The sequence below is a fragment of the Paenarthrobacter sp. 10L412 genome, from assembly GCF_056395565.1.
Map to the genome: position 1 here is coordinate 1 of NZ_JBFTJT010000013.1, position 57671 is coordinate 57671.

General features: G+C 60.3%; 48 protein-coding genes and 2 pseudogenes (1 of these 50 running past the window's edge). 21 read left to right on the forward strand and 29 right to left on the reverse strand.

All coding sequences use genetic code 11. The features are described 5' to 3' along the window. Window positions 1–392, reverse strand: a pseudogene (locus tag AC1DD7_RS17915) (hypothetical protein); the annotation flags it as partial. Window positions 393–991: 599 nt separating this feature from the next. Between AC1DD7_RS17915 and AC1DD7_RS17920 the strand changes: the two are divergent. After that, window positions 992–2437, forward strand: coding sequence for an APC family permease (locus AC1DD7_RS17920; protein WP_477516035.1), 1446 nt, complete (start codon window positions 992–994; stop codon window positions 2435–2437). A gap of 910 nt (window positions 2438–3347) precedes the next feature. On the opposite strand, the gene AC1DD7_RS17925 is transcribed toward AC1DD7_RS17920, so the two are convergent. The 5 genes from AC1DD7_RS17925 to AC1DD7_RS17945 all read right to left on the reverse strand — a co-directional run bounded on the left by AC1DD7_RS17925 (window position 3348) and on the right by AC1DD7_RS17945 (window position 8094). After that, on the reverse strand, window positions 3348–4139 hold the full coding sequence (locus AC1DD7_RS17925; protein ID WP_477516036.1) for an SDR family NAD(P)-dependent oxidoreductase: 792 nt from the start codon (window positions 4137–4139) through the stop codon (window positions 3348–3350). Window positions 4140–4246: 107 nt separating this feature from the next. Beyond that, window positions 4247–5059, reverse strand: coding sequence for a sugar phosphate isomerase/epimerase family protein (locus tag AC1DD7_RS17930; protein WP_477516116.1), 813 nt, complete (start codon window positions 5057–5059; stop codon window positions 4247–4249). A 114-nt stretch (window positions 5060–5173) separates the two neighbouring features. After that, window positions 5174–6592, reverse strand: a complete 1419-nt coding sequence (locus tag AC1DD7_RS17935; protein WP_477516037.1) for an MFS transporter — start codon at window positions 6590–6592, stop codon at window positions 5174–5176. A 312-nt stretch (window positions 6593–6904) separates the two neighbouring features. Continuing rightward, window positions 6905–7447 (reverse strand): P-loop nucleotide/nucleoside kinase family protein, encoded by a 543-nt coding sequence (locus AC1DD7_RS17940; protein ID WP_477516038.1) that lies wholly within the window; start codon window positions 7445–7447, stop codon window positions 6905–6907. After that, a complete protein-coding gene (locus AC1DD7_RS17945; RefSeq protein WP_477516039.1) occupies window positions 7447–8094 on the reverse strand; it encodes a bifunctional 4-hydroxy-2-oxoglutarate aldolase/2-dehydro-3-deoxy-phosphogluconate aldolase in 648 nt (215 codons plus the stop codon). Before AC1DD7_RS17945 ends, AC1DD7_RS17940 begins: the two co-directional genes overlap by 1 nt. A 140-nt stretch (window positions 8095–8234) precedes the next feature. On the opposite strand from AC1DD7_RS17945, the gene AC1DD7_RS17950 reads away from it, so the two are divergent. From AC1DD7_RS17950 to AC1DD7_RS17990, 9 genes are all read left to right on the forward strand, one after another. Beyond that, window positions 8235–9221 (forward strand): Gfo/Idh/MocA family protein, encoded by a 987-nt coding sequence (locus tag AC1DD7_RS17950; RefSeq protein WP_477516040.1) that lies wholly within the window; start codon window positions 8235–8237, stop codon window positions 9219–9221. Beyond that, the gene (locus AC1DD7_RS17955) at window positions 9214–10209 is read left to right on the forward strand and encodes a LacI family DNA-binding transcriptional regulator (RefSeq protein ID WP_477516041.1); all 996 of its coding nucleotides are present in this window, start codon (window positions 9214–9216) and stop codon (window positions 10207–10209) included. Before AC1DD7_RS17950 ends, AC1DD7_RS17955 begins: the two co-directional genes overlap by 8 nt. Next, a complete protein-coding gene (locus tag AC1DD7_RS17960) occupies window positions 10206–10835 on the forward strand; it encodes a VOC family protein (protein ID WP_477516042.1) in 630 nt (209 codons plus the stop codon). The genes AC1DD7_RS17955 and AC1DD7_RS17960 overlap by 4 nt, the downstream gene beginning before the upstream one ends. Then, the gene (locus AC1DD7_RS17965) at window positions 10777–11676 is read left to right on the forward strand and encodes a sugar phosphate isomerase/epimerase family protein (protein WP_477516043.1); all 900 of its coding nucleotides are present in this window, start codon (window positions 10777–10779) and stop codon (window positions 11674–11676) included. Before AC1DD7_RS17960 ends, AC1DD7_RS17965 begins: the two co-directional genes overlap by 59 nt. Continuing rightward, complete coding sequence (locus tag AC1DD7_RS17970) at window positions 11676–12668, forward strand: Gfo/Idh/MocA family protein (RefSeq protein WP_477516044.1); 993 nt, start codon at window positions 11676–11678, stop codon at window positions 12666–12668. The genes AC1DD7_RS17965 and AC1DD7_RS17970 overlap by 1 nt, the downstream gene beginning before the upstream one ends. Window positions 12669–12696: 28 nt before the next feature. Then, window positions 12697–13983 (forward strand): MFS transporter, encoded by a 1287-nt coding sequence (locus AC1DD7_RS17975; protein WP_477516045.1) that lies wholly within the window; start codon window positions 12697–12699, stop codon window positions 13981–13983. 135 nt (window positions 13984–14118) lie between these two features. Further along, window positions 14119–15105, forward strand: coding sequence for a Gfo/Idh/MocA family protein (locus AC1DD7_RS17980; RefSeq protein WP_477516046.1), 987 nt, complete (start codon window positions 14119–14121; stop codon window positions 15103–15105). A gap of 136 nt (window positions 15106–15241) precedes the next feature. Further along, a complete protein-coding gene (locus AC1DD7_RS17985; protein WP_477516047.1) occupies window positions 15242–15991 on the forward strand; it encodes an SDR family NAD(P)-dependent oxidoreductase in 750 nt (249 codons plus the stop codon). Between the two features lie 145 nt (window positions 15992–16136). Continuing rightward, window positions 16137–16589, forward strand: coding sequence for a VOC family protein (locus AC1DD7_RS17990; protein WP_477516048.1), 453 nt, complete (start codon window positions 16137–16139; stop codon window positions 16587–16589). 836 nt (window positions 16590–17425) lie between these two features. Here the strand turns inward: AC1DD7_RS17990 and AC1DD7_RS17995 are convergent. The 6 genes from AC1DD7_RS17995 to AC1DD7_RS18020 form a co-directional block, all read right to left on the reverse strand. Beyond that, a complete protein-coding gene (locus AC1DD7_RS17995) occupies window positions 17426–18286 on the reverse strand; it encodes a carbohydrate ABC transporter permease (RefSeq protein ID WP_477516049.1) in 861 nt (286 codons plus the stop codon). Next, complete coding sequence (locus tag AC1DD7_RS18000; protein ID WP_477516050.1) at window positions 18283–19125, reverse strand: carbohydrate ABC transporter permease; 843 nt, start codon at window positions 19123–19125, stop codon at window positions 18283–18285. Before AC1DD7_RS18000 ends, AC1DD7_RS17995 begins: the two co-directional genes overlap by 4 nt. 145 nt (window positions 19126–19270) lie before the next feature. Further along, window positions 19271–20527, reverse strand: a complete 1257-nt coding sequence (locus AC1DD7_RS18005) for an ABC transporter substrate-binding protein (protein ID WP_477516051.1) — start codon at window positions 20525–20527, stop codon at window positions 19271–19273. Window positions 20528–20961: 434 nt separating this feature from the next. Next, on the reverse strand, window positions 20962–21993 hold the full coding sequence (locus tag AC1DD7_RS18010) for a DUF4192 domain-containing protein (protein ID WP_477516052.1): 1032 nt from the start codon (window positions 21991–21993) through the stop codon (window positions 20962–20964). Between the two features lie 1038 nt (window positions 21994–23031). Then, entirely contained in the window at window positions 23032–23631 is a 600-nt protein-coding gene (locus AC1DD7_RS18015) for a recombinase family protein (protein WP_477516053.1), read from the reverse strand. A 106-nt stretch (window positions 23632–23737) separates the two neighbouring features. Beyond that, on the reverse strand, window positions 23738–24736 hold the full coding sequence (locus AC1DD7_RS18020; protein ID WP_477516054.1) for a helix-turn-helix transcriptional regulator: 999 nt from the start codon (window positions 24734–24736) through the stop codon (window positions 23738–23740). A gap of 688 nt (window positions 24737–25424) precedes the next feature. Between AC1DD7_RS18020 and AC1DD7_RS18025 the strand changes: the two genes are divergently transcribed. The 5 genes from AC1DD7_RS18025 to AC1DD7_RS18045 all read left to right on the forward strand — a co-directional run bounded on the left by AC1DD7_RS18025 (window position 25425) and on the right by AC1DD7_RS18045 (window position 31301). Next, on the forward strand, window positions 25425–26234 hold the full coding sequence (locus AC1DD7_RS18025; protein WP_477516055.1) for a N,N-dimethylformamidase beta subunit family domain-containing protein: 810 nt from the start codon (window positions 25425–25427) through the stop codon (window positions 26232–26234). Window positions 26235–26359: 125 nt separating this feature from the next. Next, the gene (locus AC1DD7_RS18030) at window positions 26360–27766 is read left to right on the forward strand and encodes an APC family permease (RefSeq protein ID WP_477516056.1); all 1407 of its coding nucleotides are present in this window, start codon (window positions 26360–26362) and stop codon (window positions 27764–27766) included. Window positions 27767–28048: 282 nt separating this feature from the next. After that, complete coding sequence (locus AC1DD7_RS18035) at window positions 28049–28477, forward strand: N,N-dimethylformamidase alpha subunit family protein (RefSeq protein WP_477516057.1); 429 nt, start codon at window positions 28049–28051, stop codon at window positions 28475–28477. A 3-nt stretch (window positions 28478–28480) separates the two neighbouring features. Next, window positions 28481–30841, forward strand: a complete 2361-nt coding sequence (locus AC1DD7_RS18040) for a N,N-dimethylformamidase beta subunit family domain-containing protein (protein WP_477516058.1) — start codon at window positions 28481–28483, stop codon at window positions 30839–30841. A 205-nt stretch (window positions 30842–31046) separates the two neighbouring features. Further along, complete coding sequence (locus AC1DD7_RS18045) at window positions 31047–31301, forward strand: hypothetical protein (RefSeq protein WP_477516059.1); 255 nt, start codon at window positions 31047–31049, stop codon at window positions 31299–31301. A 239-nt stretch (window positions 31302–31540) separates the two neighbouring features. Here AC1DD7_RS18045 and AC1DD7_RS18050 read toward each other — a convergent pair whose 3' ends face one another. Then, window positions 31541–31828: a hypothetical protein gene (locus tag AC1DD7_RS18050; protein ID WP_416416320.1), complete on the reverse strand. Its 288-nt coding sequence runs from the start codon at window positions 31826–31828 to the stop codon at window positions 31541–31543. On the opposite strand from AC1DD7_RS18050, the gene AC1DD7_RS18055 reads away from it, so the two are divergent. Together AC1DD7_RS18055 and AC1DD7_RS18060 are read left to right on the forward strand one after the other, a co-directional pair. Then, window positions 31818–31973 (forward strand): hypothetical protein, encoded by a 156-nt coding sequence (locus AC1DD7_RS18055; RefSeq protein WP_477516060.1) that lies wholly within the window; start codon window positions 31818–31820, stop codon window positions 31971–31973. The two genes, AC1DD7_RS18050 and AC1DD7_RS18055, sit on opposite strands and share 11 nt — an antisense overlap. A 195-nt stretch (window positions 31974–32168) precedes the next feature. After that, a pseudogene (locus AC1DD7_RS18060) lies at window positions 32169–32381 on the forward strand (integrase core domain-containing protein); the annotation flags it as partial. Here AC1DD7_RS18060 and AC1DD7_RS18065 read toward each other — a convergent pair. From AC1DD7_RS18065 to AC1DD7_RS18085, 5 genes are all read right to left on the reverse strand, one after another. Beyond that, window positions 32368–32646 carry a LacI family DNA-binding transcriptional regulator gene (locus AC1DD7_RS18065; RefSeq protein ID WP_477516061.1) on the reverse strand — a complete coding sequence of 93 codons (279 nt, stop codon included), beginning with the start codon at window positions 32644–32646 and terminating at the stop codon, window positions 32368–32370. The pseudogene AC1DD7_RS18060 and the gene AC1DD7_RS18065 sit on opposite strands and share 14 nt — an antisense overlap. A gap of 120 nt (window positions 32647–32766) precedes the next feature. Then, window positions 32767–34203 (reverse strand): ABC transporter substrate-binding protein, encoded by a 1437-nt coding sequence (locus AC1DD7_RS18070; RefSeq protein WP_477516062.1) that lies wholly within the window; start codon window positions 34201–34203, stop codon window positions 32767–32769. A gap of 117 nt (window positions 34204–34320) precedes the next feature. After that, window positions 34321–35190: a carbohydrate ABC transporter permease gene (locus AC1DD7_RS18075; protein WP_477516063.1), complete on the reverse strand. Its 870-nt coding sequence runs from the start codon at window positions 35188–35190 to the stop codon at window positions 34321–34323. Further along, a complete protein-coding gene (locus AC1DD7_RS18080; protein ID WP_477516064.1) occupies window positions 35187–36158 on the reverse strand; it encodes a carbohydrate ABC transporter permease in 972 nt (323 codons plus the stop codon). Before AC1DD7_RS18080 ends, AC1DD7_RS18075 begins: the two co-directional genes overlap by 4 nt. Before the next feature lie 412 nt (window positions 36159–36570). Then, window positions 36571–37821 carry an alpha-L-fucosidase gene (locus AC1DD7_RS18085; protein WP_477516065.1) on the reverse strand — a complete coding sequence of 417 codons (1251 nt, stop codon included), beginning with the start codon at window positions 37819–37821 and terminating at the stop codon, window positions 36571–36573. 361 nt (window positions 37822–38182) lie between these two features. Here AC1DD7_RS18085 and AC1DD7_RS18090 point away from each other — a divergent pair, with 361 nt between their 5' ends. From AC1DD7_RS18090 to AC1DD7_RS18105, 4 genes are all read left to right on the forward strand, one after another. Continuing rightward, entirely contained in the window at window positions 38183–39025 is an 843-nt protein-coding gene (locus AC1DD7_RS18090; protein ID WP_477516066.1) for a LacI family DNA-binding transcriptional regulator, read from the forward strand. Window positions 39026–40114: 1089 nt separating this feature from the next. Further along, complete coding sequence (locus tag AC1DD7_RS18095) at window positions 40115–42688, forward strand: BNR repeat-containing protein (RefSeq protein ID WP_477516067.1); 2574 nt, start codon at window positions 40115–40117, stop codon at window positions 42686–42688. Window positions 42689–42780: 92 nt separating this feature from the next. Then, the gene (locus AC1DD7_RS18100; protein WP_416416312.1) at window positions 42781–42903 is read left to right on the forward strand and encodes a hypothetical protein; all 123 of its coding nucleotides are present in this window, start codon (window positions 42781–42783) and stop codon (window positions 42901–42903) included. After that, the gene (locus AC1DD7_RS18105; RefSeq protein ID WP_416416311.1) at window positions 42900–44087 is read left to right on the forward strand and encodes a serine hydrolase domain-containing protein; all 1188 of its coding nucleotides are present in this window, start codon (window positions 42900–42902) and stop codon (window positions 44085–44087) included. The genes AC1DD7_RS18100 and AC1DD7_RS18105 overlap by 4 nt, the downstream gene beginning before the upstream one ends. 1484 nt (window positions 44088–45571) lie before the next feature. Here AC1DD7_RS18105 and AC1DD7_RS18110 read toward each other — a convergent pair. The 11 genes from AC1DD7_RS18110 to AC1DD7_RS18160 form a co-directional block, all read right to left on the reverse strand. Beyond that, a complete protein-coding gene (locus AC1DD7_RS18110; RefSeq protein ID WP_441437372.1) occupies window positions 45572–45874 on the reverse strand; it encodes a hypothetical protein in 303 nt (100 codons plus the stop codon). An 88-nt stretch (window positions 45875–45962) separates the two neighbouring features. Next, complete coding sequence (locus AC1DD7_RS18115; RefSeq protein ID WP_441437371.1) at window positions 45963–46982, reverse strand: acetylxylan esterase; 1020 nt, start codon at window positions 46980–46982, stop codon at window positions 45963–45965. After that, complete coding sequence (locus tag AC1DD7_RS18120; RefSeq protein WP_441437370.1) at window positions 46969–48240, reverse strand: Gfo/Idh/MocA family protein; 1272 nt, start codon at window positions 48238–48240, stop codon at window positions 46969–46971. The genes AC1DD7_RS18115 and AC1DD7_RS18120 overlap by 14 nt, the downstream gene beginning before the upstream one ends. Further along, window positions 48237–49031, reverse strand: a complete 795-nt coding sequence (locus tag AC1DD7_RS18125) for a ThuA domain-containing protein (RefSeq protein WP_441437369.1) — start codon at window positions 49029–49031, stop codon at window positions 48237–48239. Before AC1DD7_RS18125 ends, AC1DD7_RS18120 begins: the two co-directional genes overlap by 4 nt. Continuing rightward, entirely contained in the window at window positions 49024–50931 is a 1908-nt protein-coding gene (locus AC1DD7_RS18130) for a beta-L-arabinofuranosidase domain-containing protein (protein ID WP_441437368.1), read from the reverse strand. The genes AC1DD7_RS18125 and AC1DD7_RS18130 overlap by 8 nt, the downstream gene beginning before the upstream one ends. A 75-nt stretch (window positions 50932–51006) precedes the next feature. Beyond that, window positions 51007–51966 carry a glycoside hydrolase family 43 protein gene (locus AC1DD7_RS18135; RefSeq protein WP_441437367.1) on the reverse strand — a complete coding sequence of 320 codons (960 nt, stop codon included), beginning with the start codon at window positions 51964–51966 and terminating at the stop codon, window positions 51007–51009. Between the two features lie 2 nt (window positions 51967–51968). Beyond that, entirely contained in the window at window positions 51969–52880 is a 912-nt protein-coding gene (locus tag AC1DD7_RS18140; RefSeq protein WP_441437366.1) for a carbohydrate ABC transporter permease, read from the reverse strand. A gap of 1 nt (window position 52881) precedes the next feature. Further along, window positions 52882–53757, reverse strand: a complete 876-nt coding sequence (locus AC1DD7_RS18145) for a carbohydrate ABC transporter permease (protein ID WP_441437365.1) — start codon at window positions 53755–53757, stop codon at window positions 52882–52884. 69 nt (window positions 53758–53826) lie between these two features. Further along, window positions 53827–55059, reverse strand: a complete 1233-nt coding sequence (locus tag AC1DD7_RS18150) for an ABC transporter substrate-binding protein (protein ID WP_477516068.1) — start codon at window positions 55057–55059, stop codon at window positions 53827–53829. Window positions 55060–55636: 577 nt separating this feature from the next. Further along, window positions 55637–56641 (reverse strand): LacI family DNA-binding transcriptional regulator, encoded by a 1005-nt coding sequence (locus tag AC1DD7_RS18155; RefSeq protein ID WP_441437363.1) that lies wholly within the window; start codon window positions 56639–56641, stop codon window positions 55637–55639. 151 nt (window positions 56642–56792) lie between these two features. Continuing rightward, window positions 56793–57671 carry the end of a carbohydrate binding domain-containing protein gene (locus tag AC1DD7_RS18160; protein WP_441437362.1) on the reverse strand. It continues 1554 nt past the right edge of the window, so the window shows 879 of its 2433 coding nt (coding positions 1555–2433); its start codon lies beyond the right edge, outside the window — the gene reads right to left on this strand; the stop codon is at window positions 56793–56795.

Here is a 57671-nt window from a genome sequence, read left to right on the forward strand (position 1 = left end):
TCGCCCGTGTGCACGAGGTTGTCCAGGACTGTGGTGGCACGAACCTTCTCTCCGGTGTACTCCAGGCCGTCCAGGCAGATCATCAGGTTGACCGATTCGGCTTCCTCGGCGCCGTGGGGCAGGTACAGGTAGACACTGCTGGTGACGCCCGGGTAGACGGTGTGGCTGGTCCACCTGAAGTGGTAGTACTTCCCGGCAGGAACGCCCTCCTGCGGCACCGACCCGGATGTCAGACGGTACTCCGACACCGTGTCGTTTTCTGATGACTCGACGGTGGCAAGGTCCTTGCCCGGGATCCGACCCTCATCAAGGAGGTTTGCTTCAGACCACATACCCAAATGATCAAGCTCGACGAGCTCGAACTCGGTCGTGGCTGTTCGCGATTGGTTCAAGGTGAAACACCCTTCCTTCTTCTCAAGGTGGTCAAGACGTTGTCTTGAGGTCGTGTCGACACTAAGGGACCGCTCTTTAGTTGGGGAGCCTGCCGTCTCCACCGTGTGAAACCCAGCACCTTCACGACAGTCGTAGGAATTGACTTTTTCCCACGTGAAACGCTTCGGATAGTGGTGTTATAACAAATCGACCTAGCAGGAGTTGGGGGTATTCCAGCGCCTGCATCGGCGGCGGCGACGGCAAAGCCTTCAACCGGCGGTACCGACAATCGCAGCACCATCGACAACGTCGCCATCAATGAGCATGCCAAGTCATGCACCTGATCAGCGTGATATCGGGGGTGGGTATTGGTGATTGGGAGGAAGCCAAAGTCCTGACGGCTCGTTGGTAAAACAACTAGTGACGAGCAGATGACCAAGCAGCGAACATCATATTCAGACCATCGGCGTGTGATGCATGTCCCAACAACTGAACAGGCCTTGGTGACTTTCGCGATGCGCCGAAGGAGCAGCCGCTCATGTTGGACCGCGCTGAAGACGCGGCCCTGTCTCGGGGAAGACTAATATTTCCAGGAAGGTACTGATCGAATATGGACGTAATGAGTTCAGTGGATGTTAAGGCGCCGCCACAGAGCCAGCCACACCTCAAGGGCAACATGGGGTTCCTCTCGCTGTTCTTCAGCGTGGTGGCGTACAACGCCCCCCTGGTGGTCGTCGTCGGCGCCATCCCCATCATGGTGAGCAGCGGGGCAGGCCTGGGCACGCCAGTGTCGTTCATCATTGCAGGGGCCATCCTGGGCGCCTTTGCCGTCGGCTTCACGCGAATGTCCAAAATCATGCCGAAGCCCGGCGGTTTCTACTCGATGATCACCGCCGGACTCGGTCGGGAAGTCGGCCTTGGCTCTGGTCTAGTAGCACTTCTGGGTTACTTCTGCGCCTATGCCGGAAGCGTCGTGTTCGGAGGTGTCGTCATGGGAGAGTTGGTCCATGGCACGCTCAACGGGCCCAACCTTCCCTGGTACGTCTGGGCTAGCATCTTCTGGGCTGCCAGCTCAATCCTCGGCTATTTCAAGGTCGAACTGTCAGCAAAGGTGCTGACTATATTCCTGTTCCTTGAGGTCGTCATCGTGGTCGCTTACGACGTCCTGGTCTTCGTCAATGGGGGAGCAAGCCATGAGGGCATCTCCATTGCACCGCTGAGCCCGATGCACTGGTTCGATGGGTCCTTCCCTCTGGGTTTGCTCTTCGCTCTCGGGATGTTTGCAGGTTTCGAGGTGACCGTTCTGTTCCGTGAGGAGGTCCGGGATCCCAGCCGAACGATTCCTCGCGTCACCTATGCCGTAATCGCCTTGGGGACGGTCGTCTACGGACTTTCCGCACTGTTGTTCCTCAACTCGATCGGTCTCGACCAGGTAGTTGAAGCCGCCACCGAGGACCCAACCGGTTCAATGACTCACAGCCTCCAGGCTTTCGGCGGGAAAGTCCTCGCGGACGCCGCGACCGTCCTCGTCAATACGAGTACCTTTGCGGTGATCCTCGCAGCGCATAATATTTCGGCCAGATATTCCTTCAATTTGAGTGCCGACGGCATCCTTCCGCGGAAATTGAGTATGGTGCACCCCCGCCACGGCTCTCCGCACATCTCGTCCATGGCCATTAGCGGTGCAGGCCTGGTTGTAAGCCTTGTAGTGATCTTCACGGGTATCGGGGCCATTGACTTCTATACGGCTCTGCTCGGCATCACCAGTTTCGTGATCCTCGGCGTGATCTTCGTGACAGGCGTCGCAGTTCCGGTCTACCTGCGTCTCCATGGCCGGCAGCATTCTGTGTGGAGCAGGGTCGTCTTACCGGCCGTGTCACTTATCGGTCTGGGAGCCGGACTGATCCTCGCGGGGGTCAATTTTCCCCTCCTGGTCGGCGGCTCCTTCGTCCTGGCAACCATTCTGATGGCATTGATCCTCGGCCTATTCGTGCTCGGCATCGCTCTCGCGGTGGTTTACCGGCGGACCAAGCCGGCCACCTATGCCCACATCGGGCGTCAATAAGGTCGGACTTCAGTCGGATAAGAGAAAGGTGACTGCTTCCCGTGGACTGGACCAAACTCAGTCAAGTTCGCGGGGAGCAGTTAGTGCCAGGTCAGCGGTTTGCTTGTCACGTCGGAGGCAAAACCCGACGTGGAACCGAGGGCTGCTGTGTTAAACGGGACGTCCCAGCGGAACGAGGGGTTTGAGGCCCCGTCCGACGAAAAGGTTTGTCGGTTGCCCTGGCCAGCTGCCGGGAAGAAATAGGCCGAACGCGTAATCACGGCCTAGCGGTCCCTTGCCAGCGGGAACGGCGGAACCGGGTCGCGTCGGTTAAGGCATGATCTGCAGTTCCACTCGGTGCTGTCGCGTTCGCGCTGTGAATCGATGAGGCGCGAAAGAGCCCCACGTCCCTTTGACGTGGGGCTTGCCTTCCGCCAAGAGCAGAGCCAGTACATGTGTTGTTCGAGCAGTCGCGGGTCAGGCTCCGGCGACGGGCGCTCCTGAATCCCTAACTATGGTGCCCTGGTGCCGCCAGGTATTGGAAGGCGCTCCAGGACGACGCAACCAACCGGCAGCCCCGCTCGTGGCGGGCAGCGAACGACGGGCGAGCTTTTGCCCTGCTCGAAATACTGCGGGGCCGTCACAGGACAAGCATGTCAGCTCCTGCCGGGCCGCTCTCCGCTTTTCGGGTTGGAGGTTCGCAAACTCTTTGGCCGTCCATTCTGATCCGTCCAAACCGCTCTTTGCCATATACAAGGCGCCTCCTCGTGTTCTGATTTGCGGAGATGAGTGGCCTCCGTTCTGTTCTTGCGATTGCCATCGGTAGCCTTGGCCGCCGACAACGCCATCGTCACGCCCGGCGGCCCTCATTCCTAAATGCCTAGGAGGCGGCTGGAGTCGCGTTGGTGGGGGCGCCGTCGTTACAGGCAGGTCAGGATTTGGAGCTGGGGCGACCAGGAATGTGGCTCAGTATGGACTTTGAGAAGCCACCATCAACGCAGATGTCTTGACCGGTGACATAGCCCGATAGAGGGCTAACTAGAAATTCGATCACGTTGGCGATGTCCATCGGATCTCCAATTCTCCCCAAGGGGATAATGTCCTCCCGCGCCTTCTTGATTTTGGGATCTTCATACATTTTTTCAGTCATCCGGGTGTGGGTCATGCCTGGGGAGACCACATTTACGCGGATGCCCTCGGGTGCCCATTCCAAAGCGAGTGTCTGGGCCAACATTGTCAAAGCAGCTTTGCTGGGGCTGTAGGCGCCCGATCCCGCGTGTGGTTGTTGGCCGGACATGGAGGAGGTGAAACAGGCAGCCCCATGGCTGTCCTTCAGGTGCGGGTAGCTCGCCTTGGCAAGAAGCCATGAGCCCCGGAGGTTGACGGAGAACATTCCGTCCCAGTCCTCGATGGACAGGTCACATATGGTTCCGGGGTTGGCGATTCCGGCGTTGGCTATCAGCGCGTCCAGGCCACCGAATTCTGCTACAGCAGCTTTGACCAGCTGGCTTGGCACATCGGGATCCCCGAGATCACCTGCCAAGGCGATGGCGGTGCCTCCAATTGCCTGGATTGAACGAACAACCTCATCTTGGCTGGTGTTCGATTCGTGTCCACATACGGCAATCATCGGGTGCACCCCACGTTCCAGAGCCGCCTCCGCGAGTCTTAGGGATGTCGCTGCGCCGATTCCGCTGCTTCCGCCACTGACCAAAGCCCTCATTACGCAAACTCCTCTTTAAGGTTGATACGCATTGAAAAGTGTCTCTCAACAATGCAAGTTTCTGTGGTTGGAAAATTCTTCGTGGAGCCGGATTTCCGGCGTGGGAGTTAACCCTCCAGCTCCCATCCGCGGTTCTTGAGGTCCTGCATGGCCTTCGCAAATTCATTGACCGGGTTCTGCTCACGGATGATCTCCAGAACGACGTTCTTGACGCCGCACGTGTCCTTGACGGCTTCGCCCAACCCATTCCAGTCGATGACTCCCGTACCGATGGGGTCGTGCCCCCAGCTGTCCACGCCGGTATCGGAAATGTGCACGAGTCCGATGGACTTGTGATGCTCACGCAGACTTGCTACGGGATCCTCACCGATGTAGGCAGCGTTGGCGACGTCGTAAACGATCTTGACTGAATCGTCGTTGATCGTGCTGACGACACCTGCCAAGTCCCGGATCGTGGGAGTGAAGCAGTAGGGGGTGTTTTCGAAGAGCAGTCGTGTGCCAGCCCCCTTGGCCAGCGGGATGAGATTTTCTAGACTTTCATACATCCATCCGTGGACGCTTTCGAGTGAGGGTGAGATCATAGGACGTCGCGTGCCGGGGGAGATCACAACCTCGGGTACGTCCCAGGCGGCAGCCAGGTCAATCACTGACTTGATATGGTCAATGCTTTTGCGGCGCATGTTGGCGCCGGGGCTGGCAAGGTTGATGTCATATCCGCCAGCGTTCAACGACCGTATCTTGGCACCATACTGGCTGAGCCTGGCTTGGAGGGCCGTGCGTTCGGAGCCCGACAGCTCATCCGGCCAGCAGTGCGGAGAGCTGACTGGCACTTCGAACGTTTTGTAGCCGTTGTCGACAAGTTCGGCTATGGCATCGATCGCCGTCGCTGACCATAGATATGAAAACGTGTTGATAATCATGCTGTTCACGTAGGAGGAGTCCTCTCAGTTCCGCGCCATTAGAAGAAGGCTTCTTTCATAGCGCACATTGAATTTTGAGCTGCAGCCGAGCCAGGACAGCTCGGTGCCGAGCGTCTATTTGGAGTGCCTGGATACGTCGACCATCGACGTCGTGCCCGAAATCAACTGTTCGCCTTCGAGTACCTCAGGGTCAGCGAGTGCCACGGTGGAACGGCCCCCACGGTTGCCGGTCTCGGGAAGCGTGAAGTACACCACGAGGCAGAGGGCGACGACGACGATCATGTAGACGGCGACGAGCATCGGCTGCCCGGCCCCGACGAAAGCGGCAGCAACCAGCGGTGCGGTACCACCGAAGACGGCAATCACGATCTGATGCGCGAAGCCGATGCCTGATACCCGGACGGATGCCGGGAAGAGTTCGGCCTGGATGGTCGGATAGACCGACTGCCAGATACCGAGAACAACCCACCCGGAGGCCGATACCAGGACGTATACCCAGAAGCCAGGCTGGTTCAGGAGCAGGAGCAGGGGGTAGAAGAGAACGATCATGCCGATGGCGCCGACGATAGGGAAGATTTTGCGCCGGCCGAGTCGATCAGAGAGTGCGCCGCAGGTCGGCACGATAATCACCAGCAGGGCCAGCCCGATGACGCTTCCGGCCAGTGTGGACGCGAGGTCCCGGCCGGTGGTCAGTTTGGCGTAGGTGGGAAGGAATGTGGCCCAAGTGTAGTAGGCCACGGCCGGCGCGGAAAGCGCAGCTGCCTGCAGCAGCGCCTTCGGATGTTCGCGAAGCAGGTCCATCAGGCGGGCTGCGGCAGACTTCTGGTCCACAAGGGCTTCTGCCTCGAACTCGGGGGTTTCTTCAGCCCGGGCCCTTAGGATTAGGCCGACGATGCCGAGGAAGCCTCCCACAACGAAGGGGATGCGCCAGCCCCATGCGGCGAGGTCGGCGGTGGAGAACGATGACGTCACCATTGCGGCTGCGCCCGTAGCTGCCAGGGTTGCAAGGCCACTTGCCATATTGGTGAAGGAACCGAACAGGCCTCGCCTGTTCGTTGGAGCATGTTCGACCATGAATGCAATCGCACTCTGTCCCTCACTGCCCGCTGAGATGCCCTGGAGGATGCGCGCAACCAGAAAGAGAACCGGCGCTGCGTAGCCGATGGTCCCAAATGATGGCGTAAGGCCGATGATGAGCGAGCCGAGGGCCATCCCGGAAATGGACAGGGTGAGAATGACTCGCCGGCCGAAACGATCGGCCAGCGGCGAAATGATGATGCCACTAAGCGGCCGTACAACAAACCCAACGGCATAGGTGAGCAATGCGGCGATCAGGGATGCGAACGCGGAGTCGCTGGGGAATATCTGCGACGAGAATACCGCCGCAAGCAGTCCATAAATATACCAGTCGTACCACTCAACGAAGTGGCCGATCGTGCCTGCAACCATGTTCAGGGTGCGGCGCGGATGCTTGGACGTTTCGGGACGCCCCGAAGTGTCGGAACTGCCGACGGCTTCTTTTGAGGTCTTCATTGAACTCTCCATGTTTTCACGTTTAGCGCTGTCGTTACAGTGCTGGGTCTGGGTACCTGGTGTGCCGGGCCGGGCCGCCTGTAAATGCGTCCGACCGGACAACGAATGCCAGGGGCGGCGGTCGGTGCGGGGCAGGCGGCGCTGCTTGCGCTTATGCGAAGAAAGCTTTCACAATCCTCCAGGTCTCCGAATGAGATCGGTTGCTGAGATCGGTTGCATTCAACGATACGGATGGGATGTGATCTTTGTCAATGTGCCGTAGGGCCGCTTCGTCCCGAGCCGGCGCCACTGATAGCCCACCGCGAGGCTGCATCAATCGACGGAAAGCGGAGCCTCGTTGTTGAAGTCCAGAAACCGCACACCGGACCAGGCGCATTCCAGGCTGCCATAGATGGCCCAGTAGTCGTCCCAGTGAGCTAGTTTCCACTGGTCGCGGTCCAAGGCACGGCGGGTGAGCCGCGAACGCAGAACGTCTTGAGGCACCCGAACCCGTATCACAGTGATCTCGGGGGAGGGCCAGTGGAAGTCATTGGCCGCCCGGGTCAGGTAGTCCGGATCGCCAAAATAGGCTCCGAAAGGGGCGTCGAGAACTACGGAGCGGCCCAGGCGCAGGTTTACGCCTGCCACATCCATGAGAGTCTCGTACTCAAGGGGCAGCAGATTGGCCCGGTAGTAATCATTGGACTCGCGGTCGGTCGGGTCATGCCCAGTGGCAGTTAGCGCGAATTCCACGAAGCGGCCGCTCACCCGGTCCTTGTCCAGATATGCCGCTTGCTGCTTCTCAGCCGTTTGTTGGGCAACGGTTGTCTTCCCTGAGCCTGCCGGTCCAATGACGATGAAGACTTGGGGGGACATTATCGGCGGGCCTCTGCTACTGCGGCGAGGAAGGACCGGGCCGCTTCGGTAACGCGGGCGAAGTCGCCGTCAGGCTGCCATGCCTTGGTCACGTAGCTGCCCACGCCGACGCCTGCCACACCTGCGGCGAACCATTCGCCCACATTTTCCAGGGTTACGCCACCTGCAGGCATGATCGGCAGGTGTGCCAGAGGTGCCAGCACTGCCTTCGCATAGGCCACCCCGCCGGCCTCGGTGGGGAAGAGCTTGAGGATGTCAGCGCCTGCCTCTGCGGACTCAACGAATTCCGTCGGTGTGTAGGCTCCGCTGATGGTTGGCACCTGATACCTGTTTGCTGTACGGATCATCGCGGGGTTCAACTGGGGGCTGACCAGGAACTCGGCGCCGGCGCGAATGCACTCGTACGCGGAGTGCTCATCGAGCACAGTCCCCGCCCCGACGGCCACGCCGCTGGGTCCGTACTTTGCTGCCAGGCGCCGGATGACGTCTACGGCACCGGGAATCGAAAGGGTGATCTCCAGTGCCCGGAAGCCTCCATCGATGGCGGCCTCCGCGACCTTCTCGGCGACTTTTGCGCTCTCAAGCCGCACGATGAGGACAGCCCCGGACTCGTCGATGGTCTGCAGGGTGCGAAGTTTTTTTAACATGGTGGCCTCTCTCTGGCGGGCTGGCATCGTTGTATCGAGCCACCCGGCTCTATTGATGTTTCGTTGACAAACTCTCCCACCATCCATAGTGTTATTGCAACCGATCTCAGCAACCGATCTCATACAAGGGGGTATTGCGGTTGACTTATGTACGAACAATCATTCTTGGCGCTTCCCATTGGCATGTTCCGCTCTGCGCACAGGCCATGGCCGAAGAGCACGACATGATCGCAGTAGGCGACCATGATGTATCCCGTATGCAGGTGCAGAAACTGGCCGACGGCTGGGGAGCGCCGGTTGAAGCTGACTGGCGGAAACTGGTGGATTTGCCCGACGTGGGACTCGCATATGTGTTTGGTCCCCACGAGGGGATGGCAGAAAAGTGCATTGCCCTGATCGAGCGGGGTATTCCGTTCGTGGTGGAAAAGCCATTGGGCACTTCCCTTGGCGAGCTTTCCACCGTGCGCCAAGCTGCCGAAGCAGCTGGTGTACCGGCCACTGTGCCCCTGGTCCAGCGCGGCGGCCCCACAGAGAAGTGGTTGGCCAAGGCCGGCAGGCCCACCTACCAGCGAGCCTCATTCATTGCTGGCCCTCCGGCGCGGTATCTCGACAATGCCAATCCGTGGATGCTCGACCCGGTCAAGGCCGGGGGAGGATGCCTCGCAAACCTGGGCCCGCATTTTGTTGACCTGTTCCTCCGAGGATGCGAGGAGCCCGCAGCGCAGGTGGATTCCCGACTCTCATCGGTTCTTCACGGCCAAGCTATCGAGGACCATGCCAGCTTGATCATCACGACACCGGAAGGACGCGAAGCGATTGTCGAGGTCGGCTACGCATTCCCTGGCTCGCCGCTGAAGCGCTACTGCAGCTTTACCTCCGCTGGAGAGTCAGGATTCGCCTCTGTTGATTCGGACGGCACAGCTACTTTCACCGCGCTGGACGGCACCACAGAGATCGACAAGATCAATGTCGACAGCGACCCTCTTTATGATCCGTTCGTGCGGAACGTGGCACGGACACTGGAAGATGGATTCCGAGGCCTGCCCACGCTGGCCCAGCTCGAAGATGTCATGCGCCCCATTTGGCGGGCCTATGACGACCAGCACGGAGGAAACGAACATGCCTGACTTGAGTATCGACGTCGTTGCAAAAGCTGCCGGTGTCCATCGGTCAACGGTCTCCCGCGCGTTCTCACGCCCTGAGGCGGTGAAGAGTGAAACACGCGAGCACATCCTCCGGGTTGCCGAGGGACTTGGCTACACCATGAGTCCGCTGGCACAGGCGCTCCGTCGAAAGACCAGCACCATCATCCCTCTGATCGTCCCTGACATTACGAACCCGTTCTTCGCAGAACTTGCCAAGACGATGACGCAGGCAGCGGACGAGCGCGGCTACCAACTCATGCTCTGCGTCACCAACGGGGACCCAGCCAAATCCGATGGTTACTTTACTGCCATGCAGGCGATGTATGCACCGTTCGGGATTGTCGCACCCTCCACAAAGGTGGACACCGAGGCACTCAAGCGATTCGCCTTCGGCCACAAGGTGGTGGTGATTGACCGCGTGGAAGGCGACGACTCCGTTCCTACGGTCACGGTCGACAGCCGCAAAGGAATCATGCTGGCGTTGGATCATCTGCATTCCTTGGGACACACCTCGATCGGCTACGTATCCGGTATCGCCGGGACACATACGGCCCAGGACCGGATGGACGCCTATCTGGAGCTCACTGCCCAAAGCGGCAGCACACCTATAGTGCTCGACAGCGGGTCAGACCTTGATGCGGGCACGCGCGGCGCAGAGCATTTTCTGGAAATGGACAATCCGCCCACAGCGATCATTGCGGCCAATGACATGGTGGCTTTCGCAGTGATTTCGGCGCTCGGCCGAAGTGGCCTACGGGTACCGGACGACGTGTCGGTCATCGGGTTCGATGGGCTTGCTCTCGGTGCGCGCTTCAACCCTCCCCTGACAACGGTGCGGCAGCCGATCGCAGACATGGGACATATCGCAATCGAACTGGCTGAAAAGCAAAATGTTGACGGTTCGGTGGACCATATCGTCCTCGAACCCGAGCTTCTGGTCCGTGGTTCCACCTCGGAGCGCCGCAAATGAGCGGGGCACAGGAGCAGAGGCTCCGGCGTCTGCCGGGACTCCACCACACAGACCACGTCGGGTTGACGGTTCCAAACCTTGACGAGGGCGTTCGGTTCTTCGTCGAAGTGCTCGGAGCTGAAGAGTTATATCGCTCCGAACGCGGGCCAGACGAAGAATTCATGCCCACGAACTTCGAAGTCCCTGCAGATGCCAAGCTCACGCTTGCCATGCTCCGCCTGCCACCGAATCTCAACATCGAGCTTTTCGAGTGGAGCAGTGCTGAGCGGCGAGAGACGCCACCGCGTCATTGCGACGCCGGCGGGCACCACCTGTGCTTCGTCGTGGACGACGTCGATGAAGCTATCGAAGTGCTGCAGGAAACACCAGGGGTACGCGTGCTCGGTGAGCGCAAGGAAGTCGCAGGTGACAGCCCTCGTGTAGCCGGCAACCGCTGGACCTATTTCATTACCCCATGGGGCCTGCTGATGGAAATCGTGGATCGATCCCGCGTCCCGGCCCCTCCCCGGCTGGTCGGTCCCGCGGACTGGACAGCAGCTCCAAACACTTCAGAAAGGACATATAACAATGCGGCTAGCGGGTCACACACTAGGCACCCCGAACCACACGGTTCCCCAAGCACTTAGTCTCTTCCGGGCCGCAGGGCTCGATGCGGCCGAAGTCATCTACCAGGATGACTACAAGTCCGGTTTGCCCTTGGGGGATCGGCACTCCGCGATGGAGGCACTCAAAGCGGCCGAAGGCGAAGGTATACCCATCGTGGGACTGACGCCCTATACCACCGCCATCAACTCACTGGACGATACCGAATGGCACATCGCCGTCGACGAATTCCGTGGAGCCATAGATACCGCACAACTGCTCGGTGCTGACCGGGTCCGTGTCTACGCCGGCTCCTGGCACCCAGGAGACACCGACCACGCGGCACGGTGGGGGCAGCTGCGTAAGGCCTTGGAGACACTTGCACCCGAAGCCCAGCAGGCTGGCGTCCGCCTTTGCGTCGAGAACCACTTCGGCACCATGACGCAGACCGCGGCAGACACAGCGGCCCTGGTCCGGGAAATTGCCCAGCCGTCCATCCGCGTGCTCTATGACCAGGCCAACCTGACCTTCACGCACGACGAAAACTATGAAGAAGCCTTCGCTGTCCAAGGTGACCTGATCGGCCACGTCCACGTGAAAGACCTCGTCTTCACAAATCCCAACGCGGCCTTCCGCGCCTCGGAAACCGCCCGGGTCAACGCCTCCGAACGCGCAGTCCGTTCACGCGTCGTGGGAAGCGGCGTTGTTCCATGGTCTCCAATCCTCGCCGCACTGCTGCAGCACGGCTACGACGACGTACTGAGCATCGAGCTTGAATACCGTTGGCACCCGCAAGATCTCCCCGCGCCCGAGGACGGATTCCGGGAATCCGTCGCCGTCCTGCGCTCAATGCTCACTGATCTAGCTGAAGTAAGGAACGCCTGATGAACACCAACCGCCTCCGCGTCGGAGTTATCGGCGCCGGCAACATCGCGACGATTGCGCAGCTGCCCACCCTCGTACAGCGGGACGACGTCGAGTTGGCTGCCCTGGTTTCCCGGCGCGAAGATCCGACCAGCCTGGTCCGGCGCTGGGGCTTCAACGCCGCCTACAAGACAGTGGAGGAGATGCTGGCCGCGAAGGAACTGGACGCGGTCTTCATACTGACCCCGCGTTCCGAGCACGCCCACGCCGTCGAACTTTGCCTCAACCGCGACGTGGACGTGTTCTGCGAGAAGCCGCTTGCCCCAGCGACACAGGAGGCAGCGCATCTGGCAGACCTCGCCGATGAGCGGGGACGGATACTCATGGTTGACTTCAACCGCCGCTATGCGCCCGTCTACACGGCCGGCCGGGAAGCCTTTGGCGACAAAGGTGCTACCTTCTGCGTCGCCCAGAAAAACCGCCCCGGATCTGAATACCGTGCAACGTTCGAGAACGCCATCCACATGGTCGATCTCCTCCGCTGGTACTGCGGAGGCGAACCGGAACACGTCGCCGCCCACGCCGCTGGTGAGGATCCCTGGGAAGAAGACGGACTCGCAGCGACCATCCGCTTCAGCACCGGGAACACCGGCGTCCTGATGGCAGCCCGCACAGCAGGAGCATGGAACGAGAAACTGGACGCCTACGGTGACGGAAAGACCGTCGAAGTCAGGGCACCCGAAACCGTTTCCACCACCATTAACGGCGTCACGACATCACGGGAACTGAGCGCCGAAGCATACGGATGGGCTACTGCGACAGACACCCTCGGATTCTCGGCCGCCGTTCACCACTTCCTGGACCGGGTCGCCGACAGGGCGCAGCCGCTTACCTCGGGCCGCGAAGCTGTACGCACCCAGCGCCTGCTGGACCAGATCCTCGCCGCAGCCGGCCTGCCCACAGAAGAGCAAACCGGGCGCGAATGGGCGAGCCACGCAGTCAACGCAACCTGAATCTCCACGGATATAGGGAGGTGCCAACTTGGCTCGACGTCGTGTGCGTAAGGGTGGACTAAAAGCCAGAGGGGCGGGGAAGCGGCCGCTTCGTGGGCGTTTCATCGCGCTTGCAGGCATCCTGCTGGTTGCCTTCAGCGCGCGAGAAGCGGTCTCGGCGGCGTCCCCGCTCCTTGGTCAAATAGGCACGGACCTTCCCCTTGACGCCGTGACCACAGGGATCCTTGGCATGCTCCCGACCGCCAGCTTCGCAGTGATGGGCTTCCTGGCGCTGCCGCTCCTGCGGCGCATCCAGCTGGAACACCTCCTACTGGTTGCGATCCTGCTGACAACATTGGGGCAGTTCGGCCGCGCAGTGGGATCGGACGTCCTGGCATTTTTGGTGTTCACCTGTATCGCCATGCTCGGGATTGGTCTGGTCAATGTCGTGGCGCCGCCTCTCTTGATGAAGTACTTTCCCGACAGAATCGGGATTCTCGCAGCGCTCCATGTCACTCTCCTGGGTGTCAGCACGGCTGTGGCCGCCCAATTTGCCATTCCCCTGGGCACTCTTTATGGCTGGCGGTTCTCCATCGGTATCTGGGCTGCCCTCAGCGCGGTCGCTGCGTTGCCGTGGCTGACGCTCCTTGCCGTCAAACGAGCTGTTGCCCGCTCCAGCAGTCCACCAGCCAAGGACGCGCCGCCGCCCCGGGCGAACGCTGTCAAGCCCTGGAAATCATCAATCGGTTGGGGCACGGCATTGATCTTTGCCGGTGGCTCCAGCAATACTTTTACGGCGCTCAGTTGGCTTCCGACTGTTCTCGTCGACCGAGGGATAGGCCAGGAAGCTGCTGGATCTATGCTGGCGCTCTATTCAATTCTCGCGTTGCCGGTGGCCTTGATTACGCCTGTGGTTGCCGTGAGAATGCCCCGCCCGCTACCTATAGCAATCGTCTTTGTGGTCGCATTCGCAATAGGTTACGGAGGCATCATCTTCGCTCCACCAGCCTCTGCAGCGGTCTGGGTTGTCATTGCCGGGCTGGGCCAAGGCGCTTATTCCTTCGCGTTCACAATGATTAATAAGCGCACACGAACGCAATCCGGTTCAGGAAGCTTGTCCGCGTTTGCCCAGGGAACCGGCTACGCCCTAGCAAGCGTCGGTCCTTTCCTGTTCGCGCTCCTGCACCGTGCAGGAGACGGCTGGCTGCCCTCGTTCGGCATGCTCGGTGTCTGGCTCTTGGTGCTAGTGACGGGGGCCATCATGGTCAACAAGCCACGCATGCTTGAAGAACACTCACCGATTCCGAAACAGGCACTGAAAATACAGGGTCCTTGACACCCTTTCTAGAGACACCGATGGTTGGAAACCCCGGATATCTGCAACCGTTCTCATTGGTTTCGACGGACCTCAAAGGAGAGATTTCATGAGTAACTCTTTCACCCTCGGCTTGGCGTTCGCGGGGCCCGCATCATGACGACGGCGGCACAGGCGCCGCGCGTCGCTGTGGTGGGAGCGGCCGGCTGGGCCGGATCCCGTCATGCCAGAGCATTCGCCAAGGTGGGTGCCGATGTTACTCATCTAGTGGAGAAGGACGAGCGCGCGTTCGCACTTGCCCAGGAGTTGGGCGCGCAGTTGCTGCCCAGCGTCCAGGAGCTCCGTTCTGCTCAACTGGACCTGGTCGTCGTCGCGTTGCCCACCACTCTGCAACCGGCCATCTGTGCGGATCTGCTGAACAGGGGATTTTGGGTGCTGACGGAAAAGCCGGTGGCGGCAGATGCCGAAGGTGCTGCCATCATGGCCGCCGCTTCAGGAGTGAACCAACGACTCATGGTGGGATACACGCTTCACCAGCATCCGGCCGTCCCACTAATCACCCAGTGGGTCCGAGACAACGACGTGATCGCTGTTAGTGTTCGATCGGTCGCCTATAAGGAGAACGTCGAATCATGGCGTGCTGATCCGAAAGAGGGCGGCGTTGCGGTAGTGAACGGCATTCATGCCATTGAACTGGTCTCTTCCTGGTTCGAGGGTGACCCAAAAGTCCTGGCCACCAGCGCGAGCAGGAGCCTGTACGGTTCTCCAGTACCAGAACACGTTCTTTCCACCCTCGAATTCTCCTCTGGAGCCGTGTTCACCGTGCAGAGCTACTGGTCTCCCTGGCCGGAACCCCAAGGGCTCAACGAGGGGGATTGGAGCGTCACCATCGATGTTCTGGCCACTAGCGGCCGGATGTTGTGGTCAAACGATTCCCTTCACGTGTGGGACCGTGACGGCGGACAACACGCAAAGAACTTCGAGCCCTCCGACTTCTTCCTCCGCCAGGCAGAAGCCGGCCTGAGGTTCTGCGCGGGTGAAACGCCTGCCGTTACATTCGCCCAGGCGCTTCGCGCCACGGAAATCGCCGACGCAGTCCGGACAGCGGCGGCCTCCGGCGCCCGGGAGGTGCCAGCCCCCTAAGCATCACCGAAAGCCGAACAAAGGACGACCTGCCGAACCGAGCAATATCGAGTAAGGAAACTAACATGAAGCAAGCACGTCACGCTCCGACCACAGGAGCACTGCAGTCAAGCTGCGCCCAGAGCGGAGAGAACCGATGAGCCTCAAAGACCAGGTCGTTCTGGTAACCGGATCAAGCGGAGGAATTGGCGACGCTGCAGTCAGCGCATTCACAGCCGCAGGAGCCATGGTCATCGGCGCCGACCGTTCCCCCAAAGAGGACCAGTCCCTGGAGGCGTTTCACCGCTTTGACATCACCTCGGAACAACAATGCGCAACGGTCATACAGGACATCCAAGCCAAATACGGCCGTATCGACGTCCTCGTGCACGCGGCCGGAGTGCTTGGCCCCACCCCGGACATCATGGAAACAACCACCGAAGAGTTCGACTCCATCCTGAGGATCAACGCCACCGCGACCTTCACCATGGTCCGGGAGACCGCAAAATCCATGCTTGAGACCGGCACAGCCGGTGCCATCGTGGTCCTGTCCTCAGTTGCGGCCAAAGAAGCACGCCTCAACTACCTGCCCTACAACGCGAGCAAGCTCGCCGTCCTCCACATCATGTGGTCCTTTGCCGAGCTGCTCGGACCCAACGGCATCTCCGTGAACGCGATCGCACCAGGACCGGTGAACACACCCATGTGGGCTCAATTTGCCCGGGACTCCGGCCCGGACGCAGCAGCCAACCGAGCGAAGAGGGCAGCACAACTGCCGATGCGCCGGTTTGCCGAACCCGATGAAGTTGCCCGGGCCATCCTGTTCCTTTCTGACCCTGACAACCGCTACATCACGGGAGTGTCTCTCGATGTGGCCGGTGGAGCACATCTGGGAATCGGAACTTAAACACCCGACAGGGCCTCTCATTGGCCGCCCGTGCCGCTGTGCCCATGACTCACTCAACCCAACATCAACGCTTTTGGGCTGCTCTCATCCTGAATGGCAATTCAGCAATCAGAGACGAGTCCCTGATCTACCAAGGAGACACTTAATGCGACATCATCACACTGCCCTGCACGTTACGGATATGGAGCGGAGCGAGCGATTTTATGTGGATGGCCTCGGACTAGCGCGTTTGGATGCGTGGACGTCGGGACCATACATCGGCGAACTCTACGGCCGTCCCGACGTTAAGGTCAGAGCCATGCTTCTCGCTACCAGTGATGGATCCTTTCGACTGGAACTCGCCCATGCCGAGCCGCTACTGCCGGCCGTCAATCCATCAGAGGCACAACCGGGCACGGCTCACCTTGCCTTTACAGGTATTGACGTGCGAAAGGTTTACGCCAGGATGACAGCGCTTGGTTACAGCGCGGTATCCGAACCCGTTGCCCCGACCTCAGGCCCCATTGCAGGCGGATGGCTGGTTTACCTTCTCGATCCTGACGGAAATCGCGTAGAGCTGATTCAGTCGCCAGACTGGCGCTCGAGCGAGGATTCATAAGTGGCTCGCTCGCTGAATGACGCACTCAGCCAGCCAACGCGACAGAGTTCGTTTCGGGACAGGGTACGGGGCGCGTACGGCTTAAGCTGGGCCGGCAGTCAACTATGAGTTGAGCTTGAGTACATCGATAGGCTGTGGGTGGGCAGGTTGCATCCTGCCCACCCACACTGCATATGTTGCTCCAACACCCAGCATGACTGAAGGTCCCAGAGCTGTTTGGCCCGCCCGCCAAGATTCTTACGCTCCAGGGCGGACTCGGTGGCCATGAGACCCTCACCGATCAGGCCAGCTCCGACAAATTGAGTGATCGCACGCTGGCTGACCATCTGCGGCAAATATGGCGACCGTCCGATAAACGTTTTCTTCCATACCGGCGGTCAAGTTGCCCAGGCGGGGCGGGCCGACACTTTTGTCTAAGGGGCTTGCCTGCAGGCCGTAAGGCATAAATAACCGTGAGAGATTCCGTTATCCCGTTTTTGGCTTGAACCCGACGGCGGTATGGCAACCCGGCAGTGGCCGAGCCGTCCGGCGCCTAACTGAAGCGGCGGGAGAACCCTTAGCCCAGAAGTGAACGGACCGCCGGAACCATTGTGCTGGAAAATAGCGGTCTCACGCATCCGATCGGGTGACTATGCTGCAGTGGGCCACAAGCCCGGTCTCCAGCAGTTCATCCGGCCGCACAGCGAAGGTAATGCGCGCCCTCCGCTCCTGTTGGAGGGGACACTCAGGGAGTAGGACGTCCGTGGTGCCCACGGGGAGGCCCCGTGAACCGTCGGAAGCGGTCACGGGGCCTGCTTTGTGCGTTGTCGAAGACTGCGGCTGGACGGTTGCTCCAGCTACCCCTTGACGCCACCGGAGGTCATGCCGGCCACAAACCAGCGCTGGAATGCCAGGAAGATTGAGAGGACAGGGATGAAGGCAACGACGATGAATGCGGCGAAGAGTCCCCAGAAGCTACCGAAGCCGGTAGTTATGTATCGCACTATGCCGTTCTGCACGGTCTTCATGTCTTCTGTGGTGGCGAGGACGGTGCCCACAAGGAAGTCGTTCCAAACGAATACGAAGATGAAGATGGCCACGGCAGCGATACCAGGTCGGATGAGCGGAAGGATGATGCCCCACAAGATTTGCATGCGGGAGCAGCCATCAATTGCTGCCGCTTCCTCGATTTCGACGGGTATGTTCTCGATGAAATTGCGCAGAAACAGGATGGTTTGTCCACAGATGATTGCCGTGTAAACGATGATCATCATGGGGTAAGTGTTGATCAATGCGGTTTTGACAAACATAGAGTACAGCGCGATAAAGACCACGATCGCCGGCACCATGGACAGGACCAGAATCCCTGTCATCAAAGTTTCCATGCGGCGGCTCCGATACCTCGTGGCCACATACGCTGCGGGGATGCAAATTAGCAGGGCAAGAACGATAGAACCGCAAGCATAGATAAGAGAGTTCGCGAAAAAGCGGAAGTTGGTCGAGGTCAGGAGACCAACATAGCCTTCGGAAGAGAATGGGGTTGGTATCCACCTTGGCGGGAATTCCAGGGTGCCCGAACCGGTCTTAAGCGACGTGGACACGATCCATGCGATCGGCGGAAGTACGACCGCGGCGGAGAGGATGATGTACGCCCAGGCCGGGATTGCCCGAACGAAACTGCCCAAGCGTCGCTGGCGGCGGGGGGTTGTGGTGCTCACAGGCTTTCCTTTCGTCGGAAGCGAATAGCCACGAGGGTGAGGACGATGTTGACGGCGAAAAGCAGGATCGCCGTTGCCGAGGCTCCGGAGAGATCGAACTTGTCGAACATCTGGTTGTAGACCCGCATAGACAACGTCTCTGTAGACCCGATGGGGCCTCCTCTTGTGGTGACCAGGATGATGGTGACCATCTGCACGTAGAGCATGAGAAGGACCACCACGACGGAGACTATGGTGTTGCGCAAATAGGGCAGCGTGATGTTCACAAACTGGTGCCAGATGCCGCCCCCGTCCATTTTGAGGCTTTCGCGGAGCTCCTCAGGAATCGTTTGAAGGGCGCCCAGGAAAAGGAGCATGGCTTGCGGGTAGGACCACCAGGCCGTCATCAGAGTTACTGCAACAAGGGCACTGGTCGGCGACGAGAACACATCGGTAGGACCGAATCCGAGGGATTTAGTGATAGCAGAAGCAGGACCGTAATTTGGATTGAGGAACCAAAGCCAGATTGTTCCTGCAGTTGCCTGGGACATCAGCCAAGGCAGCAGGAAGAGGCTTCGGACGGAACGCTTGAAGCGGTGAAGGTTGTTGAGGACGATCGCAGACAGAAGTCCCGCCGGCAGTGCGATAACCAAGGCGCCGAGCGAGAACACCAAGGTTGTCCATATGCGGCTCGGCAGGTCTGAATCTGAGAACAGTCGTGCAAAGGAATTCAGACCGGAGAATTTGCCGATCTGGTAATAGGACGTCTCGTGAAGGGCCGTCCACGCCGTGTAGATGAGCGGTCCGACAAAGACAAAGAGGAAGACGGCGCTGACGGGGACGACGTAGAGCCATACCATTCGATCTCTACGGACACGGCGAAAAGCTTGAGTGCCTGCGGGGGGCATTGCGGTCTTGCGCTGGCTGCGGGTGGGGCTTTCTGTTGACATCATCTGTTCTTTCCGAGGGGAGCCCGATTTCTCAGGCTCCCCTGATATCGAGCGACTACTTCTTGTTGGCCGCATCCTGCGCGGAACGGATAAAGTCGTTGCCTGATGAACCGTTGAGGGTCAGCTTCTGCCCGGATTGGGAGAGGCCAGTGGCAAGCGCGGTCCATGTGTTGGAATACGTGCGTGGTTCGCTGTTTGTCTTGACGTAGGCGGCGATGTCGTTGACGGTCTTCGCCTCCGGAGTGGAGAAGAAGGGTTGCTGGTATGTGACTGCACGGGTGGGTACCTCACCGCCGGTTGCCATCAGAGCACCGGCTTCCGGCCCGGTCATGTACTCGATAAACTTCCACGCGGCCTCGGTGTTCTTGCTGCCATTGCCTATGCCCAAAGTCCACCCAATGGTGGTACCTGTTGTATCACCGGTACTCGCTTTAGGCAGGGCCGTCCATTTGAGGTCCTTGTTCTGCGAGCCAAAGGAAACCGCTCGTTCCGTGCCCAAAACTGCCATGGCGACCGTGCCGCTCGCCATGCCGTCCGCCACGGTACCGTACGTGTCAGAAACGACGTTGCTACCTAGAGCCTTTGCGTCCCTGAGCTTGGCCAGGAAGTCACCAAACTCGTTGCCCTTCGCAGTCGCGAAATCCGCCTGCCCATCTTTGTTCCAGATTTCTTGGTCAACCTGCGTCATGAAGCAGTTGAAGAAAGTGCTGATGATGGCCGAGTTGTCCGTGTCTGAGAAGCCGGTCCCAAAGCCGGTATAGCCAGCGGCAGCAGCCTTCTTAGCAACTTCAACGACCTCGTTGTAGGTGGTGGGAACGCTCGCGCCGATCTGGCTGAGGATCTTTTGGTTGTAGTAAAGGGCACAGGTTCGGTATTCGTATGGCACGGCCACCGGTTTGCCGTCAGGTCCCGCTAGGGTGTCGGTCGGACGCAGCCAGTCAGTCACCTTCGATGCAGCGTCAGGCAGCGGGGAGTAAACGCCGGCCGACGCCATCTGGGGAACTACGGGCGTGAACATCTTGAAGACATCAGGGGCCTGACCTGCTGCCGCGGCCTGAGGCAGCCTGTTCAGCATATCGCCAAGGGAAACAACGGAGAGGTTGATCTTGATGTCCGGGTTGGCCGCCTCAAACTTGGCAATGTTTTCCTTTAGGGCCTTTGAACGCGGATTAGCCTGACTGGGATCGAGGAAGTCCCAGTAGTTCAGCGTCACGGGCCCTTTGGGTTCCGACGCTGAAGGCGAGCAACCACTGAGGGCAAGGCCAGCTACGACGGCTGTTACGAGCGCCAAGCCCCATCGCTTTTTGATCATGAATTTCTCCTGTGAACGGGTTTGCTGATGCGGGAGCATGCCGTGCTCAAGCGTGGCGTGCTATATGCGGGACGCCGACGGGCGGGAGAAGCCGATTTGATCATCGAGTCTCTCCTTTGAGATCGGTTGCATTTTTCGAAATTAGCAGTGAGATCGGTTGCTGAGATCGGTTGCACTAAATTTAGAGCCCAAGCATCGGTCTGTCAAGGAAGATTTGGGTATGGATGTCAAAGCTTCCGAGTTTCGCGACGACGACAGAGGGCGCTACGCCACTATCAGTGGCCTGCCCGGATCTGACAGGCTCTCATTGGCTCATACACGCCCACGCTCGTCGCGATGAGTCTTCAGATGTGACCGCCACTCACAGGTCCGGTCATCAGACACGGCCGTCTCCTCTGGATCAGGCCAGATCCCACGCCGCTATCTAAAAGTCCCTAGGGCATATCGAGGTTGGTTTTGTAGGCCGTGTCCTTGTTGGTGTTCCAGCAGGCGATGATGCCGGCTCCGAGCATTTGGTCGCTGAGGCGTGCCAAGCGGTAGCCGGGGTCGGTGTCGAGGGCAAGTTGCATGTATTGGTGTGCTTTGGATCCTCGGCCCTGCCACCAATTGATGTAACCGATGGTGGTGAGGATGGGCGCTGCGTGTTGTGGACTGGTTCTGGTGTAGGCGTGGAGGAGGAGTTGTTGGGCCCATTCGATGCGCGACCATTGTGGTGCGGCATTGGTTTGGGCGAAGAGGATGTGTTGGGGTGGTTCGTCGATTCCGGGGATGTCCGTCATGAGCCGGTCGCGTATGTGGGGGAACTGGAAGCTGGCGATCAGGCTGAGGCAGTCCTCGTCACTGGGGAAGTCCTTTGATTCGAGCATCCTTATCCAGAGCCTGCTCGCTTCTCGTGCGGCTTCGTCAGGGGGTTGTGTTCGGACGGATTGCATGCGTTCCTCGACGGCGGTGGCGTGGTCTGCTGCTTGGATAGGGGCTGGGAGCACGATTTTGTTGGTGGGTTCGATTGTGCTGCCACGGTAGATGAATTCGGCATTGACTCGGCTGTATTCAGTGGTGCTGATCGGCAGGCTGATGTCCTGGCCAGGTTCGGCGTCGTAGGGGGAGTAGGTGTCGTCGCTGACGAAGATCCCGTCGCGGATCATGACGCCATTCTCTGCGAGGACTCCGGTGAGCGCGGCGATGGTTGCTGCGTGCGGTTTGGGCTGTCCTGGCTCCGATTGGGTTGAGGTGTAGAGGGCGAAGACGATGCTAGTCGCGGTGGTGTCGCTGGTCAGGTAGCTGCTGACGGTGCGGGCGTAGGCGAGTTCGTTTCCTGGTTGGCGGGGGAGGTCGATGCGGAGGGTCGCGCCGACTTTGTTCTTGTCCAGGGTGATGCAGACGAGGCTCTCCGTCGGCCAGAAACCCAGGGTATGGCCGATAAAGCTGAGTAGGTCTGCTGGGTCTTTGATGGTGAGCTCATTCATTGTCCTGTTCCTTGCCCTTGTGTCTTCATTTGAGGTCGTTGGTCCTGTGGGCCGTTCTGATAGGGGACCTGTGCGCTGGGGTAGGGGCTGGAGTGCAACTTGGGGGACCGGGGCAGGGACGGAAAGTTCGGGAGGATGGGAGCGACGCAGGAGCGCCGAGCGAAGTTTCCGGGTCGGGTCCGGCGCGTAGCGCCCTGGTTGCGCGGAGAGCCTGCCCAGCGATGATCGGAATATCAGAATGACAAACAGCGGTGTTGCTTCTGGTCCTTTATGGGCGGACGTGCCCTCCACGCCATGACCCAGCCTCCCCAATTCGTCGCGCGGATCTATGGCATGGTCTGGGATAGCCGTCTGCGCGACTGCCCACGACAACGATCCATGAGGTGATGCATCAGCCTTTGCCTGGGCAATTAGCATCGTCGAGCGGGCAAAGTGCCTTTAGGACAGCAGAGCGATCAAGAAATGCGGGTTGCATGGCGCGTCTAGAGGACAACATATGCGCCGTTATCGGCGCCGGGCTCTTCGCTAAGGGCACTTCTCGACGGGCTTGGGTCTCCATCACGGGAGCATGGCCCTACGGTCAACAACAAGAACATCGATGAACCGACTAGGACTGCTACGACCGCGGGTTTGGCGCCTTGCCCACTCGGGGCGCCTCTGTATGCCCGGGTTCCGCTTGCTTCTCGGCAGCCGTGTTTCAACTGACGACCTTTGCGTGGCATTGGACGATGTGACAAGGAGTGCATTGTCTGCGACATCGAGGCCTAACGTTCATCCCGCTTTCACCGGAAGATTCATCGCCATTCCTAGCCTCATGGGGCGTGGTGCCTGGAGATCTGGCACTCGTGCTTCGAGGCCTAGCCGATGTTCAGGATCAACGGCATGTGACCGCTGTGTCGCAACCATTCTTCGGGCCCACCCACGGCGATGTTTGCTTCAACAGTGGGTCACCCATGCCGCGAACGGGTATGGGACGGTCCCAGATGTCCTTTTTCGAAACTTCTTGAAGGATTACAACGTCCGGAAGCAAATCCTCAATCAGATGGCGCTTCTTGTGAAGGCCATCGAGCAATTCCAGGAGACAATCCGCATTGGCCTTGCCGCTGCCCTGGCATGCGAAGCCCGTTCTGCCGCGTAGGTTCGGTCCATTTCGGCGAAGAGCGCGAGCATGACCACACCCAGTTGGGCCATCGAGCTGTCAGGGTCCGAGGTGTCGATGTGCAGTGGATCGGCCAGAGTCCGCACACCTATCCCACGCTCTTTGAGTTCGGGCATGAGGTTTAGTGTGTCGCGGACCGTTCGTCCCAACCTGTCCAAGGTATGGACCACGATCACCTCGCGTTCTCTCGCGTGATCCAGCACACCCCGAAGGCCGGGCCGGTCCCTGGTCGCTCCGGACTTCTTGTCGGCAAAGACTTTGGTGATGGCGGTAGCCGCGAAGGCGTCCAGCTGCCGGCCTAGGTCTTGCTTGGCCGTGGAGACCCTCGCATATCCAATATCCAGGCTGGAAGCGTACCGAAAGTTATCTCTGTGACGGTCGATTGGTGCGTATGTTTTGGAATAACAAACGGGACTTGAAGCGAGATGGATTCTCGATCCCTGAGCAGCTGGGGGAGTGTCCTGCGTTAGTGTCCCCACTTTCTAAGGAAGTGGGACATGCACCCACAGCCCTTCACTGGAGCTGAGTGTCTGCTTCACGGCTCGGATTCCGTGCATACGCTGATCTGCGGCGGTCAGATGATCCTCACGGGTGGGTAATGTGTGAGTCGAGTCTTCGAAGGCCGGCGCTAATGGCTACTGCAGCAACACCGGATCGAGATTCCTGGGCCATCTTCACGAGGATGTTCTCGACGTGGGTAGTGACGGTGCGGATGGAAATGCCGAGTTCCGATGCGATCTGTTGGTTTGATCGCCCCCATGCAATGCGATCGGTGACCTCGGCTTCACGTGCTGTCAGTCCGTAGGGAAGGTCCATTGGAGTCTCAACGATCAAGGCGACGTCACCCTTGCCTGATGCCACCCCGGCGGTGCGGGTGATCTCCAGGGCTACTGTCCCCTTTTCGGAGGTCCAAAGCCCGGACACTGTGGCTGCCGGCCCGGTCAGGAAGCGAGAGACGAAGTCCTTGAAGTGGGGGTCAAATACGACGGGGCTCATCTCCCTGGAAATTACAGGTCTGGGCGCATCTTGGCCATCAAAGAGCGCTGCTCTACAGTCTTCGCGAAGTCGCAGAATTGGGTAGCCGGACGATTGCCTTCGGCACAGCTCTGCGACGATCGGGGACAGCGCGCCAATAAGGTCGCGGGCATCATCGTCGAAGTTGTGGAAGTGAGAGGCGGAAAGGTGGAGCATTCCCGCGTATTGGCCGTCGCCGGAGATAAGACAGGCACTCATGCCATCCGCGAAACCTGCGGGCGCCAGCGCGGTCTGGTACAGCTGCGTTTCACGGTAGTTGTACTTCAGATCATCGATGCGTAGCGGTTGGTGCAGCTTAAGCAGCTTCCGATGGGCTTTGGTTGACGCGTAAGGATCACCCAGTGCGGTGAGGGTTTCTGGCTTGTAGCCATCGTTGGCCAGCACGTCGTGTTTGGACAGTGCACGGTTCCAGAAAATCAGGGCTGCGGCGTCATGTCTGGTTCCGTCGGCAAGAATATGCAGGATCTCGTCGGCGCCGTCGCGCTGGTATTGGGCTGCGCCAGCAGCGAAAGCTGCCTTAAGCAAAATTTGGGACTTTCCGCTGACCATGAAGGCCTCCAAGACGGGAGGATCCTGTCCTCCGGGTATGCGCTAATTATACGGCCGTCTCCTTTACAGCTGACCTGACGGGCATCTGTTGGGGGCCAACGCCGCTAGGCTTTGTCACCGCGTACGTACAAATACCGATGTTGCTGGGATCTCTGTATTCCTAGGCTTGATTGTACGGAGTGATGAGCGTCACCCTCAGTCGTGAAAGAGTACAAAGTGACAGGCAATGAACCAAAACGTCCTGAACCCCACACCAGGTGCGGGCAGAGTTGCCCGCTTGGCCGAGCAATGCCGTCGGGCCGCTGCAACGGCAAAAACGGGGCGCGCGACGCCACCAGCCCGGAGAGGTCCACCAATGTCCGCCCTTGAAATCCATGGGCAGGCGGACCGCTTCAAAGTCAGGCCGCTGGAGGACATCTGCTTCACTATCGTGTGCCGAGGAACATCCAGCTTTCGGACTCAGTTACTGCGTGTTGAAAGGTACAGCGGGGAGGCGGCGATTCCTTTGCTGGAAACCACGCCAGTGACGAGCACTATCGACATGACCACTGAGCGGGGGGTCCACGCAACGTGTCTCCGTCCGTTTCTGGAGGTTCCAGACAGCGAAGGTGCGCTGACCGGAGCGCCTGGTGTCACCTTGGGAGCACTAATACGACCAGACGAGCCCGGGGCTTCCTTGCAAGGTGTTGTGACCGCCTGGGATGCAAGCAGTAACAGCGGCATTGGGCTCTTCCTGCAGAAGCGCAGGCTGACGCTTCTGGTCGGGGACGGTCAGGCCACGTTTGAACTCAGCCTTCCTGAAGAACTGCACGCTGGCCGCTGGTACGAAGTCGCCGCATCGTATGACCTCACGTCTGGTCTCGGCGCTATCCTCCTGAGGGCCTGCACCTCGTCAGCCCATGAGGAGCCTGGCGGCAGCCAAACAACAACCGGTCATTGCAGGCTCGAGCAACTGCCAGCCGTTCCGATAATGCTTGGCACCAGTGCCAAGTACGTCTCAGGGTGGACGGCCGCGGAAGAGTCCTTCAAGGGAACGATCGAATCACCCTACGTGAGTGCAAAATCTACGCATGCAACTGATCTGTGGGGACTACACGCCCGACGACTAAACGCCCCGGACCTCGTGGCAGCATGGGATTTCTCTCAAGAGCTTTCCGCGGATGGACTCCACACAGACCAGATCCCGGATATCGTCGGCTCCTTCCACGCCCACTGCGTTAACGCCCCAATCAGAGCCGTTCCTGGCCACCGCGGCAGCCAAGCCGGCGACCCCGGAACAACACCGGAGAGCTACGGTGCCATCCACCTGCTCGAAAGACGGTCAGATCCAGCGAGATGGAAATCGCGGATCGTTCTCCCCGTCCCGCAAACACTGCAGGCAGGGTTCTACGCCGTCCGCCTAAAGGCCTCAAACGTCGAGGAATTCGTTCCCTTTGTCGTCTCACCCGCAACGGAACCAGGTGACCCCCTCCAACAAACTCAGCCCGGGTCCCACTGACCTCCGCCCACGAGGCCGCATCACAGCACAGAGCGCCCATCGATCGCTCATCCCAACGATCCACCTACAGAATCCGCTGAGCCGAATTCACGGCTAGGATTTCTTCCGAGAGGCACAGATAGCCCATGAAAACTGACAGTCACGCCAACCCGGCCACCGACGCCGGGATCAACGACGTCGAACAGCAAAAACTAGGTGCTCTTGGCTACAAGCAAGAGCTCAATCGCACCATGACCCTGACGGACGTTGTCGTCTACGGGCTCATCTTCATGGTGCCGCTGGCCCCCGTGGCCGTTTTCGGCACCATCTTCAACTTCTCCCACGGCATGGCCGCATTGGTTTACCTGGTTGCCGGTATCGCCATGTTTTTCAGCGCCGTCAGCTATAAGGAGATGGCCAAGGAGTACCCCGTCGCAGGGTCCGTCTACTCCTACGTCCGCCTGGGCACCAGCAAATTCGTTGGCTTCCTTTCTGGATGGGCAATCCTCCTTGACTACCTCCTCCTGCCGGCGCTGCTGTGTATCCTCGCGGCATCCGCCATGGGAGCACTCATGCCTGAAGTTCCAGGCTGGGTCTGGGTCATTGGCTTTATCGCCGCAGTGGCCTTCATCAATCTCCGCGGAATCGTCGTTACAGCACGGATGAACATGATCTTTTTGATCATTCAAGGTGCAGCGCTCGTCGTGTTCGTTGGCGGAGCCTTGATAGCGATCACCCAGGGGCGGGCGCAGTTCACCCTCGCACCCTTCTATCAGCCTGAATTCTTCTCCTGGGAGCTCGTGTTCACGGCCATCCCGGTCGCTGCCCTTAGCTATATCGGCTTTGATGCGATCTCGACGCTCAACGAAGAAGCCAAAGGCGGCGGAAAAGCGGTCTCGAAAGCGACCATGATCGTGCTCTGGCTAGTCATCGCAATGTTTGTCGCGCAGGTGTATTTCGCGGCTCTCTTCGTTCCGAACAACGAACCTTTCGCCGACGGTGATGCTGTGAACAACGCCTTCTACTACATCAGCGAAACTGTGGTGGCGCCCTGGTTCAAGATCGTCTTCACTTTGATTACGGCCCTTATAGCGCTTTTTGCCAATGTGCTGGTTTCCCATGCCACGACCTCGAAGATGATCTTCGCCATGGCCCGTGACGGGCAGCTACCCCGACGTCTGGCAGTGGTCACCCAGAAACACAAAGTTCCCGCCGCTGCAATGATCGTCGTGACGATTCTCACCGCCGTCATCGGTGTGCTGGCCGTCGGTCAAATCGAACTCATCGTGACGATGGTGACCTTCGGAGCCCTCACGGCCTACATCCTGCTGCACATCAGCGTGATCATCCACTTTGGCATTCGGCAGTCCAGCAAGAAGTACTTCATGCACTGGATCTCACCCATCCTTGGCATTGCCGTGCTCGGATACGCCCTCTACAGCACCAACATCCTGGCCAAAATTATTGGCATCTCCTGGCTGATCATAGGAACGATCGTCGCCCTCATTCTGAAGCGCACCGGCCGCACCCTCGAAACAGAGGACGGTCTCTAGACCGCCACACGACACTTGCCGTACACCGACCGGGCGAAAACACCGGACCTGCCGCCTTGGCAGCGCCCGGTGCCTTCGAGGCATGTCAGGAAGCTTCTTGCCCCAAGGTCCCCGACGGGAGAGGGCTCCACCCTCCAATAGGAGGCCTCGTACGCAAAACTACCGATATTTTTCCCGTCGCCCCGGTCATACCGTTGAAGTTACCTACAAGACACAACGCTTCAGCGCAGGTGACGGGGGAGTTCCCGGAACCAGCCCGCTCCACAGCAATCCCATCTCAGAATGAAAGCGAGAACCTCTCTTGAATCCGCGGACCAGTCCACCAAGTGGCCAAGCAAATTGTTGCCGGAGGGGAGCGAACTGATGCGTACCAGCGCGGACCGCTCATCCGAACTCATGAGCATTTTTGAACAACGGTTCTCCTCCCGGCTTCGCCGCGACTTCACGGATGAAGTCTCCGCTGCGTACGACCGCTTCCCGCTGGGACCTCACGACGACAAGACCGCACGCGTCGTGCGGGCCCTGGGCAACTCCTCAGTCAACGGCAAAGAAATCATCTTGAACCTCGGTCCCAACGGTCCGTGGGGAATCGGCAGGATCACTGTGGGAGCACCCGGAAACCTGGTCCTCCTGCCCTCAACCTTCCACACCTATGAAAACGCGTTGCGCGCAGTGTTCGCGCTGCGTCGCAAGAACTTTTTGGAGAGCTGAACCATGACTGCCGAAACCGCACCCGCATCCGAGACCCGCGTCGAACCGAAAATCTTCGGGTACACCGACCGTTTTGCCGCCCGCCCAGGTGAAAGCATATCCTTCCACGTCAGCTGCGAGGGCCCCTCCGCGTACCAAGCCTCACTTGTCCGTCTGCGGCACGGTTTCACCGGCGAGGCAGGACCTGGATTCCTGGAAACTCCCATTTCCTCGGAATTCGATGGTGAAAAGCAGGGCACGCAGTACGCCTGCCAGCCCGGATCCTACGTCGAGGTGCCAGACCCATCCTCGCTGATGACAGACCCGAACGGATTGGTCATCAAGGCGAAGGTGTACCCCACGTTGCCCCTAAGCTCTCGCTCCGGTAACTACGGCGCTTACCACGTCACTCAGAACTCATTCGGAGGAGGAAGTGACCGGCAGGTCATTCTGGGTAACTGGGACGACGAGTCCTCGAGGGGCTACGCGCTTGTTCTGGACGCTGGCCGGCCCACCTTCCTCTGGAGCGAACAGGGCACCATGAAGTCACTGGCTCTCGAGAGGCCCTTGGAAGGCCACCATTGGTTCAGCCTTCGGGTCGAGGTGGACACGGCGGCAGGCCAGATCCATCTGACTCAGGCACCGTTGTCCAACATCATGAACCGGTACACCGACCAGGCACTGGCCTTGGAAGCCGAAGACAAGGTCGCAGACGCCACCCCGGCAGCCACCGCACCTGCGGTCCCGTTCCGAATCGGCGCTGGAGCGAGGCTGGACGGCGAACGATTCCTCGCTGCAAACGGCTTCAATGGCAAGATCGGCGACGTCTCCATTCAACGAAGCACGCCCACCCGAACCGAGACCATTGCTGACTGGCACTTTGGACGCAGCCGCCGGGACGACCGACTGCTCCTGTGGGACGTCATCGACGAATCACCAAACCAACTCCACGGAACGTGCCACAACGCACCAACCCGAGCCGTCGCAGGAAACTCCTTCACGGGACTGGTGGACGACTTCAGACTTGCCCCCGATGAATACGACGCAATTCACTTCCACGACGACGACATCACCGACGCCGACTGGCCGACAGCTTTCACACTCGACGTGCCTCACACCCTGCCAAGCGGCGTATACGCAGCCAAACTCACCGCCGAGGGCGCAGAGCAGTACCTTCCCTTTTTCGTGCGGGCAGGGGAAAAGAAGAACGATGTCGCCGTGCTGTTCTCCACAGCGACATACCTGGCCTACGCCAACGACCGGATTGCCTTCGAGGCCGACGGCGCAGAGATCATCGTCAGCCGAACTCCCATCCTGGACCGCGAAGACCTCACCCTCCAGGATCACCCTGAATTCGGCCGCTCCTGCTATGAAATCCACAACGATGGATCCGGAGTTGTCTTCGGCAGCGTCCGCAAACCCATCCTGACCCTCCAGCCCAAACACCGGGCGTGGTTCCAAGCCGAAGGTGTATGGGGGCTGCCCGCAGACCTGTGCATCGTCCACTGGCTCGAAACCGAGAACTGCGCCTATGACGCAATCACTGATGAAGACCTCGATCGCGAAGGCTACAGCCTTCTCAGCGACTACCGGGTAGTCATCACCGGCAGCCACCCCGAGTACGTCACACGCAACGAACTGACCGCCTTGGAGGAATTCACCTCCAACGGCGGAAGACTGATGTATCTGGGCGGCAACGGCTTCTACGCCACCGTCTCCTTCGACCCCGACCAGCCACACCTGATGGAACTCCGACGCTCCGACGGTGGCACACGCCCCCACCAGTCCCCGTACGGAGACAAACGCCACGCGACTTCGGGTGAACTCGCTGGCATTTGGAGGAACAAAGGCCTGCCGCCTCAGAAACTCGCCGGAGTGGGATTCGCCGCGCAGGGCTTTGACCGCTGCACCTACTACGAACGACTCGAAGACAGCCACAACCCAGCAGCAGCATTCATTTTCGACGGAATCGGTGAAGACGAGCGCATAGGCGAGTTCGGCATCATGGGAGGCGGCGCTGCCGGCGCCGAAGTCGACTGCTACCAGCCCGGCCTCGGCTCGCCCCCCGGAACACTGGTCCTTGCAACATCAGGTCCACTGTCGGACGCTTACCTGCTGGCCGCAGAAGAAGTGTACGAATCCATTCCCGGCATCGGCGCTACCGAGCAACCAGGCGTCCGATCGGACATCGTCTACTGCCCGTTGGAAGGAGGCGGAGGTTTCTTCTCAGTCGGTTCGATCGCCTACACGGCGTCTCTCTCCCATAACAACTACGACAACAACATCGCCAAGATGACAGGAAACGTCCTAAGGCGGTTCCGTCAAGCCCAGCCACTTGAGGTAACTCTCAATGAAACACAAACAGTTCAAGTAGTCGGCAGCTGAATCGCTAATCAGAAAGAAACCAGCTGCCCCGAGAGGCCAATATAGCGAAGCCAGAGGGCGGTCCATTCTTCGAGTGGGCCGCCCTCAGGTGGGCATGACACCGTCCATCTTTCTTTCCCGACTGAGCTTGCCAGCCATCCCACAGTGAGGCGGACCTCCGGCATCAACGTCAGAGGCGACTACCAAATGGACACCGGGGAGTTCAATGATCACCACAATAGAAGCCGACCGCTATTTCCACATCACGGGGCTTACCACCACAGAAATCGACGATGGCATCAGCATCGCCGTCAGATTGGCCCACACCCACTCAAGAAGGGACGGCTGGGAAGGCGTACTCGTGACCCGCCATGAACCTGGGCTGTACACCGTGAACCTAAGCAGCGAAATCCCTTCTGGCATCACCATGGCACGAGACCTCGACAGCAGAACCAAGCGCTCCCAGAAAGTGCAGAAGTAGGCGACCGGTCGTTCCGCGCGAGGTCTGTGCCGCCGCCAGACTGGGCCGGATTTCCTGTGTCTTCGCGGGTTCCCGGTGTTTGCAGGGGCCGGGATGCGGTTCGAGTCCACCTCAGACACAGGGTTTCGGCAGGTCAGAAGCCATTTGGGCCTCTGACTGTGTACAGAACACCCAAACGTGTGGACGCGTGGCCAGCATTCCGAAGCGCCACATTTGAGGTGGTGACCACCCCAAATCTTTCATTTGGCTTGATTCTTGCTGCACAAGGAGTAGCCGTCCTCTTGCATCAACAGGAGGCGGCCGCGCCCGTCGTCGAACCTCACCCATGCACCGGAACCATCGGGCAGGCTCGCTTCCACGATCCCGCCACCGACTTGCCGATCCTTGCCGCCCAACGCGTTGACGCAGACGCACTCGCCCGCGACGCCGAACAACGAGGCTGGATCGCCGAAGCCGAACGACACAAACAACTCATCACACGACTCGACAAACTGATCAACGAGGCCACACCGCAGGATGACGAACACGAGCACCCTCGACAGCGTCGAGCGCGCCTGCGCCGAGCTCCTCCGGAATGGACAGGCAGTGACATTCACCGCCGTTGCCGCCCAAACCGGCCTGGGCCGCACCACCATCTACTGGGACCCGGTAATCCGGGCCGTCATCGAGTAGAACCGTCACCGCGCCGCCGCCGTCAGCGGCACGCTCACCGTCCTCACCGACGAGATCGCCACCCTCCACGCCGCACTCGACACCCTCGCCACAACCGTGCGGCGACACGAAGAACAACTCCGGAAGCTAACCACCCGAAAAAGCTGAAACCCTTAACCGGCCAATCCCCGGCATCCCGGATCATTAGCCGGATAATGTGCGGACAACGCCGCGATGGAGTCGTTCTTTTCGCTGCTGCAGAAGAACGTCCTGGACCGCCAGCGCTGGCTCACCGGGCAAGAACTCAGGCTGGCCATCACGACCTGGATTGAGCGGACTTACCACCGCCGGCGACGGCAACGACGGCTGGGAAAACTCACGCCCATCGAATATGAAACAATCAACCGGACCGCGCTCAAAGCGGCCTAAGACCCCGAGTCAACAAGAGCGGGGGCAGTCCCCATCCTTTTCCTATTGAGTGAGCCCGGCGTCTTTCACGCCGAGCAACGGGGCCGAGCTCGGACGCTACCTCGCTACTCCCAGCGGCCTCGTTCCGGAGGTAACCGAGGTCGTTTATCGCCTTCTCGATGCGCTTCTGTGTCTCCGGAGCAACGCGGTGCGGCGCATTCATGTAGTTCGAGACCGTACCTATAGGTACATCGGCATGCTGCGCGACATCGCGGATACTCACCACCAGATATCCTCGCAATCCGGGTCGAGAGAGTAGAGCTGTCCCAAGACCCGGAGGACGGGCGACTTTCGCGGTGGTACGCGATCGTCGCCCGCCTTCCAGAGCCTGCAGGGCAGATCGGGGCTAGCCCACGTCTGTCCATTTGTTGTTGGTGACCTGCTCGTGTGCCCAGGTGACGTTCGACGCCTGCTGCGCGGCCAGGTACTCATCGAGCGTCTTAGAACCGATCAGGTAGCCAGTAAGCAAGTTCTGCCCCGTTTGGGCCGCTGGCGTCAGCAGCGCGCCGTTACTCATCTTTGCCGGTGCGGACCACTCTTTGGACGTGAGTGCCTCGATTGTCGTCGGAGCCTTGGCGCTGGTGATAGCCGGGATGCTTCCAGTCTCCGCGAGCCAGTTCTCAATCTTCGGGCTCGACACGTACTGGAGGAACTTGATCGCCGCATCCAGCTTCGCACCCTTGATGTACGCGGGAATCATGTACGAGGTGCCACCTGCTCCCGTTCCAAACGATGCCGGCGCGCCAGAAGCGTACTTCGAGTCCTTAGTCGAGATGGTCGGGAATGGCACGGTGCTCCAGGCGAACTTCACCGTGGAGAGCCCGGCGGCCGAGAAGTTGGTGCCCCACGCCATGGCGGCCTTGCCACCGGGGAAGGCCGTGCTGCCGGTGAAGGCGCCGGCCGCGGGGATGCCCGACCAGTTCGGCGTCGCGCAGGCGTCGTACCACTTCTTGATGATCTTGACCGAGTCGGCAACGGCCGGGTCGGTGCTCACGTCGAGCGAGCCGTCTAGGATTCCCTTCGCGAGGCTCTTCGTGGCCAGAGGATTCGCGGTACCCGCGTTGCCGTCGCCTCCGAAGACGTTGATCTTGTCCGCCAGCGGGTCGAGCATGGTCGACTGGATCGCGGTGGTCGCCCACATGGAGGCCAGCGTGCCCTTGTCGGTGGCCAGCGGGTCGATGCCCGCCTCCTTCAGCGTGGTGCACGCCTTAGTGAATCCGTCGAAGGTAGACAGCTGCGAGGGGGAGATGCCCACCTTCTTCAGGATGTCGTTGTTGTAGAAGATGCCGACGGTAACGAGGTTGAACGGCACCCAGGTGTGGTGCCCGGTTCCATCGCGCTGAGCGTCACCGAAGTAGTTCTTGTCGAACCCGTCGAGCCAGGTCTTCGAGTTCGGGTCGAACGGGTTCTTCTCGGCGAGGTACTTGTCGAGGTTCATCACTTGGTCCGGCTTGGGCGCCGGCTGGTTGAAGATCAGCTCGGGCGCGGTGCCCGCGGTGAGCTGCGTGCTCAGCGTGGTGCCGAACGACGAGAGTGGCAGCACGTTGGTCTTGATGGTGATGTTCGGGTTGTCCTTCTCGAACTGCGTGATCAGCTTGTCCCAGGCCGGACCGAAGGTGTTGGTCTGGTCGGTGAACTGGTTCGGGCCGGAGAGGGTGATGGTGACCTTGTCGTCGGAGCTGGATCCGGCCGAGCATCCGGTCAGTACGAGCGCTGCTGCTGCGATTGTGCCGACCGCGGCGACGAGCGCCTTGGGTCGCACGAGGCGTTTGGACTGTGACATTGCAATCTTCCTTGATTGGGTTGGGGGGTGGAGCGGGTGAGCGGGTGGGGCGTTGTCGTGCGATTCAGTGCTTTCGGAAGGAGACAGAGTTCGTCTCGGAAATTCGGGGTCGGCGCCCTAGTGCGCGCCGGGGAGGCCGCCCTGTACCCCCGCGAGGAAGTATTTGGACAGGAAGGTGAACAGGATGACGAGCGGCAGGCTGGCGAGGAAATATCCGGCCATCAGTGGTCCGTATTCGATGGCGTTCTGGCCCTGGAAGAACTGCAACCCCACCGACATAGTGCGCAGGCTGTCGTCGGTGATCACGAGAAGTGGCCAGAAGAAGTCGTTCCACACCGTGCTGAGCGTGATCAGCGCGATCGAGCCGAGCACGGGCAGCGACAGCGGAAGGGTGATCGAGCGGTACAGGCGGAAGTTCGACGCCCCGTCGATGCGGGCAGCGTCATAGATCGACTGCGGGATCGACTCGATGAAGTTGCGCATGATGACCGTGCCGAGGATGACACCGCCCGCGACGTAGGGCACGACGAGCACCACGTAGGTGTTCAGGATGCCGAAGTCCTTCATCATGATGAACAGCGGGATCAGGTTGACGATGCCGGGCACCGCCATGAGCGCGAGCACGAGCGCGTACACCACACCGCGTCCACGGAATCGGAATCGCGAGAGCACGAACCCGGCCACGGAGCCGATGGCCGCGATCAGGATGATCGAGGCGATGGCCACGTAGAAGGTGTTGCCGAGGTACGGCGCGATCTGGTTCCACGCCACGGCGTAGTTCTCGAAGTGGAACGGGAAGACCGGCGCCCAGAAGCTGTCCGCGAACTGCTGGTTCGTCTTGCCCGACGTGATGACCATAAAGACGTAGGGCGCGAGGCTGACCACGACCAGCAGGATCAGTACCGCCTTGATGCCTACCTGCAGGTGGGACCGGTTGCGGATCTTCCCTGGCTGCTGCTGAGCGAGCCGTGTGGTAACGGTGCTCACATTTCACCTCCGTCGTTTGCGCCCGCGCTGCGTCGCCCGATGAAGAGCGAGAACAGGCTGAGGGCGAGGGTGATCGCGAACAGCGTGGTGGAGAGAGTGGCCGCGTAGCCCCAGTCCCCGGCGCTGAACGCCTGGTTGATGATGTAGAGCACCGGGACCATGGTCGCGTTGTCGGGCCCTCCCGAGGTGAGCACGAAGGCGACGAAGCCGTACTGCAGCGTAGCCACGACGACCAGGAAGAATAGGATACGGATCTGGCTCACCATGAGCGGCAGGTCGATCCGCCAGAGTCGTGCCCAGCGGCCGACGCCGTCGAGCTGGGCGGCCTCGAGCACCTCTTTCGGGATGTTCTGCAGGCTCTGGTAGAAGATGAGGAACGGCAGCCCGGCGATGAACGGGAAGCCGACGAGGAGGAGCGCGACGAGCGCCGTGCTGGGCGAGCCCGTCCAGTTCTGTTCGAACGCCTTCAGGCCGATCGCACGAAGGAACTGGTTGAACAGCCCGGCGTTCGGGTCGTAGAAGAAGCCCCAGATGAGCGCGGTCACGACGCCGGGGAAGGCCATCGGGATGATGAGCAGCGTGCGGATCACGTACTGCCATCGGTCGCTCTTGAGGGTGACGAGCAGCTCTGCGGCAAGCAGCGGTAGGATCCACGACGCGAGGTTAAACACGAAGATGATGCCGAGGTTGCCGAACGAGCGCCACCAGGTGTCGTCGCTCATCATGCGTGCATAGTTGGCGCCCCCGAGGAAGGTGGAGACGCCAGCGGGCACCCAGTTGAAGAATGACCAGAAGATGGAGGAGAGGGCCGGGAAGTAAGCGAATGCTCCCAATACGGCGATCAGCGGGAGCAGCGCCAGCCACACGGTGATGCGGAATTGAGGACGCGTGGTCCGCCGCGGGCTCGGGGGCCGACCTGCGACGGAGGCACGTTCGGCTGCTAGGGGTCTTTCCTTCGTCAACGCCATGAAGCGCCTCTCTTCTTCGAGATATGCGGCGGCCGAGTCATCTCCGCCGTGAAATCGCTCGGCAGGGAACTGTGATTCACACTTCACTCCTTTGTGGTGCTCGGGCTGTTGCAAATTCTATAGCGAATCGTTTCGTGTGACAAGTATGACGGCCCCATCCTCGGGCTTCCCGTCCGGACGCCGAAGGTGCGGGTGAGATGGTGCAGCCGGCGAGGGAGAGCGCAGTCACGCCTATGAAGGCACTGATTGAGGGGGGCGTGCGTGCCCCCCGCTGAACCTGGTTCTGGTGCATTTTCACTCCCTTGTGATTGCTGTGCGACATCGGTGATTCTGTAGGATGAATCGTTTCGCTCCGTCGGGGTAAAAACCTCCGGAGTTGAATGTCTCGATTCTTGCTAGATTTCGTTCTCCCTCACCGGTCCGCGGGTGAGAAACGCTTTGCTTTCGGGTTCAATGCTGCATCCTCAGCCGCTGGCAGCCCGACGATGACCGCGTTGAGGCCCTCATCCGTGCGAACAATGGAGAGGGGGTTGTCCGCCACCACGACGATGGAGTCGCGGTGGCGCCACGCAACCCACCAGTCGCTGCCGGTGATGGTTACAGTGCCGGGCTCAATCGGTGACCTGTCGAGCGTGTAGGGCTTCAGATTCTGACTCCATTCGCCGAACCCTTCGAGGGTCCGGCGCTGGACGTCGGGAATCCGCCCACTGGCCTCGGGCCCGATGTTCAGCAGGAGACGGCCGCCGCGCGAAACTACGTCGGCGTACAGACGCGCAAGCTCGCGTACAGAGAGCGTCAAGGATTCATCCTCTGTGCGGTTGTAACCGAACGAAAACCCGAGCCCGCGGTTATGCTCCCAGCCGACCCCGCGCTCGTTCTGGGTATCGTGCGAGTACTCGCTGGTTCGGTAGTCCCACACTGGTGCGCCCCATCGGTCATTGACGATGCCATCAGGCACCACACTCTTGTAGTACTCCAGCAGTTGCACGAGAGAGCCGTCAGCCTTACCCGCGTCCGGCCATTCGATGTCGTTCCAGATCACTGCAGGTTTGTAGCGGTCAATCAGGTCACGGACGTGTGCGGTTGCGTATTCGGCGTACTCCGCACCGTTGGGGCGGTACTCAGTGACATCGGACATCGATTCAATAGGAGGGAAGTCCGTGAAGGCCCAGTCAAGCCCGCCCGAGTAGTAGACCCCGAATCGCATTCCCTCATTGCGCACTGCTTGAGCGAGGGGTTCGAGGAGATCGAGCTTGGGTCCCCGAGCGACCGTGGACAGTCTGCCGGCGCCGGGGGCGTCCCACAGGGTCACCCCGTCGTGATGCTTCGTGACGGGGATGACGTAGTCCGCGCCGGCTAGATGAAACAGCCGGGCCCATTCGGACGGATCGAACTGGTTGGGGTTCCATTGATCAAGGAAGGCGTCGTACGTGTTGTCTCCGTACTCAGCGGCGTGGTGTAGCGCCGCCGGCGATCCCGCGATCCGGGATGTGTTCGCGTACCACTCGGCGTACGCGTTGTGGGAGAACCATTTCTCTTCGGGTACAGCGCCCCATGCGCCAGTCGGCTCGGCCCATGCAGGAACCGAGTACGGCCCCCAGTGGATGAAAATGCCCAGGGTGGACTGTCTGGCCCATTCGGGCAGGGTGGGACTATTGGTCATTACTCTCTCCTTGGCGTGGTTTGGCGAGACGCTGCTTGGCGACTGCCTGGTAAGTGGTCATAGTTCTGCGACAGGGCGAAACGACTAAAGGTTCGCGGATCATGGGTAGACTCGGGATAGCATCGTTATGAGCGCGAACGGTGCCCATAACTCGCGATATGAAGGATTGAAATTGTCGACAAGCAGCAGATCTCCCGCAACTTACAAGGACATCCAGCGACTGACCGGTTTGTCGTTGGCGACGATTTCGAAGTACTACAACGGGCGAAACGTTCTTTCCTCGAACCGAGAAGTGATTGAGTCGGCGGCCGCGGAACTGAACTATCGACCTAACGCGTTCGCCAGCAGCCTGAGACGCGGCGTGACTCGAACCGTCGGCGTGTTGCTGCCCTCTTTCCAGGTTCCCTTCCACCTCGAGATCGTCGTCGGAATCGAAAAGTACCTGCGCAGTCAGGGCATCGGAGTGCTCCTGACCTCCAACGAGCAGGACGGAACTCCGTCCAGCGTCAATGCAGTCGAGCTGCTTCTCAGCAGAAGGGTTGACGGCATCATCGGCGTTCCCGCGTTGGCGGACTCCTCGGCGCTCGAGACCGCGGTCTCGATTGGCATCCCTGTCGTCACCGTGGACTGGTGCCCAAGCGGCCTTGACGCGGACTCCGTCACCCTTGACAACGTGCAGGCGGGGAAGGTTGCAACGCAGCACCTGATTGACCACGGCCACCGAACCCTCGGCGCCCTGGTGGGCGAAGAAGGAATGTGGAGCCTGCAGGGCCGGCTTGACGGCTTCCTGGCAGCGGCTCGCGCTGCCGGCATTACAATCGCCGAGGACCATATCCAACGCGCCCCTCTCAACGTGGACTCCGGATATGCGGCGATGATGCGATTGCTCGCGGCAGACCAGCGCCCGACTGCGGTGTTCGCAGGGAACTACGACCTGACGGTCGGCGCCGTGACCGCCCTGAACGACTCCGGGCTCCGCCTCGGGCGCGATATCTCCCTCGTTGGTTTCGACTCCGTGGAGCTCGCCCAGGTAACGCGCCCGAAACTGACGGTCTACGTGCAGCCCGTCGAACAGATCGCAACCGAGGCCGCTCGCATAATGAATGCCCGGCTGGACAATCCGGACGCGTCGAGGAGCCGCGTAGTTCTGGAGCTTCCGGGGCACCTGCAGATCGGTGCGTCGGTTAGGCGGCTGACCGACTGAACCCCTGGCCCAATCTTTATGAACAGACATGAGACTCCTTGAGTGAACTGTAAGGCGAAACGTTTCACTTAGAGTAGAGCGCTACGCAGCGCAAATCAACTGCGTGGGGATCCCGCCTGATCCATCACTTGGTGCGAATCCGCGTCTTCGTAGAGCGCAAAGGCTTAGCTCCGCAAAGGAGGAACTATCTTCACGCTTCGTAAGGCATGTCATAACGTTTTGTCCTATGGCGGGTCTGCCCAGCTTGGAGTCGCTCGGGGGAGGTACGTCGTCTGCGCCATAAATCGATGGTGCGGAAGTCGATCGTGGGTGACCTCAACAGTGAACATGACAGATCGCTGGAATGACTCGACAGGTGGGGGCTACACCCTGCCGGCATCGTCACCCATGGCTTCCCACCCACCTAGGGACGCCGCAGAGGCATGTCGACTTGCCGACTCAGCTGTCTCCGGGAAGATCGGCACCGCCTGGCAGGACTGACGATGCCCTGGCGCTGCCGCCCGGGTCCGTGCCGGTACTTCGGGCCCTTCAAATAGAGCGACCCACTCGTCGATCCAGCGGGACCAATCGACACGCTGAGACGGGCCCACTCTGTTGATCGATGCTGAAACGATTCGCCTTCTACGCGCACTTGTCGCTCATCAGGGTCATTTCCGTGGCAAACAAAGGGTTGACCTGCGAATGATGTGAGCGTAACGTTTCGCAGTGGTGATTCCGGGGCAACTCTAGCTCCTCGTCGATAGGACATGCAACGGTGCATTCGGCCAGCGAAGACGATCCTGTTGTCGAGCTTCGGTTGTCATCATGACCCCTCGCGGCGGTCAGCGATTTGGAAAACGTCCGGATCAAACTGGTCGGGCGCGAACCGATTTTTGCGGCCCCAGCACTTTTCCGACCATGTTCGACGTTCGGAAACAGCTACCTGCAGCGCATACTCGCGCTTCCCAATGACCAACCAAGCGAGGCTTCACTTCCCTAGTCGATTGGAAGCGCGGTGTGGTCAGAACCCAACGAAAGGAAGAGACAATGATGTACTCACCCTCAAGACCGAAAAGAGCTGTCGCAAGACTCCTCGTTCCGGCGTTGATCATGACTGCTCTCGCGCTAGCGAGTCCATTCAGTGCAGCAGCAGCGACTAACCCGGGGACGGACGACTTCGAACGCGCCGACGGAGCCCTCGGGAGCTCGTGGACGTCGGACCGCGGCACCTGGAGCATCGCAAGCGGTGCCGCCCTGGCAACCAGCGCGACGAGCAACGCCGTAACCACCTACAACCCCCTGCCCATCGCCGTCGACTACGCCGTCTCCGCGCGGATCAACATCGTGACAACGGGAACCCCAACGGGATCGGAGTGGGCAGGTGTTGCCGGCAACGTTCAAGGCGCCACTGCCTCGAACCTGAACTACTACCTGCTGCGGGTGACGACTGGTTCTGGAACCGGCACAAACGGGCGCTGGCAGTTGCTGAAAATGACCAACAGCACTAGCACCGGCCTGCTCGCCAGCGGCACCATCGTCGCCGCGTACGGCACGCAACTTGACCTGACCCTGACTCGCACGGGCAACTCCTTGCGGTCGCAAGTACTCAACGCAGGGTCGGGAGCCACCCTCGCTGATCAGACGTACACCACGGCTGATCCGAATGTCACCGGAGGCCGTGCTGGGCTGTATTCCAACAGCGGAAACCTGAGAGCACAGACTTGGGGTCTGTCGACGACGGTCCCCGCGGCGGACGACTTTGAGCGCGTTGACGGAGCCCTCGGGAGTTCGTGGACATCAGATCGCGGCGCCTGGAGTATCGCGAGCGGTGCCGCATTGGCAAGCAGCTCGACCAGCAACGCTGTCGCCACCTACAACCCCCTCGCCCTCGGCGATGACTACACTGTCTCTGCGCGGACCAATATCGTCACGACAGGAACCCCGGGAGGATCCGAGTGGGTGGGCGTCGTGGGAAACCTTCAGGGCACGAGTGCCACCAGCCTGAACTACTACGTGCTCCGGGTCACGACCGGTTCTGGAACGGGCACGAACGGGCGCTGGCAGTTGCTGAAGATGTCCAACAGCTCGACGGCCAGCGTGCTCGCCAGCGGCACAATCGTTGCCTCGTACGGCACGCAACTTGATCTCACGCTGACACGCACAGGTAACTCATTTCGGTCCCAGGTAGTCAATGTGGCATCGGGAGTCACACTTGCGGACCAGACCTACACCGCCGCTGTCGTTGACCCGAATGTCACGGGGGGCCGTGCGGGGTTGTATTCCAACAGTGGAAACCTGCGAGCGCAGACCTTTAGCCTTTCGACGACGAGCCCGGCTGCTTCGCCCCCCGGAGCACTCAACTGCGCACCCGGTGGAGAAAGCTATACCTACCCCGATCCCAACCTGACTGTCGTTTCGACAAGCACGGTTGGATCGACCTGGGCCGGAATGCAAGTGACGCAGCGAGTTCTCACCAACGGAAACGACCAGTACGTCGCCTACTACGACGTGAACCGCGGCATGACTGTCGCAAAGCACACGAGTGGCGGCGCATGGGTCTACAAGACACTCCCGTCGACGCTCGGGTGGGATAGCCACAACTACGTCTCGATGGGACTCGACCGCAGTGGAAACCTTCATGTGTCCGGCAACATGCACAACGTTCCGTTGGTCTACTTCCGCACCACGACCCCCGGCGACATCAGCACGTTGGTGAAAGTCAACAACATGGTGAGCGCCGCCGCGGAGGATTCGGTTACCTATCCCGAGTTCGTCAACCGGTCCGACGGAAGCCTTGTCTTTGACTACCGCGACGGTGGGTCCGGCGATGGCGTGACGTACTTCAATGTGTATAACGAGTCGACCAGCTCGTGGTCGCACATCGTCTCTGAGCCGATTTTCGACGGCAATGGGTCGGCGAGCAACCCTTCAGGAACGTGGAGTTCGTACTTCCAAGGTCCGACGAAGGGACCCGACGGCTGGTTCCACATGATCTGGGTGTGGCGTGACAGTGGTGACGCGGCGACGAACAGCATGCTGACGTACGCGAAGAGCCAGGACCTCGTGAACTGGGTCACGAACGACGGAACGCCCTTGACGACGCCGCTCAAGTATGGCCAAGGTGACGTGATCGATCCGGTCCCCGACCATGGTGGACTGCTGAACGGAAACGCGCGGATCGGCTTCGACGCCGACGGCAAGGTTCTTATCTCGTACCACAAGTACGATGCTCAGGGCCGGTCGCAGGTGTACGCCGCGCGTCCGACTGCCTCCGGCACGTGGCAGATCAACCAGATCACCAACTGGACCGGACGATGGAGCTTCGGGGGTGGCGGGAGTCTCAACTTCCAGGTCTCGATGCAGGGTTCCCGTGTCCTGTCCAACGGCGACATCAGCGTTGACTTCTTCTGCAACGGCACCAGCGGCCGGCAGTCCATCATCATCGACTCGTCGCTCAATCGGATTGCCCAAGTACCCTCACAGCCCCTGCCCGCCTCTGTAACGTCCGTGAGTGGGACGTTCCCGGGGCTAGAGGTCAAACTCGAGAGTGACCTCGCCGGCGCAACAGCGGGAGGGCAGTACATACTGCGCTGGGAGACGTTGCCAGGCAACGATGACCAGCCACGGGCCGGGGGCACCTACCCGACAGGAGGAAGCACCCTGCAGGTAATCCTGCTCCACTAGCCGTAAATCCCTCGGAGAACGGCCTTTGTCTGGCGGCGAGGCCGTTCTTCGCGCGGCTATTTGACCGCGCACCTATACCTAGGAGAATTACTGTGACCACAATCTCGCGGTTCGATACGCTCGACATCCGCTTCCCCACCTCGGCGGCGCTCGACGGCTCTGATTTGCCCAAAGAACTGGGGACACGTCTGCGAGCAGAGGAGCTCATTCCATGATTCACGGTTACGTTGCTCCAGGCTTCGAGCTAGTCGCCGATGCGTTCCAGCGCGGACATTCAGCGGATCCCGGCGGCGCTCAACTCTGCGTCTATCAAGCGGGGAGCGTGGTTGTCGATCTGTGGGCAGGCTCCGACCCGGAAACGGACATCGCTATAGACGGAGACTCCCTCTTCGTGTTGTGGTCCACGACCAAAGGCATGCTGGCAATCATCGCGGCCTTGCTGTTCGAAGAAGGCCAGCTTGACCCCGATACGCGAGTATCTTCTGTGTGGCCGGAGTTCGGAGTTCGCCGCAAGGATCAGACCACGGTTGCCCACTTCCTCAGTCATGCGGCTGGTCTTCCCTTCTTTCCCTCTGAAGCGAGGATCCAAAGCCGCGACCTGCCGAATTGGGCTCTCTGCATTGAGACGCTCGCCACCGCCGAACCCCTATGGGCACCGGGAACCGCGTCGTGGTACCACCCATTTACATTTGGTTATCTCAACGGCGAGGTAATCCGCCGGGTTACGGGCAAGACAGCGGGCGACCTCTTCGCTGAGCGCATCGCCGGGCCACTAGGAGTCGACTTCTGGATCGGGGGCCTGCCGGCGGACCGTGAGAAAGACGTCACGCATCGCAGCAGATTAAACCATGAGCCACCCGTCAAACCTGGCGAACTGTGGTCACAACACGGAGTGGATCTGTCTGATCCAGTCGTCCGCGAGCTGCTCGAGCAGGTGCAGTCGATTCCCGACATGATGGAGTTCCTCAACACCGCCGAGGGGCACCAGATGGAGTTCGGCGGTGCCGGCGGAATCGCGAGTGCACGGTCGGTCGCAAAAATCTACGCCGCCACCATCGGTGAGATCGACTCCATTCGGCTGCTCTCCCCGACGACGCTTGACTTCATGACGCGACCACGCACCTTAAACTTGGGGCCCGTTCCTCCGCTGGCCGCCGTGCCCAAACAGAAGCTTGCCGAGTTCGGGCTGGGCTTCTGGTTGGGCTCGCAATTCCCGAGCGGCCGATTCGCATCCGGTGGAACTTTCGGGCACCCAGGGGCAGGCGGAGTTATCGCGTTTGCTCATCCCGACTCGAGCATGGCCGTTGCATACACGTGCACCGGAATGTGGTCGGACGACTCGCGACCGGACCCGCGCATGAGCTGGGCTGAGCCGCTCGCCGATTTGGCTCGCGCGTAGGAACATCCGGAATCCATGTCCCCACCATCGACTAGAAGACAGGGCGGGACTGCTGGACGAAAGAATTTTCGCCGTTGAGGTTCATCCGGGCCGTGGCCAGCACGCCGCAGCTGCCGAGGCGTGCGGACTGGAGGGGCAGACAGACAGGGCGGGACGAAGTTCAGGAAGTTAGGCTGCATCCGGATGGTCCACTTCGTCGGGTTGTTCAAGTGGCGGCGGTATTCCTCTGAGGAGAAGATCCCAGCTCGGCACCCTCCCGTTGTTCAACTGGGATGCAAGGCTATTCATGGGACGGGAGTTCTCGCATCCACTTCTACTCCCGTGCTTAGAATGCCGATAACCGATGTTCTGTCGTTGGGCCGGTTGAAAGGTCTTGTCATGATGCTCGTGGTCTTCTCCGCCATGTTAACAATGAAGGAGGTGCTGCCATCGTGTTGGATGGTTCAGCGTTCTGCCGGGCGGAGTGTTGCCGGATTTTGGGTTGTTTGACCGATCGGTGTGTGTCGTGCCCTGGAGGCCGCAGCCTGATCCCGGCAGGAGGCTCTAAGCGGGCTGAAAGGGTGAGATTCAGCCGGACGATCTGCAGATGTGGCAGCTCCTATTTGCTGGCGCCGGTCCGAGCATGCAGAGCAGCGTTGGGTCCCGCTTCTTTGGTGGCGATCGAGCAAAAAAGAAGTGTGAACAATGTCCACACTTTCCGCCCCGGATTGGCCCGTACAGTCATCGGACTGGGCCGTATTCCGCATGTTTCCGCCACTTCCCAGTGTTCCCGAGGCCCGGAATCGCCTTCGAGTCCCACCTCGGGCACGGCATACCCCCTCGTCAGAGGGGGTATTTGCTTTAACGTGTGTACAAATTAGGTGGTCAGTTCCCTCTGACATTGACCGCGGGGTGTGCCTGGCGCCGCGGTTCGCCTGTTTTGTTGTGGGGGAGCGGGTTCAGGGTCGTGGCTGGTTGGCCCTCCGCGTGCTGTGAGCTGGGGTTATATGTTCCTCTCTTGGTTCGTTCGGTAGGTCGTGGTTGGCCTACACCTCTTCATGGGTAGGGGTACTGAGCGCGACATGACTTCGAGAGCCTGCGTCAAAGTTCTTCAGTTCTGGCTCATTGCCGGAGCGGAGAGCCTTAGCTGGGGACGGCTTTGTCAGGCCAAAGGGGGTGTGTACATTGTCCACACTTAAATCCGCTTTTTCGTAGCTGTTCGCAGCCATTTGCCTAGTCCTCCTTCGGCCCACATTCTGCTCATCGCATGCGCGTGCAATGACGACATGACGCCGGTCTTGAATTTCATTGCGTGCGCGGTTCCGTCGCTGAGCCGACCGAGGGCATTCAGGCCGGATTTATCCGTTTAGTCGATGCGGCACTACGAATGCAAGGGGGGCGGCGCGGGCTCTTAGTCGTTGGCAGGGGCTGTGGAGGTTTGCCGGATCACGCGCTTGACGGCCGAGCGTGCGGAAGCGGCCAGTCTGCCGATAAGTGCCCTGTCGTCAAGCTAAGGAAGAGGGGACCGTCAGGGGCGTTGATTTCTCAGACTCGCCTTGGAACTCGGCCGACAGGGAAACCCCGAGGACGAATGCGGCACCATCGAAGACGTTCGTTTCGACGACCGCGCCCAGGTTCGAGTCGGTGATAATGCGGACAAGCAGGATCACGAACACGACGGCGCTGAGGACCGCTACGATGTGGGAGAACTTATGGATGCAGCGGTAGCCGATGATCGCCAAGGTTGCCGACATGAGGGCAACGTCGAAGTACCCACGGGACACAGAGACCGGGAGCATTGACAGCACGCGGCGAGGTTCTTGATGAGGATTGCCGTCGAAAATGCACAAACCCACTAGTAGCAGGTTTGTCTTTTCGGCCGATTTGAACCGGGAGTTAGACTAGGAGCTGGCGGAGAAACAGAACCTGCTTTATCCAGTGGTGTTCCTGCCCTCCTTCATGGTTGTTGAACCTGTACACCTCCATCTCCTTCGTTGGGCCGGGACGGGACGCGTCAGAAGTGCCCGAGCCGTACGCGTTGAAGCTGGCGAAGACAGTAGAGGGCGGGCAGATGTCGTCACTTTGCGCTGCCGAGTAGAGCGCAGGCGCCGTAGCCCATCGTCCGAGGTTGACGCCGTCGAAATAGCGCAGGACGTCAAGTACTTGCTCATACCGGTCCCGATGACGGGCAAGGAAGGCGGCGATTTCCGGGTACGGGCCACGCGGGGCGATGTCGATAGCGCGCGGAAAATCCTGCAGGAACGGGACGTCGGGCAAAGCTGCCACGACGCCGTCGAGCCGACCGGCCACCAGCCCGGAGACAGCTACCACAATGCCGCCGCCCTGACTTCCGCCGGCGAGGACGACTCGTGCCGCATCCACCTCAGGGTGGGATTGTGCTGCCTCCACTGCCCGGAAGGCATCCGTGTACACCCGCCGGTAGTAGTAGTCTTCGCGGCTGCCGACGCCCCGGGTCATGAAGCCGGCATAACCCACGCCGCCAGCCGACGGATGGGGATCAGCAGTCTCACCCACAGCAAAACCGTAACCCTGGCCACGGGTGTCCATGATGAAATGCGCGTACCCCGCCTGCGCCCACCCTGTTTCCTGGTTCGCCAGTCCCCGCCCACCGGAGTAGCCGACGTAGTGGACCACCACAGGCAGCCTGGAACCTGAGTCCCTGGTGGCAGGGAGGTGCAGCCATCCCTTGATGGGTTCCCCACCGTACCCTGCGAAGGTCACGTCAAAGGTGTCGATCACAGAAAGGTAGTTCTCGACGGGCTCAAACCGGGCGTTCAGGGGGTAGGCTCTGGCATCCGCGATCGTGGCATCCCAGAATTCGCGAAGGTCTTCCGGCATCGTCACATCGGAGGTATAGCTGCGGAGCTGGGCCAACGGGAGGTCAAAAAGTGGCATCGCGTCCGATTCTGTTGTTTTCTGGAGGGGCTGGCTGGATCTGGCTTGGCATTTCCGTACCAGGAGCAGCTCCGAGGGCGGCTGCGGCGGAGAAGGCACCATCGATGGACCAGGAGTGGAGGACGGCGGCCACGTCCTGCCGCTTCTCGTCCCGGACAGCCTCTTCATAGGAACGTTCCAGTAGTGCGTCGATCTGCACCCGCCAGCCGGTGGCTGCGCTTTCGATGGCTGCTTCCACCATGGCCAGGCTGAGGATGTTCGCGTGAACCTGACCCATGGGCGGAGTTCCTGTTCGGAGCGCTGAAACGAACTCGTGCAAGGATCCGTGGACGTCCGGGCCCGGCTCCTCCACCACTCTCCGGCCCGGGTGAACGGGGGCATGCACCTGAACAGTATCCTCTACAGCAATGTCAGCAGCGGCGTCTGCGGGGGAGGATGGGGTCACGGTCGGGGGATTATCACCGTCCCACACGACAGTCCCGTTTTCGCCGCCGAGCCGCCAGGCTGCGTTCCAGGAGGTTTCCTGCCCGGGGCTGCACCAGCTTCCGTTGAACACGAACCGCTCGCCGCCGGACATTTCGAAGGACGCTACGGCTGCCGCGTCCCCTCGATACCAGCTCCAAGCAGGGTTGTATTCCTCGCAGAATACGGAGACGGGGTCCGCGTCCAGGAGGAAGCGCGCCATGTCGAACTGGTGGATGGCCATGTCCAGCAGTAGCGGGTGCTCCATCTGGTCGCGGTATCCGCCGAAATGCGGTGCCTTGAAGAAATCGGCGGACAGCGTGCCCAGCCGGCCGAGCCCGCCGGCGAGAGCCTTGCCGGCGAACAGGTCGCGGTTGTAGCGGCGGGACTGGCTGACCATGAACAACTGGCCGGTGAGCTCGGCGGCAGCGACCAGGCTCAGGCCCTGAGCCACGGTGGACGCAACCGGCTTTTCGCCCAGCACGGGAAGCCCGGCGAAGAGCGCCTCGGCGGATACGGGGTGGTGGGCGGCCGGAACCGTGACGTTGATGACCGCCTGGGCGCCGACGTCGGACGCCAGTTGCGCTGTTCCCCTCCCCACTGGAAGGTCAGGTTTGCCGATCGAGGCGGCGCTGGCACGCGCGGCGTCCAGGTTAAGGTCAACGATGCCGCTGAGCTCCACGAGCGGCGAGGCCTCCACCGCCCCCAGCCAGGTGTGGCCCATGGCTCCGGCGCCGACCAGCAGCACTTTTAGCGGACCCCGATCGTCCTCAATTGTCGCGAACGGGCGGCTCATGCCGTGGTTTCCTCGTAGATCGCGGTGGCGCCCTTGTAGTCGGCGCCCTTGTAGAACTCATCGGTGTCATATTGCAGCAGTTCCGGAAGTTCCCGGCGCGACCGGTCGGTGAATGCCCACTGGACGGCGTTGGAGATGACCCGGCGGATGTCCTTGTGGTGATACACCGGGAAGTCCTGATCGCCGGGGCTGAAGTAGAAGATCTTGCCGTGGCCGCGTCGGAAAGTGCAGCCGGAGCGGAAGACTTCGCCGCCGCTGAACGAACTGATGAAGACCAGTTCCTCCGGCCCAGGGATGTCGAAGAATTCGCCGTACATTTCCTGCTCATCAATGATGATGGGGTGCGGAACGCCCTTGGCGATGGGGTGGGTGGGGTCCACGGTCCACACCAGCTCGCGGTCCTGCTCGCTCCGCCAGCGCAGGGTGCACGTGGTGCCCATGAGCTTGGTGAAGATCTTGGACCAGTGGCCTGAGTGGAGCACGATCAGCCCCATTCCCGAGAGCACGTGGCGGTGCACCCGCTCCACGATCTCGTCATCGACATCGGCGTGGGACATGTGCCCCCACCAGGTCAGGACGTCCGTGGTGGCCAGGACCTCTTCGGTAAGGCCGTGCTCCGGCTCGTCCAGGGTGGCGGTGCGGACGACGACGGCGGCACCCAGGTTCTCCTCGATACCCTCCTTCACTGCGCCGTGAATGCCGCGGGGGTAGAGTTTTGCCACCTGCTCGTGTTCCTGCTCATGCCGGTTTTCGTTCCAAACTGTGACCCGGATCGGGGTGCTTTTACTCATTGAAGCTCCTTGTACTTCTGTCATCGCCGGACTCCACGGGAAAGTAGACGGTGTAGTCGCCTTCAGTTAGGTCGGAAAGGGGTACGAATTGTATGTCAGGGGTGCGGATGGTGCGGTACGTGCCTGCATTCCACCAGTGATGCGTCCTGGTCTCATCCGGCGCGAGAATAGTGGTGGCGTCCCCGCCATGTGCGCGTTCGACTGGCACGCGCCGTGAGGTCAATCCAGCGAGAACATAGGGTCCGTCTTCGAAGGACAGTACGCCAGGGTTCTCGGGAGCCGGGATGGCGCGAACCCGGGTCGGGAATTCGACGCGTAGGAGATCTCCCGCCGACCAGTCGCGATCGACGAGAACCCACCCTTCTTCCTCGACGTAAGCAAGCTCATTCCCGTTGCAATACACGCGAAGTGGGGCACGGACCCAATCTGGTATTCGTAGTCGCAAGGTGAATCGCGTCGTTTGGTCTGGACGCACCTTGATATCGAAGACCATTCGGTCGGGGCGTTCGGTCGGCAGATCCGGCTCCAGACGTTGGATAGCGTTTAGACCGTCCAGGGTTTCAGTTTGTCCGAACACCACACCGTCGAGAGGATCCTGCTGAATCCGAATGGCGACGCTTGTGTCGGCGACATCGTCCCAACGTGTGTCCGAGGGTATGTATTGGCTGATGCGGAGACCATCCTCGTCCCGCTGCACGGCAGCCGTCGCGTGGTGAGAGTGCGCTTGCAGGAGGGTGCCGTGGCAGCACCAGAAGTCGTTGGTGCGCGAACCCCATTGTTTCTCACTGCCAGGCGCGAGGGGAAGAAAGTAGGTCACCATGCCTGTCCTCTGATTTTGCTGCGCAAAAATTCCGTTTACGAGGTTCCGTTCCCAGTAGTCCGCATAGCTCTTTTCGCCCGTCCAGCTATACAAGGTTTGCGCCAAACGCATCATGTTGTAAACAGTGCAATGCTCCTGCACGCGGTGCAAACGCGAAAGTACAATTTTCGAAGGTTGCCAGACCTCTCCCGATGTAGACCCACCCGTACAGTAAGTGCCACGGGAAGTAACGGCCTGAAACCAAAACGCTTCGACGATGTCACGCCAGCGCCGGTCTCCCGTAACCTCCCACGCTCGGGCAGCGCCCAGTATTTCAGGGATTTGCGTATTGGCGTGCCTGTTGGTCAACACGTCCTCACCGCTGAGCAGACGATCGAAGAAGCGTGGGCGGTCGTAGCGGCTCATCAACACTGAGTATTTATTCTCGCCCGTTTCGCCGTAGAGATTCGCCCAAATCTCCAGCATCCCCCCGGTCTCCACATCCAGAACATCGTCAAGCTGCCCGCGGCTCAAATGATCCGTCCACTGCACGAACCAATCAGCGAAGTTCGTGAGCAGCTTCAGCGCTGCGGCGCTGCCTCCGATCGCGTACATGTCCCACAGCCCCATGAGGATCTTGTGAACCGTATATTGGGGTGCCCACACCTCCTGACCCTGCACAACCCGGTCCATATATCCGCGCGGAATCCCAGCCACCCACTGACCGCCATTCGCCTCCTGGCATCTGACCAGCTCTTTGACAATGTGGTTGGCTCGCGCTCGTACTTCCTCGTCGTGTGTTGACAGGTAGGCTGCGGCCGACAACCAGTGACCGAGGATATGTCCGCGAAGGTCACTCGTGGGCGATTCCCATCCCCAGTGCCAGTTTTCGGGGCCGTCGGCTGCAGTTTCTCCGACAGTTGTCCCTACAGAGCCGGAGTATCGCCACAACCCCGCCTCCATGCGATAGGGGCGAAGTAAGTTCTCAGCGGTGAGACTCATCAAATATTCGCGATTCACCTGTGCTCTGGACAGCGCGGGACCCTCAAGTAGTTCAGCATCACGAGGTCCTACGAAGCCAACGGAAATTCTCTGATTCACAAGATCTCCCGATCAGTTCAAAAAAGGACACTAAGGAAAGGTCGCCCGGCTAAGCCACTGAGGCGATTGTTTTGTTTAGTTGGAATAGTCGTCATTTGGAGCTGGGACCCGGTAGATCCCGTTGGTTTCGGCCACGCATCGGATCGTAAGCCTCTCAAAGGTCAGTTCATTGGGCTGGTGAAACACCAGAAAGCGGCTATTTCGTGTTGTGAGCAGCATTGCGTGTCCGCCATCAGATCCAACGAGGGGTTGCGATTCGTGCACCCAAGGTCCGGTGATGAGTCCGGTGGAGCTGCGGGCCACTCCGACTGAATAGCCTCCTTCGCCGCCGCTGGACCAGAGGAGTGCAAGCCCCGCGTCATCGTGGATCACGAAGGGACCATCAGTGATGAACGCGATGTCGTCGTAACCCGTTTCCTCATTGCGAAAGGGTCGTGTCCAGGGCGCCTCGGAGGCCGTGAACAGGAGAATCGGATCCCCTCTCGAGGTTCGCAAGTCGTCACTGAGACGCTGCGCATAAATTGCGCCATCCCCTGCCTGAAGCCATTCATGACAGAAGACCAGCCATGGCGCACCGGAGCGATCCTGGTACAGGGTGCCATCAAGACACATCCATCCACTCGGTGTGACAGGTCCGTCACTCCATGGTTGGAACAGCCCATCTGGGGCTGCTGCTGCCAGCACCTGGGTGCCGCGGCGGCCCGCGCGGTCGGCGAAGGTCGCAAACATCCACCATGTGCCGTTGTAGTAATGCACTTCTGGCGCCCAAAATTGGGTCTCGCCCCAGAATCCAGGACCCGGACGAAAGGCAGGGAAGGGTCCACTCCACTGCTCGAGGTCATCGCTCTCGTAACGGTCGAACCCGGCCCCCGGCCCGTGCCAGGGGCTCGGATCCGTCGTCCCGAAGAGCAGGTAGCGGTCCTCGTACTCCACGATGTACGGGTCTCGGATGCGCAATTCGGACCGTTCGATCGTGGCGTGGCGTGGGTTCGTTGTTTGGAGAGCGGTTGCCTGTTGTAAGTTGTTGTTCGCCATTGTCAGGACTTCACGGCACCCATCGTGAGTCCGCTTACGATTTGCCGTTGCAAGAAGGCAAACACGATGAGTAGGGGCGCGACGCCGAGCAACGCGGCGGGGAAGAGCAAACTCGGGTCCAGGGTGTAGCTGCCAACAAGGGAGTAGGCATTCACCATCACCGTTTTCAACGATGGATCCTGCACGAAGACCAGCGGAATGAGCAGGTCATTCCAGACACTGAGAGTCAGGAACGTGGCAAGGGTCGCAGTGACGGGTCGGAGGAGAGGGAACAGCACAACGAAGAACGTGCGCACCGGTCCCGATCCATCGATCGCGGCCGCTTCCTCCAGCTCGATCGGAATCTGTCGGAAGAACGACGTGTAGAAGAAGATCGCGACCGGAAGGTTGATGGCGGTGTAGGCGAGAATGATTCCCGCGTAGCTGTTCAGAAGGCCAACGTCTCGAAGCAAGAGGTATAGCGGTGCGATTAGTACAAAGATCGGGACCGTCGAGCCCGCAAGGAAGAGGCGGTACACCCACGTCGTCCACGAACGGGTGATACGTGCAAGCGGGTACGCGGCAAGCGCTCCGACGATGATGGTCAAGATCAACGCGCCCGCCAAGACAATGGTCGAACTGAGCACCCCCTGGGTGTAGTTCATCTTCGAATAGGCGTTCGTGATGTTATCGATCGTCAGGCTCGTCGGCCAGCCCAGCGGATCGTTGATCACGTCGGAAGGCGGGCGCAAGGATGTCACGACTGTGTAGGCGAACGGGACGAAGATCAGGATGACGGACATGGCCAGGATCACGTCGCCGACCAGCGATAGGGGCCCGCGCCGACGTCGTGCCCCGGCTCGACGTTCCGCTCGACGTTCCCCTCGGAATGCTGTCGGGGGTGTTGGAGCTGCGGTGATCGTTGTGTTCTCCATGTTAGATTCGCTCCTCGCGACGTCGAAGAAGGGATTGGGTGGCTCCGGCAAACAGCACGACGACAACCAGAAGCAGGACGGCAATGGTCGTGCCATAGGCGAAACTTCCCTGTCCTCCGAAGATCTTTTGGAAGATCAGCATGGTCAGGGTCGTGGTTGAACCGGCTGGCCCACCGTTCGTCATCACGAAGGGGAGTTCGAAAACTTTGAGCGACCCCAGAAGGGAAAGGGTGACGCTTACGGTCGTGGCCGGGGCGAGAAGCGGCCACTCGACCGAGACAAATCTGCGCCAGCCTGTCGCTCCATCCACGCTCGATGCGTCGAGGAGTTCGGCCGGGAGGTTCATGTACCCGGCTAAAAAGATGGCAGCTGAATAGCCCGAAAACATCCAAATGTTGACCAGCGCGATCGCCCAGAGTGCCGTTGACGGATCGCCGAGCCACACATGTGTGAGCGTGTTCAAACCCAGCGATTTAAGGAGGGAGTTGACAGCTCCGTCTGGTGCCAGAAGCGAGTTCCAGACGAACGCGGCCATCACGGCTGACATGAGAGTGGGAACGAGAATGATTGTGCTGCCCAGCTGGCGGACGCGCGGGCGCATGAACAGAGCCCTGGCCAGGACCAGACCGATCGCATTCTGTGCGATGACCACCACGACCGCATACGCCACCGTGACGCCCAGTGCTCGTATGACGTCGCCGTCCTTTGCCATGGCGGCGTAATTCGCCGCTCCGACGAAGTCGCCGGCATTGCCAATCTTGCTGTCCGTGACGCTCAACACGAGCCCCTGCACCAGCGGGTACACAATAATGGCGAAGTACAACGCCAGGGCGGGGGCCATGAAAGCGACGGCTACGAGCGGTCTGCGGTGGATCATCGAAATTCCTTCAATTGAACTGAACGGCAGGGGCCGAGCTGGATGCCACACGGCCCCTGCCGCCGTTGCCTACTTCTTGGGCTTGAGCTTCTCGTCGAGGTTCTTGACCGTCTGATCGATGCTCTGCTGACCAAGCCAGAGGGCCTGGATCTGCTCCTGCAATGTCTTCTCGCCCGCGGCATCCGCCCACGTGTTGGAAGGAAGGATGCGGTACCTTCCCTCGTTCACCGCCGCAACGAAGGCCTTTGTCGCGGCTCCGGACGGGTTCTCGCCGTTGGTGAACGGCGACACTGCATTCTCGGCCTCCAGATAAGGAGAGGCGTTCTTGCTCTCAGACCAGAACTCGACATACTTCTCTGCCGCCGACTTGACCTTCGACTTGGCATTGACGCTGAACATCGTCCCGACAAACAGGTTCGCGTTCGAATCGGCCTTGCTGGTCGCCGGCCACGGGATCAACGAGTCATCCAGCCCGGCCTTCGTGAACGCTGACTGGTTCCACGCGCCCTGCACATAGAATGCGCTCTTGCCCGCCTGGAAGTCAGAGATCCCAGTGCTCCACTCATCAACGCCAAGCTCGCTCTTGAAATCAACAAACCCCTTCGACTGCAGATCCATCAGTTGCTGCAGCGACGACTTCCACGTAGAGAAAGACGCCTTTCCTTGCACGAAGTCCGCGTCGAACGTCGGGTTGTCTTTGTACACGAGCGTGGCAGCAATGGCGTTGATCGCCGCGTCTCCCGTCCACCCGCCCTTGTTGGGCAAAGAAATTGGAGTGATGCCGGCGTCCTTCGCCTTCTGAAGGGCCGCCTCGAACTCGGGCCACGTCGCGGGCGTCGACGTGATTCCTGCCTTCTGCAGCAGGGCGTTGTTGGCGAACAGCGAAATGCCAATAACCTCCATCGGCATCGCATAGGTCTTACCCTCGTTCTCAACGAACGGCTTGATCTCCTTGCGCACCCCGCCCACCCAGGGCTGCGACGACAGATCCTCGAGGTATCCCGAGGATCCCCAGTCCTGAACCTTGGCCGAGTCGGTCATGATGACGTCGGCGGTGTTTCCGGCGAGAAGTTCGGACTGCACACGCTGGGGATATGCAGCTGACGGGATGAATTCGTACTTGAGCGAAATATCAGGATTCGCCTTCTCGAAGGCGGCGTTGATTTCTTTCACGTTCGCCGGCTCGGCGTCGCCGCCTTTCCAGCCATACACCTTCAGGACAGTCTTGTCGCCGGTTCCGCTTGCGCCAGTCGACGAGCAACCCGTCATCAGGAGCGCGGACAGGGCGAGAACAGCTCCCACGACCAGGCGTCCGCGACGGCCTCTAGTGCTGTCTGAAGGAGCAACATCCCTGCGAACAGGTCGGGTGCTGTGATTCATGGTGTCCTCTCCATTGAGAATTTGTAACGCTCCAAATGGGCGCATCTACAGAATGATCTCGCACCATGGATTTGTCAAGTCAGCGCTTTCGACTTCTCAGAGATGCCCGGGAGCGGTGTTCGAGGAATCCTCTGTGAATGTCCCGTAGCGGCGGGCGCCGTCTGGCGCGCGCCGCTACGGCACGCTCCACCGGGGAGCTTTCAAAAAGCGAACGCAGTGACGTCACGAAGGCGATATCGACCCGCTACGCCCGCTTCAATCTGGCAGCGAGAAGCAGGTTCCGGAGGAGTTTGTGTGCGAGGACCGGCTGCATCGGGACCATGGACGGAAGGCCGTGCGGATAGCACCGGAGGCTGAGGGCCGTGCACCCGCGGGCGCCGCAGCGTCCGCCCTTCGGGGAGCCGGTGATGGAGGCTCTGCGGTTCTGCTGGGCAGGGCAGGGGGCAGTCGCTGCGCAGGTGCCGGCGACAACTGATGTGGTTTCCCCGGGGTCAGCGGGCTAAGCGGTTGATTCGCGCGCGACGAGGTGGAACGGAACGCTGAGTTGTTCGGGGACCGAGTCCGGGTCGGTGAGTTGCTTGGCTAGCAGCCGGATCGCCTCACGCGCCATCCACTCTTTGTCGATGAACATCGTGGAAAGCGTCGGTGAAGCAAACCGGCCGTCTTCGATGTCGTCGATTCCGATCACCGCGACGTCCTCCGGGACCTTCAGGCCGCGTCGCCGAAGCGCCGACATCGCGCCCAGTGCGAGCAGGTCGTTCGCGCAGAAAACCCCGTCAAACTCGACGCCGGCGTCGACGAGCTCTTCGATTGAGCGGGCTCCGTCGTCGCGAGTCCAATCCCGAACGGCCGTGACGGGCCCGGCTTCGCGCAGACCGGCCTCCTCCAGCGCCAGGTGAAAACCGGCTTCACGCTCCGACACCACGAATGGGTCACCGAACGTCTTGTCCCCGATCATCACCAGTCGCGACCGGCCCTGATCCAACAGGTGCTTGGTGGCAGTGTGTGAAATCGCCACCGAGTCAATGCCGACGCGATCAACGGACGACAACTTCGATCGCTCACCCAACAGCACGAGCGGTGCCCGGCCACGCCTCAGTTCGATCTCTTCGTCCTCGATCACCGATGGGCTGAAGATGAGACCATCCGCGGAGCCCAGATTCCACGAGTCCGCAGCTTCTCGTTCACGCTCCAGGAGATTATCGGTCTGCTGAACGATCAGGCGCATCCCGGCATCGTCGGCTGCGGCAACCGCGGCCCGCGCCAACTCGGCGAAGTAGGGCTGCGCAAAATTGGGGATCGCAAGACTCACGAGACCCGTCCGCCCTGAGACGAGATTCTGGCCAATGGCCTGGGGGCGGTAGCCGAGTTTTTCGATGGCCGCGTTGACGCGCTGGCGCATCGATTCCCTAACATTCGGATGGTTTCGGATCACGTTCGAAACGCTGCTCTTCGAGACGTGCGCCTCGGCGGCGACGTCTTCCAGTGTTACTTGCCGGCCCATTCCCGTCCTTCGATAATTAACTCGCCGCGCCTGAAGATCCATCGGCCGGCGGCCGATTTGGAGCGTAACAAAGACAGTAGCGTACGAAAGACAGTAGCGCGATGTGGCTGTGTCGGCGATTTGCCGACACAGCCACAGATTGAGTTGGTGACTAGCCCACCTCTTTCAGCGCGAGGTCATCGCATGCCCCGGCCGCCGATCCCGCGTTCTTGTAGCAATAGACGGTTGCTTGCGTGCTGGCAGTGCCCGTGGTGAACACCACTGCCGCGGGAGCGTATGTCGCCCCGGCCACCGCGTGGAATGACTCGGCAGCGCCGAATGACTTGACGCCGAGAGCAATCTCCTCGCCCGCCACCGCATGCAGCCACCCCGTGAGAACGTACGTCGTGCCGGGCCGGAGCCCGTTGATCGTTTGCTGAACCCCACTGTTCGCCGGTCCCGTCGCGAGCCCGAACGACCCGCTGTGGGCGGCACCAGCGTTGAGGCTGACGGGGACTGACGACGACGGCGTCCAGGGTGATGGAGAGCCGGTCTCGAACCCTCCGTTAGACACCAGGCTTCCTGGGTTGGTGAGCTTGACGATGCTGAAGTCGTCACAGAAGCCCGGGCCGGTCCCGGCGTTCTTGTAGCAGTAGATCGTCGCGGTCGTGTTGGTGGATCCGGTCGTGAATGCCACCGTATTGAGCGCCCAGGCCGTGTCGGTCGATTTGCTGAAGGTCTCCGTTCCGCCGTAGTTCTTGACTCCTATCGCGAGCTGCTCGCCGACGACACCCACCTTGACCCATGCCGAGAGGAGGTACGTGGTCGAGGGAGTGAGCCCGCTGACAGTGTTTTCGGCTCCGCTGTTCGCATTGCCGGTCTGCAGGGCAGAGGGGCCGTTCGACCACGTACTTGTCGTCACTGACGATCCTGACCCACTCAGCGTCCAGGGCGTGAGGGCTCCCGAATCAAAGCTGCCATTTGGAACAAGATTCGTGCTGGCTGTCTCATAGGCACCGATACTGGGTACAGCCGCAACCGGGTTGCCGAC

Excerpts from the sequence above, each read along its gene's own strand:
- AC1DD7_RS17920 (WP_477516035.1), top strand. The coding sequence starts at position 992 with ATGAGTTCAGTGGATGTTAAGGCGCCGCCACAGAGCCAGCCACACCTC.
- AC1DD7_RS17925 (WP_477516036.1), bottom strand. The coding sequence starts at position 4,139 with ATGAGGGCTTTGGTCAGTGGCGGAAGCAGCGGAATCGGCGCAGCGACA.
- AC1DD7_RS17930 (WP_477516116.1), bottom strand. The coding sequence starts at position 5,059 with ATGATTATCAACACGTTTTCATATCTATGGTCAGCGACGGCGATCGAT.
- AC1DD7_RS17935 (WP_477516037.1), bottom strand. The coding sequence starts at position 6,592 with ATGAAGACCTCAAAAGAAGCCGTCGGCAGTTCCGACACTTCGGGGCGT.
- AC1DD7_RS17940 (WP_477516038.1), bottom strand. The coding sequence starts at position 7,447 with ATGTCCCCCCAAGTCTTCATCGTCATTGGACCGGCAGGCTCAGGGAAG.
- AC1DD7_RS17945 (WP_477516039.1), bottom strand. The coding sequence starts at position 8,094 with ATGTTAAAAAAACTTCGCACCCTGCAGACCATCGACGAGTCCGGGGCT.
- AC1DD7_RS17955 (WP_477516041.1), top strand. The coding sequence starts at position 9,214 with ATGCCTGACTTGAGTATCGACGTCGTTGCAAAAGCTGCCGGTGTCCAT.
- AC1DD7_RS17960 (WP_477516042.1), top strand. The coding sequence starts at position 10,206 with ATGAGCGGGGCACAGGAGCAGAGGCTCCGGCGTCTGCCGGGACTCCAC.
- AC1DD7_RS17965 (WP_477516043.1), top strand. The coding sequence starts at position 10,777 with ATGCGGCTAGCGGGTCACACACTAGGCACCCCGAACCACACGGTTCCC.
- AC1DD7_RS17970 (WP_477516044.1), top strand. The coding sequence starts at position 11,676 with ATGAACACCAACCGCCTCCGCGTCGGAGTTATCGGCGCCGGCAACATC.
- AC1DD7_RS17980 (WP_477516046.1), top strand. The coding sequence starts at position 14,119 with ATGACGACGGCGGCACAGGCGCCGCGCGTCGCTGTGGTGGGAGCGGCC.
- AC1DD7_RS17985 (WP_477516047.1), top strand. The coding sequence starts at position 15,242 with ATGAGCCTCAAAGACCAGGTCGTTCTGGTAACCGGATCAAGCGGAGGA.
- AC1DD7_RS17990 (WP_477516048.1), top strand. The coding sequence starts at position 16,137 with ATGCGACATCATCACACTGCCCTGCACGTTACGGATATGGAGCGGAGC.
- AC1DD7_RS18000 (WP_477516050.1), bottom strand. The coding sequence starts at position 19,125 with ATGGTATGGCTCTACGTCGTCCCCGTCAGCGCCGTCTTCCTCTTTGTC.
- AC1DD7_RS18005 (WP_477516051.1), bottom strand. The coding sequence starts at position 20,527 with ATGATCAAAAAGCGATGGGGCTTGGCGCTCGTAACAGCCGTCGTAGCT.
- AC1DD7_RS18010 (WP_477516052.1), bottom strand. The coding sequence starts at position 21,993 with ATGAATGAGCTCACCATCAAAGACCCAGCAGACCTACTCAGCTTTATC.
- AC1DD7_RS18020 (WP_477516054.1), bottom strand. The coding sequence starts at position 24,736 with ATGGTCAGCGGAAAGTCCCAAATTTTGCTTAAGGCAGCTTTCGCTGCT.
- AC1DD7_RS18030 (WP_477516056.1), top strand. The coding sequence starts at position 26,360 with ATGAAAACTGACAGTCACGCCAACCCGGCCACCGACGCCGGGATCAAC.
- AC1DD7_RS18035 (WP_477516057.1), top strand. The coding sequence starts at position 28,049 with ATGAAAGCGAGAACCTCTCTTGAATCCGCGGACCAGTCCACCAAGTGG.
- AC1DD7_RS18040 (WP_477516058.1), top strand. The coding sequence starts at position 28,481 with ATGACTGCCGAAACCGCACCCGCATCCGAGACCCGCGTCGAACCGAAA.
- AC1DD7_RS18045 (WP_477516059.1), top strand. The coding sequence starts at position 31,047 with ATGATCACCACAATAGAAGCCGACCGCTATTTCCACATCACGGGGCTT.
- AC1DD7_RS18055 (WP_477516060.1), top strand. The coding sequence starts at position 31,818 with ATGACGAACACGAGCACCCTCGACAGCGTCGAGCGCGCCTGCGCCGAG.
- AC1DD7_RS18070 (WP_477516062.1), bottom strand. The coding sequence starts at position 34,203 with ATGTCACAGTCCAAACGCCTCGTGCGACCCAAGGCGCTCGTCGCCGCG.
- AC1DD7_RS18080 (WP_477516064.1), bottom strand. The coding sequence starts at position 36,158 with ATGGCGTTGACGAAGGAAAGACCCCTAGCAGCCGAACGTGCCTCCGTC.
- AC1DD7_RS18085 (WP_477516065.1), bottom strand. The coding sequence starts at position 37,821 with ATGACCAATAGTCCCACCCTGCCCGAATGGGCCAGACAGTCCACCCTG.
- AC1DD7_RS18095 (WP_477516067.1), top strand. The coding sequence starts at position 40,115 with ATGACTGCTCTCGCGCTAGCGAGTCCATTCAGTGCAGCAGCAGCGACT.
- AC1DD7_RS18105 (WP_416416311.1), top strand. The coding sequence starts at position 42,900 with ATGATTCACGGTTACGTTGCTCCAGGCTTCGAGCTAGTCGCCGATGCG.
- AC1DD7_RS18115 (WP_441437371.1), bottom strand. The coding sequence starts at position 46,982 with ATGCCACTTTTTGACCTCCCGTTGGCCCAGCTCCGCAGCTATACCTCC.
- AC1DD7_RS18120 (WP_441437370.1), bottom strand. The coding sequence starts at position 48,240 with ATGAGCCGCCCGTTCGCGACAATTGAGGACGATCGGGGTCCGCTAAAA.
- AC1DD7_RS18125 (WP_441437369.1), bottom strand. The coding sequence starts at position 49,031 with ATGAGTAAAAGCACCCCGATCCGGGTCACAGTTTGGAACGAAAACCGG.
- AC1DD7_RS18135 (WP_441437367.1), bottom strand. The coding sequence starts at position 51,966 with ATGGCGAACAACAACTTACAACAGGCAACCGCTCTCCAAACAACGAAC.
- AC1DD7_RS18140 (WP_441437366.1), bottom strand. The coding sequence starts at position 52,880 with ATGGAGAACACAACGATCACCGCAGCTCCAACACCCCCGACAGCATTC.
- AC1DD7_RS18145 (WP_441437365.1), bottom strand. The coding sequence starts at position 53,757 with ATGATCCACCGCAGACCGCTCGTAGCCGTCGCTTTCATGGCCCCCGCC.
- AC1DD7_RS18155 (WP_441437363.1), bottom strand. The coding sequence starts at position 56,641 with ATGGGCCGGCAAGTAACACTGGAAGACGTCGCCGCCGAGGCGCACGTC.